This window comes from Notoacmeibacter ruber (assembly GCF_003668555.1).
In the GTDB taxonomy this organism is placed as follows: Bacteria; Pseudomonadota; Alphaproteobacteria; order Rhizobiales; family Rhizobiaceae; genus Notoacmeibacter; species Notoacmeibacter ruber.
Genome location: NZ_RCWN01000001.1, coordinates 912,477 through 970,147 on the forward strand (window position 1 = coordinate 912,477; position 57,671 = coordinate 970,147).

The 57,671-nt window shown below is 59.5% G+C and carries 47 protein-coding genes and 1 tRNA gene; 27 read left to right on the forward strand and 21 right to left on the reverse strand.

All coding sequences use genetic code 11. From position 1 onward, the window contains the following. Positions 1 to 162: 162 nt before the first annotated feature. Positions 163 to 2,793 carry an aminopeptidase N gene (gene pepN, locus D8780_RS04295; protein ID WP_121644510.1) on the reverse strand — a complete coding sequence of 877 codons (2,631 nt, stop codon included), beginning with the start codon at positions 2,791 to 2,793 and terminating at the stop codon, positions 163 to 165. Between the two features lie 148 nt (positions 2,794 to 2,941). Between pepN and D8780_RS04300 the strand changes: the two genes are divergently transcribed. Both D8780_RS04300 and D8780_RS04305 read left to right on the forward strand, forming a co-directional pair. After that, a complete protein-coding gene (locus D8780_RS04300; protein WP_121644511.1) occupies positions 2,942 to 5,206 on the forward strand; it encodes a xanthine dehydrogenase family protein molybdopterin-binding subunit in 2,265 nt (754 codons plus the stop codon). Beyond that, complete coding sequence (locus tag D8780_RS04305) at positions 5,203 to 6,207, forward strand: DMT family transporter (protein WP_245412257.1); 1,005 nt, start codon at positions 5,203 to 5,205, stop codon at positions 6,205 to 6,207. The genes D8780_RS04300 and D8780_RS04305 overlap by 4 nt, the downstream gene beginning before the upstream one ends. 9 nt (positions 6,208 to 6,216) lie before the next feature. Here the strand turns inward: D8780_RS04305 and D8780_RS04310 are convergent, their stop codons facing one another. Both D8780_RS04310 and D8780_RS04315 read right to left on the reverse strand, forming a co-directional pair. Continuing rightward, positions 6,217 to 7,488: an MFS transporter gene (locus D8780_RS04310; protein ID WP_147440280.1), complete on the reverse strand. Its 1,272-nt coding sequence runs from the start codon at positions 7,486 to 7,488 to the stop codon at positions 6,217 to 6,219. 50 nt (positions 7,489 to 7,538) lie between these two features. Then, a complete protein-coding gene (locus D8780_RS04315; RefSeq protein ID WP_121644514.1) occupies positions 7,539 to 8,378 on the reverse strand; it encodes a uracil-DNA glycosylase in 840 nt (279 codons plus the stop codon). A 321-nt stretch (positions 8,379 to 8,699) separates the two neighbouring features. On the opposite strand from D8780_RS04315, the gene D8780_RS04320 reads away from it, so the two are divergent. Then, positions 8,700 to 10,364: an electron transfer flavoprotein-ubiquinone oxidoreductase gene (locus D8780_RS04320; RefSeq protein ID WP_121646356.1), complete on the forward strand. Its 1,665-nt coding sequence runs from the start codon at positions 8,700 to 8,702 to the stop codon at positions 10,362 to 10,364. Between the two features lie 155 nt (positions 10,365 to 10,519). Beyond that, entirely contained in the window at positions 10,520 to 11,092 is a 573-nt protein-coding gene (locus D8780_RS04325) for a DUF922 domain-containing protein (protein WP_210209456.1), read from the forward strand. Between the two features lie 18 nt (positions 11,093 to 11,110). Here D8780_RS04325 and D8780_RS04330 read toward each other — a convergent pair whose 3' ends face one another. The 5 genes from D8780_RS04330 to D8780_RS04350 form a co-directional block, all read right to left on the reverse strand. Continuing rightward, entirely contained in the window at positions 11,111 to 11,308 is a 198-nt protein-coding gene (locus D8780_RS04330) for a hypothetical protein (protein WP_121644516.1), read from the reverse strand. Positions 11,309 to 11,524: 216 nt separating this feature from the next. Continuing rightward, on the reverse strand, positions 11,525 to 12,367 hold the full coding sequence (locus D8780_RS04335; protein ID WP_158598440.1) for a universal stress protein: 843 nt from the start codon (positions 12,365 to 12,367) through the stop codon (positions 11,525 to 11,527). Positions 12,368 to 12,519: 152 nt separating this feature from the next. Continuing rightward, positions 12,520 to 12,870, reverse strand: a complete 351-nt coding sequence (locus D8780_RS04340; protein WP_121644518.1) for a DUF2147 domain-containing protein — start codon at positions 12,868 to 12,870, stop codon at positions 12,520 to 12,522. A 239-nt stretch (positions 12,871 to 13,109) separates the two neighbouring features. Next, entirely contained in the window at positions 13,110 to 13,640 is a 531-nt protein-coding gene (locus D8780_RS04345) for an O-acetyl-ADP-ribose deacetylase (protein WP_245412258.1), read from the reverse strand. Between the two features lie 110 nt (positions 13,641 to 13,750). After that, complete coding sequence (locus D8780_RS04350; protein ID WP_121644520.1) at positions 13,751 to 14,881, reverse strand: porin; 1,131 nt, start codon at positions 14,879 to 14,881, stop codon at positions 13,751 to 13,753. 742 nt (positions 14,882 to 15,623) lie between these two features. On the opposite strand from D8780_RS04350, the gene D8780_RS04355 reads away from it, so the two are divergent. From D8780_RS04355 to maiA, 6 genes are all read left to right on the forward strand, one after another. After that, entirely contained in the window at positions 15,624 to 16,673 is a 1,050-nt protein-coding gene (locus D8780_RS04355) for an amino acid ABC transporter substrate-binding protein (protein ID WP_121644521.1), read from the forward strand. Between the two features lie 99 nt (positions 16,674 to 16,772). After that, positions 16,773 to 17,972, forward strand: coding sequence for an amino acid ABC transporter permease (locus D8780_RS04360; protein ID WP_121644522.1), 1,200 nt, complete (start codon positions 16,773 to 16,775; stop codon positions 17,970 to 17,972). A gap of 10 nt (positions 17,973 to 17,982) precedes the next feature. Further along, positions 17,983 to 19,473, forward strand: a complete 1,491-nt coding sequence (locus tag D8780_RS04365) for an amino acid ABC transporter permease (RefSeq protein ID WP_121644523.1) — start codon at positions 17,983 to 17,985, stop codon at positions 19,471 to 19,473. Between the two features lie 27 nt (positions 19,474 to 19,500). Further along, a complete protein-coding gene (locus tag D8780_RS04370) occupies positions 19,501 to 20,316 on the forward strand; it encodes an amino acid ABC transporter ATP-binding protein (protein ID WP_121646357.1) in 816 nt (271 codons plus the stop codon). Between the two features lie 145 nt (positions 20,317 to 20,461). Further along, a complete protein-coding gene (locus D8780_RS04375) occupies positions 20,462 to 21,169 on the forward strand; it encodes a fumarylacetoacetate hydrolase family protein (protein ID WP_121644524.1) in 708 nt (235 codons plus the stop codon). Continuing rightward, on the forward strand, positions 21,166 to 21,828 hold the full coding sequence (gene maiA, locus D8780_RS04380) for a maleylacetoacetate isomerase (RefSeq protein WP_121644525.1): 663 nt from the start codon (positions 21,166 to 21,168) through the stop codon (positions 21,826 to 21,828). Before D8780_RS04375 ends, maiA begins: the two co-directional genes overlap by 4 nt. A 40-nt stretch (positions 21,829 to 21,868) precedes the next feature. On the opposite strand, the gene D8780_RS04385 is transcribed toward maiA, so the two are convergent. Both D8780_RS04385 and D8780_RS04390 read right to left on the reverse strand, forming a co-directional pair. Beyond that, positions 21,869 to 22,507 carry an NrsF family protein gene (locus D8780_RS04385; RefSeq protein WP_121644526.1) on the reverse strand — a complete coding sequence of 213 codons (639 nt, stop codon included), beginning with the start codon at positions 22,505 to 22,507 and terminating at the stop codon, positions 21,869 to 21,871. Then, on the reverse strand, positions 22,504 to 23,061 hold the full coding sequence (locus tag D8780_RS04390; RefSeq protein WP_121644527.1) for a sigma-70 family RNA polymerase sigma factor: 558 nt from the start codon (positions 23,059 to 23,061) through the stop codon (positions 22,504 to 22,506). Before D8780_RS04390 ends, D8780_RS04385 begins: the two co-directional genes overlap by 4 nt. 153 nt (positions 23,062 to 23,214) lie before the next feature. Here D8780_RS04390 and D8780_RS04395 point away from each other — a divergent pair, with 153 nt between their 5' ends. After that, positions 23,215 to 24,462 carry an NAD(P)/FAD-dependent oxidoreductase gene (locus D8780_RS04395; RefSeq protein ID WP_121644528.1) on the forward strand — a complete coding sequence of 416 codons (1,248 nt, stop codon included), beginning with the start codon at positions 23,215 to 23,217 and terminating at the stop codon, positions 24,460 to 24,462. Positions 24,463 to 24,472: 10 nt separating this feature from the next. On the opposite strand, the gene folD is transcribed toward D8780_RS04395, so the two are convergent. Continuing rightward, positions 24,473 to 25,366 (reverse strand): bifunctional methylenetetrahydrofolate dehydrogenase/methenyltetrahydrofolate cyclohydrolase FolD, encoded by an 894-nt coding sequence (gene folD, locus D8780_RS04400; RefSeq protein ID WP_121644529.1) that lies wholly within the window; start codon positions 25,364 to 25,366, stop codon positions 24,473 to 24,475. Positions 25,367 to 25,499: 133 nt separating this feature from the next. Between folD and D8780_RS04405 the strand changes: the two genes are divergently transcribed. Continuing rightward, positions 25,500 to 26,780, forward strand: a complete 1,281-nt coding sequence (locus tag D8780_RS04405) for a glycerate kinase type-2 family protein (protein WP_121644530.1) — start codon at positions 25,500 to 25,502, stop codon at positions 26,778 to 26,780. A gap of 169 nt (positions 26,781 to 26,949) precedes the next feature. Next, the gene (locus tag D8780_RS04410) at positions 26,950 to 29,196 is read left to right on the forward strand and encodes an AGE family epimerase/isomerase (protein WP_245412259.1); all 2,247 of its coding nucleotides are present in this window, start codon (positions 26,950 to 26,952) and stop codon (positions 29,194 to 29,196) included. Here the strand turns inward: D8780_RS04410 and D8780_RS04415 are convergent. Then, positions 29,163 to 30,518 (reverse strand): O-antigen ligase family protein, encoded by a 1,356-nt coding sequence (locus D8780_RS04415; RefSeq protein WP_121644531.1) that lies wholly within the window; start codon positions 30,516 to 30,518, stop codon positions 29,163 to 29,165. The two genes, D8780_RS04410 and D8780_RS04415, sit on opposite strands and share 34 nt — an antisense overlap. A gap of 171 nt (positions 30,519 to 30,689) precedes the next feature. Between D8780_RS04415 and D8780_RS04420 the strand changes: the two genes are divergently transcribed. From D8780_RS04420 to D8780_RS04440, 5 genes are all read left to right on the forward strand, one after another. After that, on the forward strand, positions 30,690 to 31,712 hold the full coding sequence (locus D8780_RS04420) for an NAD-dependent epimerase (RefSeq protein ID WP_121644532.1): 1,023 nt from the start codon (positions 30,690 to 30,692) through the stop codon (positions 31,710 to 31,712). A gap of 130 nt (positions 31,713 to 31,842) precedes the next feature. Next, complete coding sequence (locus D8780_RS04425; protein ID WP_121644533.1) at positions 31,843 to 33,147, forward strand: UDP-glucose dehydrogenase family protein; 1,305 nt, start codon at positions 31,843 to 31,845, stop codon at positions 33,145 to 33,147. 429 nt (positions 33,148 to 33,576) lie between these two features. Next, positions 33,577 to 35,223 carry a tyrosine-protein kinase domain-containing protein gene (locus tag D8780_RS04430; protein ID WP_121644534.1) on the forward strand — a complete coding sequence of 549 codons (1,647 nt, stop codon included), beginning with the start codon at positions 33,577 to 33,579 and terminating at the stop codon, positions 35,221 to 35,223. After that, positions 35,220 to 35,447 carry a hypothetical protein gene (locus D8780_RS04435; RefSeq protein WP_121644535.1) on the forward strand — a complete coding sequence of 76 codons (228 nt, stop codon included), beginning with the start codon at positions 35,220 to 35,222 and terminating at the stop codon, positions 35,445 to 35,447. The genes D8780_RS04430 and D8780_RS04435 overlap by 4 nt, the downstream gene beginning before the upstream one ends. Positions 35,448 to 35,666: 219 nt before the next feature. Next, positions 35,667 to 36,683: a KpsF/GutQ family sugar-phosphate isomerase gene (locus D8780_RS04440; protein ID WP_245412260.1), complete on the forward strand. Its 1,017-nt coding sequence runs from the start codon at positions 35,667 to 35,669 to the stop codon at positions 36,681 to 36,683. A gap of 49 nt (positions 36,684 to 36,732) precedes the next feature. On the opposite strand, the gene D8780_RS04445 is transcribed toward D8780_RS04440, so the two are convergent. The 5 genes from D8780_RS04445 to D8780_RS04465 are packed head-to-tail and all read right to left on the reverse strand — an operon-like array spanning position 36,733 to position 43,326. Continuing rightward, positions 36,733 to 38,151 (reverse strand): L-serine ammonia-lyase, encoded by a 1,419-nt coding sequence (locus tag D8780_RS04445; RefSeq protein WP_121644536.1) that lies wholly within the window; start codon positions 38,149 to 38,151, stop codon positions 36,733 to 36,735. Positions 38,152 to 38,211: 60 nt separating this feature from the next. Beyond that, positions 38,212 to 38,757: a sarcosine oxidase subunit gamma gene (locus D8780_RS04450; RefSeq protein ID WP_121646360.1), complete on the reverse strand. Its 546-nt coding sequence runs from the start codon at positions 38,755 to 38,757 to the stop codon at positions 38,212 to 38,214. A gap of 14 nt (positions 38,758 to 38,771) precedes the next feature. Next, entirely contained in the window at positions 38,772 to 41,765 is a 2,994-nt protein-coding gene (locus D8780_RS04455) for a sarcosine oxidase subunit alpha (RefSeq protein WP_121644537.1), read from the reverse strand. After that, positions 41,762 to 42,061 (reverse strand): sarcosine oxidase subunit delta, encoded by a 300-nt coding sequence (locus tag D8780_RS04460; protein ID WP_121644538.1) that lies wholly within the window; start codon positions 42,059 to 42,061, stop codon positions 41,762 to 41,764. The genes D8780_RS04455 and D8780_RS04460 overlap by 4 nt, the downstream gene beginning before the upstream one ends. Before the next feature lie 11 nt (positions 42,062 to 42,072). Continuing rightward, complete coding sequence (locus D8780_RS04465; protein ID WP_121644539.1) at positions 42,073 to 43,326, reverse strand: sarcosine oxidase subunit beta family protein; 1,254 nt, start codon at positions 43,324 to 43,326, stop codon at positions 42,073 to 42,075. 465 nt (positions 43,327 to 43,791) lie between these two features. Here D8780_RS04465 and D8780_RS04470 point away from each other — a divergent pair, with 465 nt between their 5' ends. The 5 genes from D8780_RS04470 (at position 43,792) to D8780_RS04490 (ending at position 49,998) form a co-directional block, all read left to right on the forward strand. Then, positions 43,792 to 45,708, forward strand: a complete 1,917-nt coding sequence (locus D8780_RS04470) for a putative bifunctional diguanylate cyclase/phosphodiesterase (RefSeq protein WP_121644540.1) — start codon at positions 43,792 to 43,794, stop codon at positions 45,706 to 45,708. A 325-nt stretch (positions 45,709 to 46,033) separates the two neighbouring features. Continuing rightward, positions 46,034 to 46,555, forward strand: coding sequence for a TRAP transporter small permease subunit (locus D8780_RS04475; protein ID WP_199699553.1), 522 nt, complete (start codon positions 46,034 to 46,036; stop codon positions 46,553 to 46,555). Next, entirely contained in the window at positions 46,545 to 47,870 is a 1,326-nt protein-coding gene (locus D8780_RS04480) for a TRAP transporter large permease (protein WP_199699554.1), read from the forward strand. Before D8780_RS04475 ends, D8780_RS04480 begins: the two co-directional genes overlap by 11 nt. 43 nt (positions 47,871 to 47,913) lie before the next feature. Beyond that, positions 47,914 to 49,002: a TRAP transporter substrate-binding protein DctP gene (dctP, locus tag D8780_RS04485; RefSeq protein WP_121644541.1), complete on the forward strand. Its 1,089-nt coding sequence runs from the start codon at positions 47,914 to 47,916 to the stop codon at positions 49,000 to 49,002. A 660-nt stretch (positions 49,003 to 49,662) separates the two neighbouring features. Beyond that, positions 49,663 to 49,998 carry a sunset domain-containing protein gene (locus tag D8780_RS04490; RefSeq protein ID WP_245412261.1) on the forward strand — a complete coding sequence of 112 codons (336 nt, stop codon included), beginning with the start codon at positions 49,663 to 49,665 and terminating at the stop codon, positions 49,996 to 49,998. An 82-nt stretch (positions 49,999 to 50,080) separates the two neighbouring features. On the opposite strand, the gene D8780_RS04495 is transcribed toward D8780_RS04490, so the two are convergent. The 3 genes from D8780_RS04495 to D8780_RS04505 all read right to left on the reverse strand — a co-directional run bounded on the left by D8780_RS04495 (position 50,081) and on the right by D8780_RS04505 (position 52,547). After that, a tRNA-Ser gene (locus D8780_RS04495) sits at positions 50,081 to 50,170 on the reverse strand. A 92-nt stretch (positions 50,171 to 50,262) separates the two neighbouring features. After that, positions 50,263 to 51,195: a carbohydrate kinase family protein gene (locus D8780_RS04500; protein WP_121644542.1), complete on the reverse strand. Its 933-nt coding sequence runs from the start codon at positions 51,193 to 51,195 to the stop codon at positions 50,263 to 50,265. Between the two features lie 113 nt (positions 51,196 to 51,308). Continuing rightward, on the reverse strand, positions 51,309 to 52,547 hold the full coding sequence (locus D8780_RS04505) for an ROK family transcriptional regulator (protein WP_245412262.1): 1,239 nt from the start codon (positions 52,545 to 52,547) through the stop codon (positions 51,309 to 51,311). Between the two features lie 203 nt (positions 52,548 to 52,750). Here D8780_RS04505 and D8780_RS04510 point away from each other — a divergent pair, with 203 nt between their 5' ends. The 3 genes from D8780_RS04510 to D8780_RS04520 all read left to right on the forward strand — a co-directional run bounded on the left by D8780_RS04510 (position 52,751) and on the right by D8780_RS04520 (position 55,754). Next, a complete protein-coding gene (locus D8780_RS04510) occupies positions 52,751 to 53,785 on the forward strand; it encodes a sugar ABC transporter substrate-binding protein (RefSeq protein ID WP_121644543.1) in 1,035 nt (344 codons plus the stop codon). A 119-nt stretch (positions 53,786 to 53,904) separates the two neighbouring features. Continuing rightward, positions 53,905 to 54,978, forward strand: a complete 1,074-nt coding sequence (locus tag D8780_RS04515; protein WP_121644544.1) for an ABC transporter permease — start codon at positions 53,905 to 53,907, stop codon at positions 54,976 to 54,978. Then, positions 54,975 to 55,754 (forward strand): ATP-binding cassette domain-containing protein, encoded by a 780-nt coding sequence (locus D8780_RS04520; protein ID WP_121644545.1) that lies wholly within the window; start codon positions 54,975 to 54,977, stop codon positions 55,752 to 55,754. Before D8780_RS04515 ends, D8780_RS04520 begins: the two co-directional genes overlap by 4 nt. Positions 55,755 to 55,790: 36 nt before the next feature. Here the strand turns inward: D8780_RS04520 and D8780_RS04525 are convergent, their stop codons facing one another. Next, on the reverse strand, positions 55,791 to 56,648 hold the full coding sequence (locus D8780_RS04525; RefSeq protein WP_121644546.1) for a UTP--glucose-1-phosphate uridylyltransferase: 858 nt from the start codon (positions 56,646 to 56,648) through the stop codon (positions 55,791 to 55,793). 200 nt (positions 56,649 to 56,848) lie between these two features. On the opposite strand from D8780_RS04525, the gene D8780_RS04530 reads away from it, so the two are divergent. After that, complete coding sequence (locus tag D8780_RS04530) at positions 56,849 to 57,589, forward strand: Crp/Fnr family transcriptional regulator (RefSeq protein ID WP_121644547.1); 741 nt, start codon at positions 56,849 to 56,851, stop codon at positions 57,587 to 57,589. Positions 57,590 to 57,671 lie beyond the last annotated feature (82 nt).

Here is a 57,671-nt window from a genome sequence, read left to right on the forward strand (position 1 = left end):
CGCCTTGCCGATTTTCCCTCGTAAGATCCGGTTACGCCAACTGCCCGAATCACCCCATTAGAATCATTGGGGACTCGGTCTGTCCAGTGAGAAAATTTACAATTCGTTACCTTGACTAAGTCTAAGTCTTGGAAATCAAGGTCTCGAAGGAAAATTTTCTTTTTATGACAGTGTGCGGTCGAGGATATCTCTCACATCGAGAGGTAATCCGGAAGTCTTCCGCAGTTCCAGCAAGGTTTGATGCGCGGCTTCCCGCCTGGTCGAATCCATGCCCTTCCACGAGCGAAAATGCGTCGCCATGCGTGCCGCCAATTGTGGATTGCGGGTTGCTACGCGCCCGATCACTTCCGCGAGCAGCCGGTAGCCAGTGCCGTCGGGCTGGTGAAAGCCGGTCGGATTGCCAGCCGCAAAGCTGCCGATCAGGGCACGTACCCGGTTCGGGTTGGTTTCCACGTAATTGGGATGCGTCATGGCCGCGCGCACGCGTTCGGGAGCATCGGAACCGGGGATTTTGGCGACCATGCCGAGTAGCTTGTCCATGATGAGTGGATTGCTGCCGTACCGCTCCTCGAACGTGGCGCGCGCGGCCGCCGTTTCCTGGCTGGCCGGGCGTCTCAGCATCAGAACTTCCAGCGTCCCGGCACGCTCGGTCATGTTGTCGGCTTCGTCGAACAACTTCTTAGCTCGTTCGCCGCTGTTCTCCGCCATGGTACAATAGTCGAGGAGGGCGAGCTCAAGCGCTCTCCGACCAGCCGATTGCGGGTCAGGAGAATAGGGTTCGTTGGAAACGAGGCTCTCGTAAAGTATCCCGAAAGCCTCGCCATGTCGGCTGGTGATGGCGTGGAAAAAAGTCTCGCGCGCCTTGTGGATCGCATCGGGGTTCGCATTCCGTTCGATTTCACGAACGAGTGTGGTTTCGTTTGGCAGAGAAAGAGCAAGTGCCCGCCACGCCGTGTCCAGCCTCTCGTCCGCCGCCATCTCGCCGTAGAGATCCAGCAGGGCGTCGGTGCCACTCGCTAGCTGCTCTCCGCCACTATCGCGGTAGGATGAGATGATCGCATCCGTTGCCAGCCGATCCAGCGCCTGCCAGCGCGTGTAAAGGTCGCCCTCGTGCCGTGCCAGAAAGATCCGGTCCTCGATAGGCTGGTCGAAATTCAGGTTGATCGGCGCGGAAAAGCCCCGAAGCAGCGATAGGACAGGGCGGTTTTCCATCTCCTGAAATTCAATCGTCATTTCGCGATCGGTCAGGTGGATCACATTGTCCCGTACTGCCTCCGACTGATTTGGCACAGCCAGTTCCTCGCCACCGGCTCCGAATAGAGCAAAGGAGATCGGAATATGAACCGGCTCTTTCTCGTTCTGCTCGGGGGTAGGAGGTGTCGATTGTTCCAGCGTGAGGGTGAGCGTCTGTGCCTGCTCGTCATATGCTGTCTGTGCCGTGACTTGCGGGGTTCCAGCCTGATGATACCAGAGCGCGAACTGGGACAGTGAGCGGCCCGAGGCCTCCTCGAAACAGGTGAGAAAATCTTCGATTGTCGCCGCATCGCCGTCATGGCGGTCGAAATAGAGAGCCATGCCGCTCTGGAATGCCTTTTCGCCGATGACGATCCGCAGCATACGGATCACCTCAGATCCTTTTTCGTAGACGGTCGCGGTATAGAAGTTGTTGATTTCGCGATAGGAGGTCGGCCTGACGGGATGCGCGAGCGGTCCGGCATCCTCGGGGAACTGCGCCACTTTCAGCGTCCTGACTTCTGCGATACGCGTGACTGGCCGGCTGCGCATGTCGGCTGAGAATTCGTGATCGCGATAGACGGTGAGGCCTTCCTTTAGACAGAGCTGGAACCAGTCGCGGCAGGTAATCCTGTTGCCGGTCCAGTTGTGGAAGTATTCATGCGCTATGATCGTCTCGATATTGGCGTAATCAACGTCGGTCGCGGTCTGCGGATCGGCCAGAATATACTTGTCATTGAAGATATTGAGGCCCTTGTTCTCCATCGCGCCCATATTGAAGTCCGAGACGGCAACAATGTTGAAGACGTCGAGATCATATTCACGGCCGAACGTCTCCTCGTCCCACTTCATCGAGCGTTTGAGACTATCGACGGCCCATCCCGTCCGGTCTTCCTTGCCTCGCTCGACATAGACGCCGAGATCGACCGTCCGCCCCGACATGGTGGTGAAGGTGTCGAAGCTTCCCACAATGTCGCCGCCGACGAGCGCAAAGAGATAGGATGGCTTTGGCCACGGGTCGTGCCATTCGGCGAAATGCCAGCCAGCCTCCAAAGCGCCGCTTTCGCCGGGATTGCCATTGGAGAGCAGAACGGGGGCCTGATCCGCTAGCGCTTCGATCCGTACGGAGTAGACGCTGAGAACGTCGGGCCTGTCGGGAAAATAGGTGATCCGGCGAAAGCCCTCGGCCTCGCACTGCGTGCAATAGACGCCGTTGGAGCGATAAAGGCCTGACAGGGCAAGATTGGCTTCCGGGTCGATAGCCGTCTCGATCTCCAGCGTGAAGGCCTCGTGGGGAACGTTCTCGATCCTCAGTTCATCGGGGGAGGTCTTGGCCTCGATCGGTTCTCCATTGAGCTTGAGATCCAGCATCTCGACTCCGTCGCCATCGAAAACCAGTTCGGTTCCGGGGGGCGTTCCGAGATTGGGCCGCACCTGCATGACGGCCCGAACGATGGTGCGCTTCGGATCGAGCCTGAAAGTGAGGTCAATCGCAGGCACCAGATAGGCCGCCGGCGCATAATTGGAGAGCTTAACGGTTGTTCCGACTTCGCTTCTCATGATTGGCCTCTATCTCTCACATTCGGTTGCGGGTTTTCGTGTTGCTGTCGAGTCGGGTAGACCGTTCAGGCTTCGTCTAGCGCAAGACCCGCGCGGCTCCAAACTGCTGCTTTTGTTCTAGCCGGAGCTGCTTCGAAAAGGGTGAGATATGAGCGTTACGACACCGAAATTCGGATTGGGGCAGTCGGTAAAGCGGGTCGAGGACGATCCGCTGGTGACTGGCAAGGGTCGCTTTACCGACGATGAAAAGCGCGATGGCCTGCTTTATGGTGCTGTTCTGCGCGCGCCCGTCGCAAGCGGAGGCTTTTCCTTCGGCGATCTTTCGGAGGTTCGTTCCGCGCCCGGCGTCAAACTTGTGCTGACGGGGGAAGATACGCGCCATCTTCAGCCGCTGGAGACTGGTTTCAAACCCAAACAGCCCGACGGGTCGAAAGCCGAAGGCCGTTCAATTCCGATCCTTGCGGAGGGCGAGGTTGGCTATATGGGCGACGCGCTTGCCTTCATCGTCGCCGAAACCCGCAATCAGGCGATCGACGCGCTGGAACTCATTCCCGTCAGTTTCGATGGGGGGGACGCGGTCGTCGATCTACGGTCCGCCGCAAAGGACGAAGCGAACATTGCCTACCGACAGGTCATAGGGGATCGGGAGAAGGCGGACGAGGCGTTCAGCGGAGCCCATCATGTGACCACGGTCGAGTTCTGGAACAACCGGCTCGTGGCCAATTACATGGAGGTTCGTAGCGCCGTCGGTGAATATCGCGACAACCGCTATGTGCTGACCACCGGAACGCAGGGCGTCCATAATTGCAGATCCCAGGTCGCGGCCAGCCTTGGCGTCGAACCGGGCGATGTACATGTGATGACCTATGATGTGGGGGGCGGCTTCGGGCCGAAGAGTTGGGCCTACCGGGAATATGTGCTGGTCTGCGAAGCCGCGCGGCGCCTCGGCTCGCCGGTGAAATGGACAGCCGACCGGACGGACCATTTTCTCACCGATGCTCAGGGCAGGGACAATCTGGTAAGTGCGTCCATGGCGATGGATGAAGAGGGGCGCTTCCTGGGTCTCAGGATCGATCTTCTTGCCAATATGGGGGCCTACACCTCCCGCAACGCGATGCTGATCCCCTATCTCGGCGCGTCCATGGCGACCGGTATCTACGACATTGCGACGCTCGATATGAACATAACCGGCGTCTACACGAACACGGCGCCGGTCGATGCCTATCGCGGAGCGGGACGGCCGGAGGCGGCATTTCTGATTGAGAAATTGGTCGACGTGTGTGCCCGCGAGATGGGGCTGGCGCAGGACGAAATCCGCAGACGCAATTTCATCTCGTCGTTTCCCTACAAGACCCCGGCGGGCCGGAACTATGATGTCGGCGAGCCAGCCGGCCATATGGATGCCGCCATGGACAAAGCGGATTGGAGCGGCTTCGAGACGCGTCTTCAAAAGAGCAGCCAGCAGGGCCGTTTGCGCGGTATCGGCATGGCGACCTACATTGAGGCGTGCGCCTTTGCCGGCTCCGAACCGGCCGACCTGCGTCTCCAGTCCGACGGCCGTCTCCTTCTGCGGATCGGGACGCAGAGCAACGGGCAGGGCCACAAAACGGCGTATGCGCAGTTCATTGCCGATCTTTTCAGCCTGCCGGTCGAACGTATCGCGGTGGAGCAGGGGGACAGCGACGCTCTTCCATCCGGTGGCGGAACGGGCGGCTCACGCTCCATTCCGCTCGGCGGTGTCTCGGTACGCCGCGCCGGCGAAGTCTTGGAAAAAAATCTGAGACAGATTGCTTCGGATGAACTGGAGGCCGATGCCGCCGATCTCGAATTCTTCGAAGACGGGATCCGCGTGGCCGGAACCGATCGGATTCTCAGCCTCTCGGATCTGGCATCGCGGGCGAAGGATCCTTCGCAACTGGTCGTCGTCGAAGAGGTCAAACAGGACGAAGCGACCTATCCGAACGGCACGCATATCTGCGAAGTCGAGATCGATCCGGAGACCGGCAAGACGGTCATTATGAATTATGTTGTGACCGACGATTTCGGTGTGGCGGTCAACCCGCTTCTTCTGGAAGGTCAGGTCATGGGTGGTATCGCACAGGGCATCGGTCAGGCACTGCTTGAGGAAAGCGTCTATTCGCCGGAAGGACAGCTGATCTCGGCCAGCTTCATGGATTACGCCATGCCGCGCGCCGACAATATACCGGGCATCGATTTCTCGATGAGAAATGTGCCATCCACCACCAATGCGATGGGCATCAAGGGGGCGGGCGAGGCCGGCTCGATCGGAGCGACGCCCGCCGTTCTGAATGCGGTGGTGGACGCGCTTCACCGTGCTTATGACGTCACGCATATCGAAATGCCCGCGACGCCTTTGCGCGTCTGGGAAACGATACAGGCCAGCCGAGAGTGAGCCGACCGGCATATCAAGCGGGCAATGTCGCGACCTCCGATCCGACTTCCGACGAGGGGTCGGAGCGTCTTGCGCCGCCCGCGCCCCAGCCACAGCCTTTAAAGGGCATTGGCCTCAAGGTCATGTCGGTCTGCACCCTTCTTGCGATGGCAAGTTGTATCAAGGCGGCGGGTGATCTGCCGGCAGGACAGCTCGTTTTCTACCGTTCCTTTTTCGCCATGCCGTTCGTTCTGGGTTGGCTTCTCGCGCGCGGCCAGCTCCATGGCGCCTGGCGAACCGAGAGGCCTTTTGCTCATGTCCTGCGCGGCTGCGCCGGCGTCTTTGCGATGGGCTGCAATTTCTATGCGCTGAGTCATCTTTCACTGCCAGACGCCACAGCGCTGTTCTACGCCAATCCGCTCTTTGTCACGATCATTTCGGCATTGTTTCTCGGTGAGACCGTCCGCATCTTCCGGTGGGGCGCAGTTGTGGTCGGTCTGGTCGGCGTCGTGATCGTGTCCTGGCCGAACATGAATATCGTCGACGGGCTGGAAGCCGGGCAGGGTACGGGCGTCATCGTCGCACTGACGGGGGCCTTCTTCGCTGCCTGGGCGATGGTGACGGTCCGCTGGCTGGTCAAGACGGAAACATCTGCGACGATCGTTCTCTATTTCAGCGCTGTCGCCAGTCTGGCAGGGCTTGCAACTTTGCCATTCGGATGGGACTGGCCGACCGGCCCCCAATGGGCCCTGCTCATTGGCAGCGGTGCCCTCGGTGGGCTCGGCCAGATCCTGCTGACCCAAAGCTATCGCTACGCCAGCCTCGTCACCATTGCGCCGTTCGAATACACATCGATGGTGGTCGCGATCGGCGTTGGCTTCCTCGTCTTCAGCGAAGTGCCAACTGTCTATACCATCATCGGAAGTGCGATCATCATCGTCGCGGGCCTCGCCATCATCTGGCGCGAGCACAAACTCGGCCTGGAACGCCGTCGCGCCAAGAAACTGACTTCTCCGAGCTGAAGGAGCCGCCTAGGCGGCCGCCTCTTCCTGTTCGACCGGACCGCTTTCATCCTGACGGGGATCGAGTTCGTAAACCTGCTGGGTCTGGAACGGCGTGACCGGCACCGCCTGGAAGTCGTCGCGCTCTTCCGGAGCGATGGCCTCGCGCCGTGTCGTCCGCCAATAGGCGTAACTGCCATAAGCAAGGAACGTCGTACCAAGAGACACGAACAGGCCGATCGGCCCTATCAGGCTAAAGAGCTGACCTCCAATGACCGGGCCGACCATCGTGCCGATGCCATAGGTGATGAGAAGGCTTCCCGACACCTGAACGAACTCGTCCGCATTGGCGTGGTCGTTGGTGTGGGCGACGGCGATGGAGTAGCTCGGGAACAGCGCCATGCCGATCATCAGCGTGCCCATCATGTTGAGCAACGCCGATTGCGGTGCCGCCATGGAAAGGAAGAGACAGACCACCGCTCCCACCGCGCCGATCATCGCCATGACGTAGCGGCGGTCGATACGGTCGGAGAGCCGTCCGAAAGGAAACTGGGCAAGCATGCCGCCAACCATGGCGGCGGAGACCAGCGTGGCTGTCGCGACCGAAGAAAGGCCGATCCGCTGCCCGTAAAGCGGGGCAAAGTAGTTCCATACTCCGAAGAGAAAGCCCGATAGCAAGGCACCGACGAAACCGACCGGCGAGCGAGCGAATAGACCGTTCAGATCAAGCTTCACGGTCTCCGGCGGCACGGGCGAGGGCGAAACGGAAAGCGTCATCGGCAAAAGCGCCGCGCCAAAGAGGAGGGCGGTCAGCTGGAAGAGACGCCCGTCGCCGATTTCGAAGAGGGTGTAGGCATATTGCCCTGCTGTCAGGCCAACCATCGTGACGATGAGATAGGCCGAAAGCACGAAGCCCCGATTGGCGGGCTCTGCCTTTTCGTTGAGCCAGCTTTCCAGGACCATGTAGCTGCCGGCGGCGGCAAGACCGGCGAGCACCCGGAAGAGAGCCCAGGCCCATGGGCTGACGACCAGACCGTGCAGGATGATCGATGCGGCGAGAACCGTCTGGATGGCGGCGAAGGTTCTGATATGGCCCACCCGGCGGATCTGGACGGGCATTAGAAAACAGGCCGCCGTGAAGGCGATCGCCTGCGCCATGCCGATAACGCCGATGGTCCCTGCGCTCCATCCCTCGACGCCGGCGCGCAGCGGAATGATGAGGTTCGTCAGGCCGATGGCCGCGAACATCAGGAAGGCGCTCAGAAAAAGCGACGCGAAGGGGGCAAGAAGACGATAGTTCATCGCGCGCCATTCCACACTGACCAAGGCGGAATTGTGGCAGAGAATGCGGACTATTTCTTTTCAGTGAGGCGAGACTTCACGGCAAGAAGATCCTGCCATGTCAGGCGCTTCTGAGCAGGATTCTTGATCAGGTAGTGGGGATGGAATGTCGGGCGGACTACAATCGGGACCATCGAGCCTGAGTCAGCGGCGACCTCGATGGAATGCCAGCGACCGCGCTCTTTCAGAAAATTATTCGAGCCGCCCGTAAGGGTTCGTAACGCCGTCTGCCCGAAGCTGAGAATGACCTGCGGCTTGCCGAGAGCGATATGACGCAGCAGGAATGGCCGTAGAAGCGCTTGCTGTTCTTCGCTGGCGAGGCCGCCCGGAGGACGCCATGGACATGCTGCTGCCATGCGCGTATCGGCGCGGCTTCGGCCGATGGCGGCAAGCATCCGGTCCGTCATGCGGCCTGCTGAACCGCTCCATAACGGCCCATCCGTCACATCATCCTTCTCGGGGCAGTCGCCGATGACGAGCAGAGAAGACGTCTCCGGCCCGGAACCAAACACCCTGTGCGGCACAGCCTGGGCCAGATTGATTCCCGACCAGTTGGCCAGAGCCTGATGGAGAGCATCCAGTGTCTCTGCCTGCCGGGCAATCTCTGTGGCCTCGGCAATGCGGGCCGGAAGGTCCTGGGAGGACGCTGGAGCGGATGGCGTTGCAAGCCCCGAAGTCCCAGCCGGTCGGGCGTCGCCAACAGAACGAGCCGATGAGGCGACGGCAGGGCGCTGGTCACTGCTTGGCTCGGGGATCGCAAGCCTGTTCACAGGCTGGTCGTCGAGTGGCGTATCAACCCCCGCTTCCCGATAGAATTCCAAAATGCCGACCAGATCGTCCATGACCGCCATCTATGAAGCTCATAGGCGTACAGGCAAGGCATGTTGCGCTAAAAAGAGCGGCAGCCCTCTCTGCCAAGGCAAAATTGCTGGTCGTGTGCGCGTGAGAATGTCGGAGGGGAAATCTGCATGCGCCAAGCGGTGGAAATCCATAAAGCCGATATCTGGACTACCGTTTACGTAAACGTAAGTGTATAGCTTACGGTTGACTGGATTGATCGGTTCGGTGTCATACCTTTCCTCAAAGGATCGTAGCCGTGCCGGGAGGTTGCCGCGATCTGTATCGGGCGTTGAACATGGGAGAAGGTTGTGAGCGAAGTCGAGCGCGAGAGCATGGAATTCGACGTGGTGATCGTCGGAGCGGGACCAGCCGGCCTTTCAGCGGCCATCCGGCTGAAGCAACGCGACGAAAACCTGTCAGTCGTGGTGTTGGAGAAGGGCGCCGAGGTCGGCGCGCATATTCTCTCGGGCGCTGTGCTGGATCCGGCAGGGCTCGACGCGCTGATTCCCGATTGGCGGGACGACCCGGACTGCCCGGTGCAAACGGAAGTCACGGCAGACCATTTTCTTGTCCTCGGCCATTCCGGTTCGATACGCCTGCCCAATGCCATGATGCCGCCGCTGATGAGCAATCACGGCAACTACATCGTCTCGCTTGGTGATGTGTGCCGCTGGCTTGCCGGCAGGGCCGAAGCGCTGGGCGTGGAGATCTATCCGGGTTTTGCCGCTGCGAACCTGGTTTATGGCGAAAACAGCGAAGTGCGCGGTGTCATTACCGGCGACATGGGCGTCACCCGAGAGGGCGAAGAAGGCGCGAACTTCATGCCGGGCATGGAATTGCTGGGCAAATACACGCTGATCGGGGAGGGGGTCCGCGGTAGCCTTGCCAAGCAACTCGTCGAAAAATTCGACTTGGCGGCGGACCGGGAACCGCAGAAATTCGGGATCGGGCTGAAGGAAGTGTGGGAGGTGAAACCCGAACATTTCAAGAAGGGCCTCGTCCAGCACTCTTTCGGCTGGCCGCTCAAGACCAACACGGGTGGCGGATCTTTCCTTTATCATTACGATGACAACAAGGTCTCGGTGGGCTTCGTGGTCCACCTCAATTACGAGAACCCCTACCTCTCGCCCTTTCAGGAATTTCAGCGCTTCAAGACGCATCCTGCCATCGCTCCCGTCTTCGAGGGAGCCAAGCGGATCTCCTATGGTGCAAGGGCTATCACCGAGGGCGGCTATCAGTCGGTTCCGAAGCTCACCTTCCCCGGAGGCGTCCTGATCGGCTGTTCCGCCGGCTTCGTCAACGTCCCCCGAATCAAGGGAATCCACAATGCGATGCAATCCGGCCGGGTCGCAGCAGAGCATGCTGCTGACGCGCTCGCCGAGGGCAGGACCCATGACGAGCTTTCGGTGATCGAGGCGGAATGGCGCGATGGGCCGATCGGCAAGGATCTGAAGCGTGTACGCAACGTGAAACCGCTCTGGAGCCGTTTCGGCACGATTCTTGGCGTCGGCCTCGGCGGAATCGATATGTGGCTGAACCAGCTCTTGGGTTTTTCGCCTTTCGGGACGCTCGGTCATGGCGAGACGGATGCCAAAGCCACCAAGAAGGCCGAGGGTTTCGCGCCGATCGATTATCCGAAGCCCGATGGCGAACTGACCTTCGACCGGCTTTCATCCGTGTTCCTGTCCAATACGAACCATGAAGAAGATCAGCCGATCCACCTTCATGTGAAGGATATGAGTTTGCAGGAGCGGAGCGAACTGCATGAATATGCAGGGCCATCGACACGCTATTGCCCCGCCGGCGTCTATGAATGGGTGGATGCCGAGGGCAACGCGATTCCTGCTGAGAAGATGCTCGAGGTCGAGGACGCGACCTATGTGATCAACGCGCAGAACTGCGTTCACTGCAAGACGTGCGACATCAAGGATCCGAACCAGAACATCAATTGGGTTCCGCCTCAGGGCGGCGAGGGACCGGTTTACCAGAGCACCTGATGTCACCGTGCCGGCACAGATCGGCGCGAAAATCGGCTGATCGGTTTCTCGGCGCCTATCGATAATAGACGCCGGGACAAAGCCGTGTTTGAATATATGGCGTCGTTCTGATGTTTGGGCCTGCCATGTCGTTGAGGATTTCGTGTCTTGCTGTTTTGTTCGTCGTCAGCACGCTCGCAGGCGTGGCGACGGTGCAAGCGCGTGTGGATTTGTCGGAAAGCACGCAATACTACACGGCCAAGGGCCAGACCGGTAAGGAAGTCGCGCGTCACATGGCGCGACGTGGGCCGCGAAGCGGCTTTCTGGCCCGTGCCATCGCCCAGACTTGGTATAGCCCCAAGATCGATGGTGATCTGGTGCTACGAGACGGCGTCTGTCGTGCCAGAGATCCTGCGGTGAAGCTGCATATCCGATACACCTATCCGCGGCTGGGTCCGGAGGCGGGGCCACGACTGCAAAAGCGCTGGTCTGCCTTCATGAAAGGTGTGGTCAAGCACGAAAGCCAGCATGCGGCATTGGCCCGCCAGATGGCCACAAGGATGGACGAACTCCTAACTGGTTTCGCCATGCGCGTCGAGGGTCGTAGCTGTCGTGCCGCCCAGCGTGAACTTTCAAGGCGCCTGGACGCGATCTGGAAAGCCTATGATCTGCGTCAGAATACATTCGACAGGGCCGAACATCGACGTGGCGGCGAGGTCGACAAGCTGTTGAGAGCGCTCGTCCGCTAATCGCGGCGGCAACCGCGATCAGTCTTGCGGTCCAAGACAGATATTGCTCTGGATCTGATCGATGCAGGGAAAGAAAACGCCGGCGTCGACCGTATAGACCGGACGAACTTTCTCGGCGGCGACGACAGACAGGCCTGCGCCGAAAGCGGCGGACAGGAGGCAGATGGCGAGGAAGCGGCGGACAAGCATTGGATTGGACCGGGTTGCGTTCAACATGTCCTGACTATCCCACGACCGCACTGAACCAACCCTGAGATGGCCGTTCAGCCAGCGTTCAAATTCGTTGACGAAACGAGAAGACGTCCGTTTCTATGGCTATATCAGAGAGTTATAAAAGAGTCCGTGTCCGCACACGCATCCTCTCGACGGCATAATCCCCAAGCTCATGCGTGGCGATCTGTCCGGCGACCGGAAGGCCGCCGGACAGATTGTTCAGTGAGCCATCAGGACCGGCACGGTGATCTGGTCGACAATGGAGCGCGTTGCTCCACCGAAGACGAGTTCGCGCCAGCGCGTGTGGCCGTAAGCGCCCATGGCGATCATATCGGCGCCGATATCGGATGCCGCGTTCAGCAGTTCGTTTCCGATAGTCTTGGAGCTCAGCTTTCGCGACATGGCTTCAACCTTAAGACCGTCGCGCGCTAGCGTTCTTGCCAATGTATCGCCGGGCACGAAGCCCTTGCCGGCATCTTCCTGTCCGGTGTCGATCGCAACGACTGTGATCCGGCCTTCCGGCTTGACTAGCGGCAGGACGTCGAAGGCCGCGCGGGCCGCTTCGCGCGTACCATTCCATGCGATCATGACGTGGGAACCGATATCCGTGGAGGATGTGTGTTCCGGAACGACAAGCACTGGCCGTCCAGCGTCGAGGGCAAGAACTTCCGGCGCGACCGCCCTGTTGATCTTGCCCTTCTGGAGGGCGACCACGAGGTCGTAATTGCGGGCCAGCCGGGCCAGCTTGGCGCCGATACCGTTGGGGCCTGCGGTCGCATGCGTGATATTGCCTGTCAGCGAACCATCGGCCGCAAGCACCTTGGAGAGCTTCTCATCGACCTGTTTGGTGCGCTTTTTGACATCTGCCTCGTAGCGGGCACGAATCTCGTCGTAATAGGCATCGCTCAGCGCGAAAGGTTCGATCGGGGCAACGCCTTCGAAGGCGGGGGAGACGTGCGCTCCGACAATCCGCGCCGAGAGGCGTTTGGCCAGCGGGCCAGCAACCTTCATCAGCGGGTCCAGCGTCTCGGGGCAGGTGAGATCAAGCATCATCGTCGTCATTGGTCGTTCCTCCATACCGTTGGAGCTTATGATGGCGCTCTATCGCCATCGCCGCCTTGATCCTCGTCAAACACTCGGAAAGGCACCCAACGAAAATGGCCGGCGCCTAGCGGGCCGGCCATTCGACAGTGTCAGATTAAATCGAGCGCGTCTTACTTAACGCGCGTAAGCGTCTCGCTTTTGCAGATGACGCCGCCAAGAACGCAGCCGGACAGCTTCAGAGAACTCCCCGAAACACTTGCCTTGCCGGAGTAGGTCTTGCCTTCATCAAGCTTGTTGACCTTGCCCTTGTAGCTTCCGCCGGTGCCATTCATGCAGCCGATCGATTTGCCCTTGTATTCGCCGGACATTACCGTGCCGCAGTAAGGGCCGGAGCCGGAATAGGAGATCACGGTCCCGTTGGGGCGCTGCCACTTGCCGACGATGGGCTCTGCCGCGAAAGCAGGACCGGCAGCGAGAAAGCCAGCGGCAAGGCCGGCCATTGCGATTGAAGCGAATTTCATCAGTTTCCTCCCTGGCGTGATAAACAGAACGCCTCTCTTATTCTTACGCGTACGTAAACGTAGGTCAATACGGACCGTGATACAGAGACACGGTCGCGGCGGCACATCAGGCCCTATTATGGAAACGAAAAGAGGGGTGGTTTGGATGCAGTCGAGTGGAGAATTAGAAAGCCGGAAACGGTGAATTCATCCGATCGTGCCGCGGGGTTCAGGCGTGAATCCCGGTTGACGGGAGGCGATCACTGCACTTCTGCCAGCCTGCTGCGATAAAGCTCTGCGGTTGTCTCGTCGAAAGCGCAGAGCACGACCGTCTTCGGAAGTTTGTGGTTGCGAAGAAACGTCGCGATCTCGCTGACGGCGACATTGGCAGCAGCCGGCTTGGGATAGGCGTAGACTCCGGTCGATATGGCCGGAAAGGCGACGCTCTCGCATGCATTCTCGCTCGCCAGCCGCAGGCTGTTCCGGTAGGCGCTCCGCAACAGAGCCTCTTCTCTCCTATCGCCGCCGTGCCAGACCGGTCCGACCGTATGGATCACATGCCTCGCCGGCAGCTTGTAGCCTCCAGTGATTCTGGCTTCGCCGGTTGGACATCCGCCAAGCGTACGGCATTCCGCGAGAAGGTCTTTCCCTGCCGCCCTGTGGACCGCGCCGTCGACGCCACCGCCACCAAGCAGGCTCTCATTGGCCGCATTGACAACGGCATCCACCGAAAGCGCGGTAATATCGCCGACGATTACTTCGATTCTGTCGAGGAGGTCTTTTTCGGTCACGCACAAATCCTTCTCTGCAGATTGAGAGACAACGGAACATAGGGCGCAAAAAGAAATTGCCGGCATCCGCTGGATGCCGGCAATCTCATGTCGGTAAGTTCTAAGTGAACTTAGAAGGAGCGCGTGAAGCGGATGATGCCTTCGATTTCGCCATCGTCAACGTCGGCATCGCCTTCGTCGGTGACGTCGCGGTATGCAACGCCGGTCAGGACGGAGAAGTTCTCAACCGGTGCCCAAACCATGGCAGCTTCCACCTGGAAACCGTCAACGTCGGTCTCATCGAACGGATCGCCGGTCTCGTAGAAGTTCCAGAAGTACTGGCCGGAGAGGCCGAAGGTGACGCTGTCCGTAGCAGCGAATTCCAGAGAAGCGATCACGCTCCACTCGGAACCGTTACCGAAAGCTTCCGCGCCGAGGTCGCCGAGGTCGCCGTCGCCGGTGCCCGGTGCATGGGCGTTGCCGCTGTCGGCATAGAGACCGATCAGCTTGAAGCCGAACTGGTTAGCTGCGTAGGTGGCGCCGATCTTGGCTGCCCAGCCGTCGTCGTTCGTCTCGTAGACTTCTTCGTCGTATGCAACGGCACCGAAGAGGCCGAAAGCGTCCCATTCGTAGACGGCGTAACCGACGACGTCCGGAGCGAAATCGTTGGTGTCGTCATCTTCGAGCGACACACCGACAGCGAAGCCGTTGGCCGCATAGGTGTAGCCGAGGATGATCGTGTCGTCGCCGCTACCGTCGTTCAGCGTGTCATCGCCGTAGAGGTCGCTACGACCACCGACGCTGTAGAACGAGCCGGTGTAACCCATGGTCAGGCCGCCGAGCTGAATGAAAGCAGCTTCCATGTCGACGTTGCCGTCTTCACCGATCGCCTCGTCCAGATCAGGCGTAAGGTCGCCCTGGAAACGAAGGTAGGAACGCAGCGTGCCGAATTCGGTCTCGGAACGAGCGTCGAAGTTGAGGCGACCACGAACGCTTGCGTTGTAGGTGTCGTCTTCGAAGCCGTAGAGGCCGTTGTTGGCGTCGTCGTCATCGCTCGAGAAGCCGAGCTGGAAGCGGACGTAGCCGTTGATCGACAGGCAGGTTTCGGTGCCCGGGATGTAGTAGAAGCCAGCGCCGTAAGCGTCACAGACGCGAACGTACTCGACGGGCTCCGGTTCGATGATGATGGCGTCGGCAGCCTGAGCGCCAGAAACCGCAACCAGCGATGCGGCTGAGCCGAGAAGCAGGCTCTTGATTGTCATAATGACCTCCAGTTTTAAACTCGGGCCGTTCGGCTCGGAGCGTCAGCTCCAAATGTCCCTGCCTTGGACCCCTCAATCGACCACGCCAGAACGCGTCGTCTGAAAGTCATAAACACGATCTGCGTGATTCTTCGCAAACCCAAAAGCTCACGGAAAAGGTGTTCGGAGGCTCTTGGTAGCACCGCCGTGGCAGAAAGGTCACAGCTTTACCAGCCGGACGGCCTCCACAGCCCTATAATATTAAGAGAGGGTTAACGGCGGCCCCTCGTGCGCCTCCGCTGCACGAAGCTGTTATTATCCGCCGGTCTCTTCATTTCTTTAAGGGAGGGTGGGTTCGAGGTCGTGCGGCGGCTTTTGTCGGTGAGCGATCAGACGAGGCGCCGATCAATTGTGGTGTGGCACGCGCCGGTTGATGTGGGAAAGGATTCGTCATGATCTCAGGGACGCGACCATCCGCCTCCAAGGCGCGCCGTCGACCGCCGCGTCGCTGACCTGGTCTTTGCGATCGTTTGAGAATCTTTTGGACCAGGGCGAGGGCCCGCGCGTTCTGTCGTCATGAGCCTGTGGGAAACCCGATAATCACGAAATTGTGAAGTGTCTGGCGATTTGTATCTGTGACAAACGCTTGACGCGGCGCTCCTGTCTGCTTGGTATAGCGGGAAGCGTTGGTCGCTCGATCAATTGGCGAAGCCGACGTGGATATAGAACGGTCAAAACCAGATCATCTTGGGAGACTCTTAATATGAAGAAATATCTGATTGCCGGCATGGCAGGTGTAGCATCGCTCGCCATGGTGGGATCATCCGCTGTCGCGCAGGATGAAGAGAACATGGCCGAGAGCTCCAGCACTCTGGGGTCCGTACAGAGCGCCGGCCAGCTGCGCTGCGGCGTCAATACCGGTCTTCCGGGCTTTGCCTCTCAGAACGATTCCGGCGAATGGCAGGGTCTGGACGTGGATTACTGCAAGGCGATTGCAGCCGCGATCTTCGGCGATGCGACCAAAGTGTCCTACACGCCGCTTTCCGCCGTTCAGCGGTTCCCTGCTCTTCAGAACAACGAGGTCGACGTTCTGGCCCGTAACACGACCTGGACGATGGACCGCGACACCAAGCTCGGTCTGACCTTCGGCGGCGTCAACTATTATGACGGTCAGGGCTTTATGGTCCGCAAGGAGATCGGCGTGTCGAGCGCCAAGGAACTGGACGGCGCGACCGTCTGCGTGCAGTCGGGCACCACGACCGAACTGAACCTGACGGACTACTTCAACAAGGAAGGCATGTCCTACAACCCGGTCGTCATCGAGAGCCAGGACAACGTCAACCAGGCTTATGAAAGCGGTCGCTGCGACGTTCTGACGACCGACGCTTCGGGCCTCTACGGAACGCGCCTCGAACTGGCCGAGCCGGATGCTCACGTGGTCCTTCCGGAGATCATCTCCAAGGAACCGCTCGGACCGGCCGTCCGTCAGGGCGACGACACCTGGGCGAACATCGTTCAGTGGGTCCACTTCGCGCTCCTCAACGCAGAGGAACTCGGCGTCACTCAGGACAATGTCGAGGAAATGAAGAGCTCTGAAGATCCTTCGATCCGCCGTCTTCTCGGCGCCGAAGGCAATTTCGGCCAGACCCTCGGTCTTGAAAACGACTGGGCAGCCAAGGCCATCTCGGCCGTCGGCAATTACGGCGAAATCTTCGACCGCAATGTCGGCACGGGTTCGCCGCTCGGCATCGAGCGTGGTCTGAACGCCCTTTGGACCGACGGCGGCGTACAATACGCACCGCCGATCCGCTGATCGCATAAAACCGCGGCCTGCCCGATATCGTCGGGCAGGCCGTTTTCCACGGTCATGGGGTTCGCACCTTGGTGACCGGGCCGCTGAAGAGGGCAGAACATGGCGGTACAGACCGACAATGCGGGACGGAGCATCGACTCCGCTGGGGCTCTCGCGCTTCTAAACGATACACGCTATCGCGGCATCATCGCGCAGATCGCACTGATCATCGCGCTCGTCGCCTTCGGCTGGTGGCTCGTACACAATACAGTCGAGAATCTCCGGTCGGCCAATATCGCTTCCGGTTTCGATTTTCTGGAACGCCGCTCGGGCTTTGAAATTTCCCAGTTGCCGATCACCTTCTCTTCCGATGCCACTTACGGAAGAGCGATTCTTGTTGGTATCCTGAATACGTTGATCGTGTCGGCCGCAGGTATTCTGGTGGCGACGATTCTCGGCTTTCTCGTCGGTATCGGACGATTGTCGACCAACTACATCATTCGTGGGCTCTCCACGATCTATGTCGAAACGTTCCGTAATATTCCGCCACTTCTGGTGATCATGTTCTGGTATTTCGGCGTGCTTGCTGTCCTGCCGCGGCCGAACCAGGCAATCACTCTGCCCTTCGGCTCGTTCCTCTCCAACCGGGGGCTGCAGACGCCGGTCGCGCAATTCCAGGCAGGCGCCTGGTTGACGGGGCTTTCACTGATCGTGGGAATCGGTGCCGCAGCGCTCCTGATCTGGTATTCGCGCAAGAGGCAGATGGCGACGGGTTATCGCCTGCCGACCCTTTGGCCATCGCTCGGCCTGATCATCGGCCTCCCGATCATCGTTTTCGTGCTATCCGGTCTGCCGGTCGAGTTCGAATATCCGACCGCCACGCGTTTCAATCTTCAAGGCGGCTTTCAGATCAAGCCGGAGTTCCTGGCGCTGTTGGTCGCGCTTTCGGTCTATACGAGCGCCTTCATCGCGGAGATCGTTCGCGCCGGTATTCTCTCGGTCAGCCACGGCCAGACCGAGGCCGCATCCGCCCTCGGCCTGCGGCGCGGCAAAATTCTTCGCCACGTGATCGTACCCCAGGCCTTCCGGGTGATCATTCCGCCGCTGACGAGTCAGTATCTCAACCTGACGAAGAACTCCTCGCTGGGTCTTGCCGTCGGTTATCCCGATCTGGTGGCGGTCGGTTCGACCGTCTTGAACCAGACAGGACAGAGCGTGGAAGTCGTGGCGATCTGGATGGCGGTTTATCTCACCATTTCGCTGGTCGTCTCGATGTTCATGAACTGGTTCAACCGGCGCGTGAAGCTGGTCGAGCGGTAAGGAGGCAATCATGGAAGAACAGGTTGCAGGCTACGTCGCCGATCAGCAGCTCCCCGCCCGTCCGGCGCCGGCAAGCGAGAAAGGCATCGTTCACGCGATGCGCAAAAACCTTTTCGCCACACCGGTCGATTCGGCGCTCAGCATCATCTTCGGCGCTTTCGCGATCTGGCTTGGCTGGTCGATTCTCAGTTGGGCATTGCTGGACGCGACCTTCCTTGGCGGGGACCGCGCAGCGTGTCTCGGCCCCGAGGGCGGAGAGAAGGGCGGCGCGTGCTGGGCCTTCGTCGGCGCCAAATTCAGCCAGTTCATGTATGGCAGCTACCCGATCGATCTGCGCTGGCGGCCCAATCTGGTAGCCATCGTCTTCGTGATTCTGGTGGCGGGACTGGCAATTCCAAAGGCGCCCTTCAAATCCTTGAATGTCTGGCTTCTGTTCGGTTTGTTCCCGGTCTTCGCCCTGATCATGCTGACAGGTGCTGGTTTCAGCGTGACCGGTGGTTTCATGGCTTTTCTCATGCTGATTGCCGGCATCACCGTCCACCTGCTTTACGCCGATGATGCGGGAGGCCTGCAGGCCATGCCCGGCAAGGCGTCGGCCCTGGCTCTTCTGGCCGCTTTCGTTTGCATCGTCCTGTCGTCCCTCACCAGCGGAACCATCCGTTTTCTCGGCGTGACCTTCACGATGTGGAGCCTTCTGGCATGTCTTGCCGTTCTGCTCTCCGCCGGTGCAATCGCCTTCGGCATGGCAAAACGGGCCGGCAGCCAGGTCTGGCGGCCTGTTGTCCCGGTTCTCGTGGCCGCTCTCGTCGCGGTTCTGCTTGCCGAAAATTACGGAATGCGTCCGGTTTCGACGACACTGTGGGGCGGCCTGATGCTGACCCTCGTCGTGGCCATCACCGGCATCGCGGCCTCTCTCCCGCTCGGTATTCTGCTGGCGCTCGGCCGGCAGTCGGATATGCCGGCGATTCGGACGGTCTGCATCATCTTCATCGAGTTCTGGCGCGGTGTCCCGCTCATCACCGTCCTCTTCATGGCCGCCTTCATGCTGCCCTTGCTGGTTCCGACGGGTGTGACCTTCAATCAGTTGCTGCGCGCGCTGGTGGGCGTTGCGCTGTTCTCTGCGGCCTATATGGCGGAAGTCATCCGAGGCGGCCTGCAGGCGATTCCCAAGGGCCAGTATGAGGGTGCCCAGTCATTGGGCCTGTCCTACTGGCAGTCGATGCGGATGATCATCCTGCCGCAGGCCCTAAAGCTCGTGATCCCCGGGATCGTGAACACGTTCATCGGTCTCTTCAAGGATACGTCGCTGGTCTACATTATCGGCCTCGCCGACCTCCTCGGTACGGTGCGGCGCGGTTTCTCCGATCCCAACTGGATCACGCCGTCCACCGCGGCGACCGGCCTCGTTTTCGCAGGCTTCGTTTTCTGGCTCTTCTGCTTTGGCATGAGCCGCTACAGTCAATACGTCGAACGCCGGCTCGATACCGGTTACAAGCGCTAAAAGGGGCTTCTCATGACCGACCAGACAATGGCTACCGGCAACACGCCCGATCCTGCCGTGGCTGCCAGCGGCAACGTCGAGACGAGCAAGATGCAGGTCAGCAAGACCGACGTTGCGGTCGAGATGATCAAGGTCAACAAATGGTACGGCGACTTCCACGTTCTTCGCGACATCGATCTGAAAGTCATGCGCGGCGAGCGGATCGTCATCGCGGGCCCGTCGGGCTCCGGCAAGTCCACCATGATTCGCTGCATCAACCGGCTGGAAGAGCACCAGGAAGGCAAGATTTTCGTCGACGGAACCGAACTCACCCACGATCTGAAAAAGATCGACGAGGTGCGTCGAGAGGTCGGCATGGTCTTCCAGCACTTCAACCTCTTCCCCCATCTCACGATTCTTCAGAACTGCACATTGGCGCCGATCGAGGTGCGCAAGATGCCGAAGAAAGAGGCTGAAGAGATCGCCATGCACTATCTGGAGCGGGTGAAGATTCCGGAGCAGGCGAACAAATATCCTGGCCAGCTTTCAGGCGGTCAGCAGCAGCGTGTCGCCATTGCACGTTCGCTTTGTATGAATCCGCGGATCATGCTGTTCGACGAGCCGACCTCGGCTCTCGATCCGGAGATGATCAAGGAAGTGCTCGACACCATGGTCGGCCTAGCCGAAGAAGGCATGACCATGCTGTGCGTGACGCACGAAATGGGCTTTGCGCGGCAGGTCGCCAACCGCGTCATCTTCATGGATGCCGGTCAGATCGTCGAGCAGAACAATCCGCAGGACTTCTTCGACAACCCGCAGCATGAGCGCACCAAGCTGTTCCTGAGCCAGATTCTGCACGGATAAGCCGGAGCAACCGCTCCTGGGCTGAAGCCGTTGACCGAAAAGGAAGGCGAGCCGCTTTGCCTGGCTCGCTTTTCGTGGCAGTCAGCGGGGGAACAATGCTGATCGACAGGCCGCATTTTCACGGCTTTTCCAAGAGGGTGTTGCTGTGACTGAATTCGTGATCGACGTGCCGGAGACGCCCTCGGTGGCCGTTGCAGGAACCGATTCGCGCTTTCCCGTTCGTCGTATTTTCTGTGTCGGCCGGAACTACGCCGCCCATGCACGGGAAATGGGAAACGATCCGGATCGTGAGCCGCCGTTCTTCTTCACCAAGCCCGCGGATGCGGTGGTCGACGCAGGCCGAAGCGAAAACGCTGTCATTCCTTATCCGCCGGAGACCGAAGATCTCCATTATGAAGTCGAGCTGACCGTCGCGATCGGCAAGGGCGGCCGTAACATCGCACCGGATCGGGCTCTCGATCATGTTTTCGGATACGCTGTGGGCCTCGATCTGACGCGGCGCGACCTGCAGGCTGCCGCCAAGAAGATGGGCCGGCCCTGGGACTGTGCGAAGGGGTTCGATCGCTCCGCCCCCCTTGCGCCGATCCAGCCCGCCGGCGGATATGATCCGGCGCGGGGGCGCATCTGGCTGTCCGTCGATGGCGAGACGAAACAGGAGGCCGATCTCGCCGATCTGATCTGGCCGGTCCGAGATGTCATCGCGATCGTCAGCCAGTCGATGGAATTGCAGCCCGGAGACCTGATCATGACGGGAACGCCGGCAGGGGTCGGGGCGGTTGTCGCTGGCCAGCGCCTCGAAGGAGGCGTAGACGGGCTGGAGGAGATCGTCATAACTATCGGAGATCGCGAATGAGCGGTAAGACCGCAGATTATGTCCTTCACGGCTATTTTCGCTCGTCCACCAGCTTTCGTACGAGAATAGCGCTCAATCTCAAGGACATCGCCTACGATCAGGTCACCTATAATTTGCGCGCGGGCGAACAGCGCTCCGAAGGTTATCTGCAACGCAACAGGCAGGGGCTGGTGCCTGCGCTTCAGTTGCCGGACGGCTCCCATCTGAACCAGTCCTTGGCAATCATTGAATGGTTGGACGAAACCCATCCAGAACCGCCTTTGCTGCCGCAAGACGCGCAGCAGCGCGCACGGGTCAGAAGTCTTTCCCATGCCGTCGCTCTCGACATTCATCCTTTGAACAATCTGCGCGTCCTGAACCGGCTCCGCAGCCAGTTCGACGCCGATGACGAGGCGGTCAAGGAGTGGTTTCAACACTGGGTCGGTCTGGAATTTTCGGCGCTTGAAAGGCGGCTTTCCAGCGAAGCCGAAACGGGTAAGTTCTGCCACGGCGACACGGTCACGATGGCCGATATCTGTCTTGTCGCGCAGTCGGTCAACAATCGACGCTTCGAGGTGGATGAAGAGCCTTATCCCGTCATCCGCCGGATCGTGGAGACCTGCCTGAAGCTGGAAGCGTTCGAACGTGCGCTGCCCGCAAACCAGCCCGACGCCGGCTGAGGCCGGACGCCTTTTCCGACGTCTCCACTTTAAAAGCGCGTCACCAGCGCAGGAAAAGCCGACCTGCCAGGCCGCCGAGACCCGTGACGGCTGCGACAGAGACGCCATACCAGACCGCTAGAAAGAAGGGTGAATCATCCGGGCAATGCGCGGCGTACAGGAACGTCGCGACCGCACCGCTGAAAAGCCCCGCCATTGCGCCGGACAGGATCGGGCGGACGGACGCTCTTTGCCGTATCGCCGCCACGACGATGCCGAGAAGCGGCAGGGCGAGTAGAAAGACCGAGAGAGCACAGGCCGCCGGATTGCTGCCCATGAGGCGATTGGACCATCGCGCGGGAGGAATGACCATCATTTCAATGCCTATTCCGAGCAGGAGAACGACCAGCCCGAAGCCGAGCCATCCGATATGGCGAAGCGGTCGGCCGGTCGGGTCCGCCGTTTCGATGACGAGACGCAAGGCCGCCGCCGCCAAAAGCGCGGCGACGAGCGGTTTGAGGAGAAAGCCGTAATCCCCTGAAACCGCAGCCAGATCCGGACGGACGGCGAAAATGCTGAACATCAGGCCGCTTCCGACCAGTAAAGTCGCGCCAATGACGAACAGCCAGGGCAGGGGCTTGCCTGGCCCGTTGCGCCGGGCATCCTGTGCCAGTCCTTCGATAACGTCTTCGGTCTTCATTCCTTCTCGTCCCCGAAACGTTTTCTGATGGAAGCGAGGCCCCGATGGAAAGCCACACGCACAGCGCCTTCGCTGATCCCGAGTTGCCGAGCCGTGTCCGGGATGCTGCGGCCGTTGAGCGAGATTTCCGTCACGACCTGCCGCGACCGTCCGCTCAATTCGCCGACTGCCCGTTCCAGTTCGTGGTCGAGAATGACCGGCTCCGCCTGATGATCGCTCAGTACTGCCTCGAAATCGGCAATGTCCAAATGGAGATGCCGTTTATTGGCACGCCAATAATCGATGGCCTTGTAACGCGTTATGGCAAACAGCCAGGCGGCGACCGGTTTGTGAGGCTGCCAGCTATGCCGCTTTTTATGGACGGCGATCAGGACATCCTGCACCACATCTTCAATATCGGCAGCTTGGCCTGCTCCCATTTTGCCACGCAGGAACGCGCGCAGGACTTTGGAAACTTCATCCAGAAAGCGCCGGTATGCGTGAACATCGCCGTTGAGCGCCGACACGAAAAGGCCATCTAGATCGGGTGGTGGGGGCGGCGCGGTCAACTGCATATCCTCCATTCGAGGCATCGCGGCCCGATGTTACAGAAGAGCGGTCCGGTTTGACAGGTCGACGGAGCGTAGCGGCCTTCGGTCCGGGGCTGCCATTGTCGCTCATCGGGAAAATCGCTAAGCCGACCGCCGCGGAACGCAGAGAGGTAATCCATGTCCGACAGGCAAACCATCATCATTGTCGGCGCCGGCCAGGCGGGGGCCCAGCTTGCGGCCAGCCTTCGGCAGGAAGGATATGTCGGAGATGTCGTGCTCTACGGCGATGAGCCTGGCTTGCCCTATCAGCGCCCGCCGCTTTCCAAGACCTACATGAAGGAGGGAAATCCCGACCGTCTTCTTCTGCGAGGGGAGAGCTTCTTTGAGGACAATGACATCGAGCTGCACAGCGGCACGAAGATCGCCTCGATCGACCGGCCGGCGAAGAAGGTCGTTCTCGAGAACGGTTCGCGGCGGAGATATGACCATCTCGTTCTGGCGACGGGAGCAACGAACCGCACGCTTCCCATTCCCGGGATCGATCTCGACGGCGTTCTCGAATTGCGCACGCTCGCCCATGCCGAGGATATACGCGGCCGCATTGCCGAAGCACGGCAGGTGGCGATTATCGGCGGCGGCTTCATCGGGCTGGAATTTGCCGCCATGGCGCGTGGGCTCGGTGCCGAGGTGGCGGTCTTCGAGATGGGCGATCGCGTAATGGCCCGTGCGGTCGCCCCCGAAACAAGCGCCTATTTCGAAGATTTTCATCGGTCGATCGGCGTTGATCTGCACCTTCAAACCGGGGTGAGCGAGATCATCGATGCAGGCGATGGAAAGGTTGGCGGTCTGATCCTGAGCGATGGCAGACGCGTGGAAGCGGACCTCGTGCTTGTCGCGGCGGGCGTCGTGGCGTCAGACGGTCTCGGACGGGAGGCCGGACTGCCGGTCGAGAATGGAATCATCGTCGATGACGTTCTTCAGACGGCTGATCCGTCGATCAGTGCGATCGGTGACTGTGCAGCGTTCACGCATCCGCTGGGGGAGGGACGCATGCGCATTGAGTCGGTTCAGAATGCGACGGATCAGGCGCGAACCGTCGCCGCACGCCTTGCCAAGGGCCACAGTGACGACGGCCATCCACCCTATTCGGGTTTTCCGTGGTTCTGGAGCGATCAGGCAGATCGCAAGCTCCAGATCGCTGGATTGACTGCGGGGGCCGACGAGCGCGTTGTTCGGCACAATGAACGCGGCGGCTTTCTGGTCCATTGTTTTCGAGACGGACGCTATATCGGCCTGGAAACCGTCAATGCACCCGGCGACCATCTTATGGCGCGGCGTCTTCTTGCAGCGGGTATCGAGCTTGATCGGGCCACGCTTGAAGAGGCCGATTTCGACCTGAAGAGCTTCAAGGACCGCCTGAAGTAGGAAGCGCGGCCTAGACCGTCAGCCCTTTCGGCTCCGGCAGGCCATGGGTGCGGCAGGCGGCGGTCAGCGTGTTGACGAGCAGGCAGGCGATCGTCATCGGGCCGACACCGCCCGGCACTGGCGTAATCGCTCCGGCGCGCGGAGACACGCTCTCGAAATCGACATCGCCCACGAGACCGGTCTTGCCGTCCGGCTTCTCAATACGGTTGATGCCGACATCGATCACGGTCGCGCCTTCCTTCACATAGTCGCTCGTGATCATTTTCGTGCGACCGACAGCTGCGACAAGAATATCCGCCTGCCGGCAGACAGCCTGCAGATCTTTCGTTCGGCTATGCGCGATGGTGACGGTGCAGCTTTCCCGCAGGAGAAGCTGGGCCATCGGTTTTCCGACGATATTGGAGCGGCCGACCACCACCGCGTTCAGGCCCGATAGCGAGCCATGGAGATCGCGGAGCATCATGAGGCAGCCAAGCGGTGTGCAAGGCACCATCGCCTCCTGGCCCGTTGCGAGGCGTCCAACGTTCTGAATGTGAAAGCCGTCGACGTCCTTCTCGGGCGCGATCGCATTGATTACCAGCGATTCATCGAGATGGCCGGGCAGCGGCAGTTGAACGAGAATACCATTCACGGACGGGTCGGTATTCAATTGCTCGATCAGTGCAAGCAGTTGCTCCTGGCTCGTTTCCGCCGGAAGTTTGTGCTGGAAGGAGTGCATGCCCGCCTCGACGGTCTGCTTGCCCTTGTTGCGCACATAGATTTCGCTGGCGGGATTATCGCCCACCAGAACGCAGGCCAGACCGGGTGTGATCCCGCTTTCTTCCTTGAGTCTTGCAACATGATCGGCAACGCGTGCCCGCACTCCGGCCGCGAACAATTTGCCATCGATGATTGTCGCCGTCATCGGGCGTGATCCTCGATCTGTTTTCAGAAGACGCGCCTATGGCACGGCCGCCGCGGGCTTAACAACCACCTGACAGCTAGAAACAGCGAATCTGCGCACCATTTGGACAAAGAAGAGAGATCGGGGACGGTGAATGGAGATGACGAAGGGCATCGAGGCTCTGCGGCAGGACGCGAGAGATCTTTTTCAGGCCGGTGTCGAGGCCGCCGATCCGGGACCAGCGACGGCCCGTGCACTCGACGATTACAGAAATCAGATCGATGAGGCGCAGTCGCTCACGCTGCTCGCGCTCGGCAAGGGGGCGGTGGCGATGGCCGAGGCGGCTCTGCCAGTGCTCAGAAGCAAACTGCGTCGCGGCGTGATCGTCACCACGGAGATGGCCGCCCGTCCAGTCGCCGATCTCAAGGTGATCAGTGCAGGTCACCCGGTGCCGAACGGTGGCAGCCTTGCCGGCGGAGAAGCGTTGGCCGAAGCTGCGTCCGAGGCCGGGGAGGGCGAACTGGTTGTCGTCCTCATCAGCGGTGGCGGATCCGCCCTCGCAGTCGCGCCTGCGGAGGGGCTGGAGCTGGCTGACAAAATCGCGCTCAATGAGGCTCTGTTGAAATCGGGCGCGGATATCGTCGAAATGAACGCCATGCGCTCCGCGGCGTCTCGCCTGAAAGGCGGCGGCCTGGCCCGTCTCGCTCATCCGGCGAAAGTGCTCAGTCTCATTCTGTCTGACGTGCCGGGCGATGATCCTGCCGTAGTCGCAAGCGGGCCAACTGCCGTTGACCGGCGCAACGCAAGAGCGCTGGAGGCTGCGGTGGATAGGCTTCGGATGTCAGGCTTTCCCTCCGATAAGCTCGAACTGATCCAACATGCCGTGCATGAGAGCGATATTATGCCCGAGGTGATCAATCGGATCGTCGGCAGCAATGAAATCAGCCTCGAAACGGTAGCGCAGCGCGCGGCTGAGAGCGGATGGGGGGTGGAGATTCTCGATCGCTGGCTGGATGGCGATGTCGAGGAGGCCGCACGCCGATTTCTCGCTGCGGCTCGAGCGTCCGAGAAGAAGGATCATCCCATTGCTATCCTTGCTGGCGGTGAGACATCCGTCACTGTTTCGGGTGAAGGACGCGGCGGACGCAATCAGGAACTGACGCTCCATTTTGCACGCCTTTGTCAGGATGGAAGAATCGATCGCCCCTGGTGCTTTCTCAGCGGTGGGACCGATGGCCGGGATGGCCCGACAGATGCGGCGGGTGGCGTCGTCGACGCGGCCACATGGGATCGGATTGAGCGGAGCGGCGCGGATGCAGAGGCTCTTTTGGCGGATAATGATTCGCACAGGGCGCTTGCGGCAGCGGGAGATCTTCTCGTGACAGGCTCCACCGGCACGAATGTCGCCGATATCCAGATTCTTCTTCTGAAATAAATCGGACACGGGTCAGCGCATCGGAAGATGCTTAGGGATCGACGGTCTCTTAGTTAATGGTCTTGCGGGTGATTGGCACAGATCAACTTAAGGATGATAAGAATTTCACGGCCCTTGCGCGAGTATAGGGAGGTCGTGCCGTATCTTATCCGGGAGGGACAACCAATAGATGCCGACTCCACCACCGATCACCTGTTTCGTCATGAGCGGAGGAATCGGCTCGCGGCTCTGGCCTCTTTCAAGAGAGGATAATCCCAAGCAGTTTCATGATCTGGCCGGCAATGGCTCGATGCTGATGAGCACAGTTCGACGCGGCCTTGATCGAACAGCAGGCGCGTCTTCGGTCTATCTGATCGGCAGCGAACGGCATGCTGGGCGTGTACAGGAGCAGCTATCCGCTTTGGATCTGAAGGGCGGGCAAGCGATTTTCGAACCCGTCGGCCGCAATACCGCCGCGGCCGTTGCCCTCGCAGCGCAGGTCACACTGGAACAGCGCGGCGACGGTCTCTGTCTCGTCATGCCTTCCGACCATGTCATCGAAACCACCGCGCAATTCTGGCAGACGGTGGAAGAGGGCGTGCCTGCCGCCGAAATCGGGCAGGTCGTCGTCTTCGGCATTCGTCCGACCGCGCCGGAAACGGGTTTCGGTTATATCGAGGTCGGAGAAGGGTCCGATGGTGCCGTCCGGGCGGTTCGGCGCTTCGTCGAGAAACCGGACGAGGCCACCGCAAGAACCTATCTCGATGCTGGCAATTTTTTCTGGAATGCCGGCATATTCCTGTTCCGGGCCTCCGTCATGCATGAGGCGTTCCAGAAGCATCGCCCTTCGATCTGGGAGGGCGTTGAACGCGCTCTTCACGGTCGTTGCGAGGAGGACGGGGCAATCTTTCTGCCCGAGAGCCTGTACGAGACGCTGGAGAACGATTCGATCGACTATGCCGTGATGGAACGCTTCGATCGCATATCTCTCGTCGAAGCCGGTTTCCGGTGGAACGATCTGGGCTCTTGGAGCGCTCTTCTGGATGTCGCGGCGACGGATGACCGCGGCAATGTCGTCTCCGGGGACGTTCTCGCCATCGACTGCGACCACTGCTATCTGCGGAGCCACGGGCGGCTCGTTTCTGCCGTCGGTCTGAAGGACACGGCCGTCATCGCAACGAGCGATGCCATCTTCGTCGCCCCCGTCGCCAAAAGTCAGAACGTCAAGAATGTCGTCTCCGAACTTGAGCGATCCGGACGGTTGGAAGCCCGCTTCACCCCTTCTCCCGATAAGGTCATTGAGGCCGGCGCGCACCGGCAAAGGGCGTGGCAATGGTTGTTCGGCGAGGCCTTGCCGCTCTGGTGTGAAAAGGGCGTGGACCGTATCCATGGCGGGTTTCATGAAAGTCTGACCTTCGCCGGCGAACCGACCGGGGCCGACAGGCGCATGCGGACAATGGCGCGGCAGACCTATGCGTTCTGTGTGGCCAGTGACGAAAGCTGGGACGGCCCCGCGCGCGATCTGATCGATCACGGACTGAGTTTCATGAAGAACGGACGAACGGACCGGGGCGGCTGGAGCGCTGTCCTATCACCCAAAGGCGAGGTGATCGATCCGACCGAAGATTTCTACGATACCGCCTTCGTACTGTTTGCCCTGGCTCACGCGCATCGATGCGGCCATCCGGACGCGCTGGAGCTAGGCAACGAGACATTTCATTTCCTCGAAAATCATCTCGAAGACACGTCTCTACGGGGGTTTCTGGAGGCGCCGGGCGGCAAGCGGGTCAGGCGGTCCAATCCGCATATGCATATGCTCGAGGCTCTTCTCGCCTGGCACCAGGCAACAGGGGACCGTACTTATTTGCGACAGGCCAGCCGTATCGTCGACCTGTTTCGCAGCGCCTTCTTCGACACCGAAAGCTGGACGCTCGGCGAATATTTCGATGATGATTGGCGCCCCGCCGAAGGCGAAGACGGCCAATGGACCGAACCGGGCCATCATTTCGAATGGGCCTGGCTCCTTATCGGTTTCGCCGATGCCTCGGGGCAGAACGATCTGCGGGAAATCGCGCGGAGGCTTTACGCGACCGGGACCGCCTATGGGCTGAACCGCTGGACGGGCCTCGCCTACAATGCGGTCAGCCGGCGAGGCTTGCCGCTCGACCGTAATTCACGTGCATGGCCGCAAACGGAGATCATCAAGGCCGCCATCGCGCTCGACCATGCCGGCGGGCCTGACATGCGCCCGGAAGTGGAGGAGCGGGTGGCGCGTCTTTTCCGCTGGCACCTGGATCCTGCGCCAAACGGCATGTGGATCGATCTGGTCGGAGAAAAAGGCGCCGTAGCCACACAGGACGTTCCAGCTTCCATTTTCTACCACCTGATCTCGGCGCTGATGCTCTATCTGGGGTCGAATGCCAGGTCCGGCCCATGATCGGTTTGGGCCGTCGCTTTCGCCGAACGGAGATTATCCCCACCCGTTTGATTGGCCAGGAATGTCGCAACCATCAGCGCACACAGGGCCAGCGGATAGGGGGCGAAGAGCGAACCGCCGAGCAGCGAGTTTGCGAAGATACAGGCAATACCGGCAATGGCTGGCAAAGCCCGGTCGTCCTGTTCCCGCAAGGCTTGTAGCATCCGCCAGAAAAGTACGGCGACGAGCGTCCAGATGGCCAGGCTGCCGACCAATCCCACGCTGAAGAGATTTTGAACGATGCTGTTATGAGCCTGCGCGACGAAGCTGCCGACGATTGGGCCGATATTGACTTCGCCGTACCCGAGCAAGGGCGCTCTGGTCCAATGCTCCAGAAGCGTGAGCCAGATGGCGATGCGTCCGGAATCCATACGTCCCAAGCGGGAAAAGAAGAGGAAATTGGTATCGTCAGGCGGCGGCAAGAGCGCGGCAAGCCCATAGCCGGCGACACAGACGATCAGAAGTGTCGGCAGCATGCGCCACAGACGAAAGCCCGGGGAGAAAAGCACAAGCACAGCGACTGTCGCGGCGACGCTCAGTAACGTGCCGCGGCTGCCCGTGTAGAAACTAAAGACGCTGAGTATGGCTGTAAGCCCGACAATCACCGCATATCTGCGGTCGAGGTAGGGATGACGGACCGCCCATGCGAGAAGGATGGCAATGGCGGGCGCAACAAAATGGCTGGTATAACGAATGTTGACAAAGCCCAGAACGACTGTGCCAAGGCGCTCGAATTCCTGTTGATCGGAATAGACCAAAGTAAAAAGAACGACGTAGCCGAGAGCGGCCGCGACCACCGTCATCGCAGTCGTTCGATTGGTCAGAGCTAGGTGCCGGTTTCTGATGCCGATATAGATGGCTGCGCCAAAAGCCACCAATACAGACCATCGGACAAGACTCGATACTGCGCCCGCGTCGGCCTGCAAGATCGTGTGCCACCCCTGGACGCCAAGCGGCACAAGGGCCAGCAGAAACAGCGCGTCGAGACCCCAGCGCCGAGGCGACGTCCGCACTGTCCCGGAAAGAATGATCACACAGAGTTGCAGCACCAAGACGATGCCCAGCTGTTCGTTGCCCGGATTGGTCAGGGGGCCGTGCCCCGGCCAAAACAGGTAACTGAATAGGAGTGGTAGAGACGCCAGAGCAAAGCAGACCGCAAGGGCGTGCAGCTTTGAGGGTGCGATGGCAGTCGGCCGCACGAGGTTATTGCTTTGATCGGACATTCGGCTCGGTCTTTCTTTACCGACTGATCCTAGGCGCGAGCTGTTAAGGAAGATTTTCATCCTCTGCGTTTGTGGCCTGCGATGTTTTTACGCCCTTGGCGAGCCCGGCTGTAGCGCCATACGGGCTATGCTGTTAGATCGTCTCTCAATCTTGGTCGATCGGTGAGACCGGGCGGGCAACCCTGTCACGCCAGGCCACATCGCGGCTTTCGCTTTGATGGAGTATGAGACTTGAAGGTCCTCGTTACCGGAACCGCCGGCTTTATCGGGTTTCACACCGCAATCCGGCTGCTCGAGCGAGGCGACAGTGTTGTCGGTTTCGATGTCGTGAACGATTACTATGATGTCGCGCTGAAGGAAAAGCGGCTGGAGATACTGGCAGACAAGGCGCGCGGGACCAACGCCGGCTACAGCTTTATCCGTGCAAATCTGGCGGACCCCTCGGCGGTGGGCCGCGCCTTCGAAGAGCATCGTCCTGACCGTGTCATCCATCTGGCAGCCCAAGCAGGCGTTCGCTACAGTCTGGAAAATCCGCAAGCCTATGTGGAAAGCAATCTCACCGGCTTCACCAATATACTGGAAGCGTGCCGCGCCTTCGAAGTGGAGCATCTGACCTATGCTTCGACCTCATCGGTCTACGGAGCCAACAGGACGATGCCGTTTTCGGAACACCACGACGTCGATCACCCGCTGCAGTTCTACGCCGCCACCAAGCGCGCCAATGAACTGATGGCCCACGCCTACAGTCATCTGTTCCGCCTGCCGACAACAGGCCTCCGCTTCTTCACCGTTTACGGACCGTGGGGACGCCCGGACATGGCGCTCTTCCTCTTCACGCGGAAGATTCTGGAAGGCGAGGCCATTCCGGTTTTCAACCACGGCAATCACACGCGTGACTTCACTTATGTCGATGATATCGTCGAAGGGGTCGTCCGCGTTAACGACACGCCGGCAGAGGCCGATCCTGACTGGGACGCGCATCAGCCCGATCCCGCCTCTTCGGATGCGCCGTTTCGGATCTATAATATCGGCAACAACGCGCCGGTGAAGCTGATGGAGTATATCGAGGCCATCGAAGAGGCGCTGGGCATCAAGGCCAAACTTGACCTTCTGCCGCTGCAGCCGGGAGATGTGCCCGATACCTATGCGGATGTTCGCGAACTCGCCGATGCCGTTGATTATCGTCCCCAGACGCCCGTGAAAGAGGGTGTTCGCAGATTCGTTGACTGGTATCGCGGTTATTACGATGTGTGAGCCCTCGCGGCGGTCAGAATAAGCTCCAAGGCAAAAGCGGGATAGGCAATCCTGAAGGGAAGACAAGGCGGGCGGTTGGCGCTAAAAGCCGCGCCACAAGACGAGTAGAAATCCAGCAAGAGGATTTGGCATGCGTGTTGCCATGATCGGAGTGGGCTATGTGGGTCTGGTCTCTGGAACCTGTTTCGCCGATTTCGGGCACGATGTCGTCTGTATCGACAAGAATGCCGAGCGTATCGAGAAGCTTCATCAAGGCATAATGCCGATCTACGAGCCGGGTCTGGACGTATTGGTCGCCAATAACGTCAAGGCAGGCAGATTGTCTTTCACGACGGAGCTCGCCAAGCCCGTTGCCGAGGCGGATGTCGTGTTCATCGCCGTCGGCACACCGAGCCGACGCGGCGACGGGTATGCCGATCTGACCTATGTCTATGCCGCCGCGGAGGAAATCGCGAAACATCTTCGGGACTTCACGGTGGTGGTGACAAAATCGACCGTGCCGGTCGGGACGGGAGACGAGGTCGAGGCGATTATTCGCAAGGTCAACCCCGAAGCGGATGTCGAGGTTGTTTCGAACCCAGAATTCCTGCGGGAAGGGGCGGCGATCGAGGACTTCAAGCGTCCCGACCGCGTCGTTGTGGGGGTCTCTTCGGAGCGGGCCGAAGAGATGATGCGCGAGCTTTACCGCCCTCTCTACCTCAACGAGACGCCACTGGTTGTCACGGACCGCCGAACCTCCGAGCTCATCAAATATGCCGCCAATGCCTTTCTGGCGACGAAGATCGGTTTCATCAACCAGATGGCGGATCTGTGCGAAGCCGTGGGCGCTGATGTTCAGCAGGTTTCGCGCGGTATCGGACTGGATAAGCGCATCGGGCCCAAATTTCTTCATGCCAGCCCGGGCTATGGCGGTTCCTGTTTTCCGAAGGACACGCTGGCCCTGTCGCGCACCGCGGCGGATGCCGGCCACCCGGTCACGATCGTCGATGCGGTGATTTCATCGAACGATGAGCGGAAGGCTGCAATGGCGGAGCGTATTCGGCAGGCGGCCGGGGGCTCCCTCGAGGGCAAGACGGTCGCCGTGTTGGGGTTGGCCTTCAAACCGAACACGGACGACATGCGCGATGCGCCGTCTCTGGTGATCGTGCCGGCAATGCAGAAGATGGGGGCGTCCGTCCGGGCCTTCGACCCTGAGGCCATGGAGGAGGCAAAGGCCCATTTCGACGGTGTGTTTTATGCATCCGATACGTATGATGCTTTGAGCGGAGCGGATCTGGCCGTCATCCTGACCGAATGGAATCTGTTCCGCGCATTGGACCTGGAGCGCGTTGCAGCATTGCTTGGCGACAAGACGCTGATCGACCTGCGCAACATTTATCGGCCTTCGGAAGTTCGATCGAATGGTCTGACATATCACTCGATAGGGCGCCCCTGACCGAAAGGCCGGGGAGCGGGTGCGAATCGTGGCTTGATAGGGCCAGACTGAAACGCCCCTCTCGCGAAGGGATAGGACAATTTCATCTTTCGCGGCCGCGCGCGAAGGATCGACTGCGCAATGGACTGATATCTGTTGTGTAGTTCGATCAAACTATCGACAATTTAAGAAATATTGCGGCGACAGGGCGCATTCTTCTGCATAGAAGGAGCGCAGTGGTCTCACTGGCACCACATTTTTAATTACGAATCGGGCCGCTTCGGCTTTACTGGGGAGTAGGCGAAGCGAATTCGGGGACTTAGCCATACAGTTCGGATATGAAGAGTGCATACTGTCGCCGAAGGTGCTTCAGACCTTGCATTGGACCAATTCGGGCGGTGTGAAATGGAAGTGCGGCAAGATTAATCCGCATTCTTCTGGAGAGTGGAAATGCTTCAGAGACATATAGCCAGCGCCGATCATTCGGGGGCTAATCTGCCGGCTGAAGTCGCTTATGGTGCGCCCGCCGGCACGCTTGATATGGAGGAAGAGAAGCGGATCGATCTCTTGGCATTGCTGGGATATGTTATCCGCTGGCGCTGGTTGATCGCGATTTTTCTGCTGGCCGGCCTTCTTCTTGGTCTCGCCTATTCGGTGATCGCCCCGAAAATGTACCAGGCGACCGCGCGTCTGGAACTGACCATGCCGATGATTGTTGAGGGAGGAGTTGTGTCCTCTTCGAGGGATCGGCTGACACTGATGAATGCTCTTGAGCACGTTAAAAGCTCTAGAGTGGGACAGCGCTTGGTCACGCAGCTCAATCTCGCTCAAAATGACGAGTTTTTGCGCCTTGAAGGCAATCCTAGTCTTTCTAAAATCTTGCGGCGCGCCTTCGGCATAGGGGGGAGGGACCTCTCTTCCATGTCGGAGGAGAGACTTGAAAGGCTCGCGCTGGGTAAATACAAAAGCATTGTCAATCCGGTCGCCAAACGCGACACCAGTATTATCGACATTCATGTTCGCTTCCCCGATCCGGAAATGGCAGCGCTGATCGCGAATGGTGCAGCGCAGGTCTACGCCAATCAGATCCGCGAATTCGCCGTCGTATCCAGTCCTCAGCCCCTTGGGGCGGAGATTCTCGAGAGGGCAGTCGCCCCAGGAGCGGCCTATGCTCCGCAAAGAACACTAAGCGTTCTCGTGACGCTTGTTCTTGCGGGTCTGGCGGCTGCGGCGACGATCTTTCTAATGGAGTTGATGAACAACAAATTCATGACGCCGGAACAGGTGGAGAGCGAACTGAATGTACCGATTCTCGGTGTTATTCCGTTTTTCAAACCGGCCGATCGCACCTCTCGCGATCTCGACTCGCCGACCTCTGCAATTTCCGAAGCGTATCGATCGTTGCGTACGAATCTGACGTTCTTAAGCTCCAATGGAGCGCCCCGCACAGTCGCGATTACCTCGACGGAAGCGGCGGAAGGTAGTTCGTCGGTGGCCCGGAAGCTTGCTCAGGATTTTTCTGCGCTCGGTCTCAATATTTTGCTGATCGACTGTAATCTGCGGTATCCTAAACAGCATTTCCTTTTCGGTATCGAGAATTTGACCGGGCTTTCCGATCTGCTATCCAATAACGACGATGATGTCAGTCTCTCGAGCCTGTTAAACGGGAAAAATGATGGTAGGTCCGCTGCCAAAGTGTTTCGCGAGACGAGTACGCCGGGGTTGAAATTGATGACCGCAGGCGCAATTCCCTCGAATCCCGTCGATCTGCTTGCTTCCTCTCGTATGAGCAAGCTCGTTGCTGCATTGAGCGACCACTTTGACCTGATTATCTTCGACTGCCCGCCCATCTTGGGGCTCGCCGATGCGCCGTTGATTTCGCGTCTTGCAGAAGGAACCGCCATGGTGGTTTCGCAAAAGCAGGTCGCAAGAAAATCCGCGGTTCATGCGGCCCTACGTATTCGCCGGGTCAACGGCCGAATTTTTGGTGCAGTTTTTAATAAGTATGATGCCGGACGGTCCGAGGGATATCCAAGTCATCACCGGATTTTATACGATTATGGTGGGTGTCAAGGCGCTGATAGCGAGAACATTTGATTTTTTGGCATAATGGAAGCCGCTCGTTTTTAGCCAATGGCGGGATCTGTGTCGCCGCTGCACCGGTCACGAGCCTTCCTGACTTCAACAAGGAAGCCGCTTACGGGCAGACAATCGTCGGTGTTAACCCGGTTTTCCTTCTTGGTGGCGCAATCATAACCGCCGGCATCGCGTCGACCGTAACGTCGGCGCTTGATGACGATGATGACGATGCCAGCGATTGATACCTGGCGCTGAAGGTCTTTCGAGAGGCGGCCATCGGGCCGCCTTTTTTGTTGGCGCTTTTCCCCAAGTCTGGCTGACGATCATCTGGCAGAGAGGCCGGCGGGACGGTTTTGCCAAAATGATGCGGCTGCTTTATGCGCCTGTCGTAAGGGCGCATCGAACGCATGCGCGATTCAGAAGCTTCAAATGGCGAAGGCCGAACTTTTTTGAGGGCGAAAATGACGATGGCCGAACAGCAGATGAGCGATCGCACGGATGTGGCGGAGACCGAAAGCCTCGCTAAGGTAGGGCGCTTGACGATAGCGGTCGAGATCGCAGGGCTTCAACATCTGCAGGATTCATTATCCGATGAATTTGCGCAAGTTGTTGCCAAAATTCGCGACTGTCCGGGCCGCGTGATCGTTGTCGGTGTCGGAAAATCGGGCCATATCGGTAACAAGATCGCGGCGACCTTTGCATCGACCGGCACGCCGGCTTTCTTTGTGCATGCTGCCGAAGCTGCGCATGGCGACCTCGGCATGATCGAACAGAACGATGTTGTTCTCTGCTTGTCCAATTCCGGTGAGAGCGCTGAATTCAAACCGATCCTGCAGTTTTGCCGGCGGTTTTCGATCACGATGATTGCGATGACCTCCGCGCCGCACTCGTCGCTGGGCAGGTACGCCGATCTGCTATTGCTTCTGCCCAAAGCAGAGGAGGCATGTCCTATGGGGCTAGCCCCGATGACATCGACCACCATGATGCTGGCCATGGGGGATGCTCTGGCGTCCGCGCTGATGCGGTCGAAGGGCTTCGCCCGCGACGATTTCGCCAAGTTTCATCCGGCCGGCAAGCTGGGCGCACAGCTTCTGCGGCTGCGCGAAGTGATGGAGATGTATCCCGATCGCGTGAAGTTGCCGACTGTCGACCTCGCCACCCCCATGAGGGACGTCATCGCGACGATAACCGCCGGCCGTTGCGGCTTGACCGCTGTCACGGACGCCGATGATGTCATCGTCGGCGTGGTCACGGACGGCGATTTGCGGCGAGCGCTGACCGGAAGGGAGAGCTTCGACAAGACCGCCGAGCAGATGATGACCCGCGATCCGATTTCGATCGATATTGAGAGCCTGGCCGTCGAAGCCCTGAACCTCTGTCACAACAAGCGTCTCGGCGCCGTCTTTATTCGCGACGAATCGGGCGCAGTCGTTGGCGCGGCCCACCTGAAGGACCTGCTGGAGCTTGGTATCGCCTAAGGCGCTTTCGCGGATCGGTTCGTGTCGAGACTTCGACGAAACGCCGACATCAGCATTCCGGAAGGTTGACCGCGATCCCGCCGCGTGAGGTTTCCTTGTAGCTGTCATTCATGTCGCGACCGGTCTGCAACATCACGCGAATACAGTTGTCGAGCGGCATGAAGTGCGTTCCGTCACCGCGTAATGCCAGTGCGGCGGCAGAGACCGCCTTGATTGCACCGAGCGCATTGCGTTCGATGCACGGCACCTGAACCAGTCCGCCCGCCGGGTCGCATGTCATGCCGAGATGATGTTCGAGGGCGATTTCAGCCGCATTCTCGATCTGTGCATTGGTTCCGCCAAGAGCTGCGCAAAGGCCGGCCGCCGCCATCGCTGCCGCACTGCCGACTTCGCCCTGGCACCCGACTTCTGCCCCGGAAATGGAAGCATTTGCCTTGATAATGCCGCCGATCGCCGCGGCCGTCAGGAGAAAGTCGCGGTGCAGCTTGACGGAGAGCCCTCCGCAATGGTCCTGCCAGTAGCGCAGGACAGCAGGCAATGTGCCCGCAGCGCCATTCGTGGGGGCGGTAACCACCCTGCCGCCAGCCGCGTTCTCCTCGTTGACAGCCATGGCATAGACACTCAGCCATTCATTGGCGACATGCGGCATCTGCTGGTTGGTAAAGCGCTCGGCCTCGAGTTTTTCGTGAATGTCTCTGGCCCGCCGCCGGACCTTCAATCCGCCGGGGAGAATCCCCGTCTCGGTCAGGCCCCTTTGGATACATCCATTCATCGCATCGGCAATCGCGTCGAGACGCTCATCCAGCTCCTCCTCGCTTGTTCCGCGCGCTTTTTCGTTGGCGCGTTTCATGGCGGCGATGGAAAGACCCGAAGCCTGGCCCATGGCGAGCATCTCGTCGGAAGACAGGAAGGGGTAGGGGACCTTGACCTCTGGTTGATCGGAGGGGCCAGCCGGAGACCCCTCTTCCTCCTGGGCATCGAACTCAGTTTCGCTCAACACGAATCCGCCGCCGACCGAATAATAGGAGCTGACAAGTAGCGGGCTGCCAGCGTCGTCGACGGCGCGGAAGATCATGCCGTTGGCATGGCGCTCGAGGGGCGGTCCATAATCGAAGACCAAGTCGCCTTCCGGATCGAAACGGATCGGCGGAAGTCCATCGACGTGAAGCTGTTTGCTTTCATGCAGGCGGGCGATCAAAGCCTCGGCCTCGTCGGGGTCGAGGGTTTCCGGTTCCTGGCCAAGAAGTCCGAGCCAGACGGCCCGGTCGGTCGCATGGCCCTTGCCCGTAAAAGCGAGCGACCCATGGAGGGAAACCTGGATAGCGGCCGGCTTATCGTCGTCTCCTGCAGAAGCACTGTACGTCCGTAGCTCCGCCAGGAAACGGCTGGCCGCGACCATCGGCCCCATCGTGTGGGACGATGATGGTCCGATGCCGTGTTTGAAGATTTCGAAGACGGAGATGAACATGGCCTCACCGCAGCTTGCACGAACAGAACAACTGCGGAGGAGAAAATCCTTCGCAGAGGATCAGAGACCGGCGCGAAGCTCCGCCTGGCCGATATGCAGAAGCTCCACCGCATGCGGAGCGAAAGAGCGCCATATATCCATGCGAAAACGCTGCTCACCGTCACGCCAGAGGATAACCGAGGCATTGTCGAATATGGTTCGTACGGCAGCGCCGACGGGCAGTCGCTCGAGGTCACGCGGGCAACCCATCGACAGCAGTGTCAGCGCATCCGGTCCATCGAGCATGACGGACAGTTCGCGGTCACTGATATTGCTCAGGCTATGCGGCGTCGTTTCATAAATCGCGGCGAGGGCCGATCCGATATTGCCTGCTTCGCTTTCCGGCGCTGTGACAAGCCACTCATCGGGCCCGAGGCAAAGTACGTCGCGTTCACCGACAGATTCCCGTCGGCCGATCTTCTGCGGCAGTTCAACCCCGAGCGCACGGCCCAGTTCATCGATCGACTCAGCCCGGGCGCGAAGCGAGAAGCGGGCTTGCGGCGGCAACGTCTCCACGCGGGTGGAGCCTTGCACCGTCTTCATTTCATTCTGCGTGTCGAGACTCATGGCATCCATCCGTTTCAGAGCTTCACACGCTCGCCTTCGGGGTCGTAGAAGGTGGTCGACGTTATGGTGGCGCGGTGCACACCGTCCGGCATCGGCACGTAAACCGTTTCGCCCATTTTCGTCCGTCCATCCTCGATGAGAGCCATGGCGATCGACCGGCCGAGCGCGGCACTACGATAGGACGACGTAACGTGGCCGAGCATCTTCATCGGTTTCGGCTGGTCCGGGTCGGCGACGATCTGTGCGCCTTCGTCCAGCTTGATGGTGCCGTCCTCCGTTTGCAGGCCGACCAGCTGCTTGCGGCCGTCGGCCACGAGGTCGGGCCGCTTCAAAGAACGCATGCCGACAAAGTCCAGCTTCTTCTTTCCGACGGCCCAGCCGAGTCCGGCATCGTCCGGCGTCACGGTGCCGTCAGTATCCTGCCCGACGATGATGAAACCTTTCTCCGCACGCAGCACATGCATGGTTTCCGTCCCGTAGGGGCAGATGTCGTACGGCTTGCCCGCTTCCATCAGAGCTTCCCAGACCTGGCGGCCATAGCGTGCGGGCACGTTTACCTCAAAGCCCAGTTCGCCTGTGAAGCTGAGGCGGAACAGACGGGCCGGAACACCGGCCACGGTGCAGTCGGCAACCGACATGTGCGCGAACGCATCCGCCGAGACGTCCAGCCCCTCGACAAGAGGCTCTAGAACCTTGCGGGCATTTGGCCCGTTCAGGGCGATGACGGCCCACTGTTCTGTGGTCGAGGTCAGCCAGACCTTCAGGTCAGGCCATTCGGTCTGGAGATAGTCCTCCATCATGTTGAGAACGCGCGCCGCTCCGCCCGTGGTGGTGGTCACGTGGAACATGTCGTCGCTGAGACGACCGATCACACCATCGTCGCGCACATAGCCATCTTCGCCGAGAAGGACGCCGTAGCGCGTACGACCGGGCGCCAGCTTCGTCCACGGATTGGTATACATGCGGTTCATGAATTCGGCGGCGTCGGGCCCTACAACCTCGATCTTGCCGAGGGTGGATGCATCGAAAATACCGACCGATTCACGGGTGGCGGCGCATTCGCGCGAGACGGCCGCCTCCATGTCTTCACCCGCTTGGGGGAAATACCAGGCACGGCGCCATTGCGAGACCGGCTCGAACACCGCGCCGTTTTCTTCCGCCCAGCTATCGATCGGCGTCTTTCGGGTCACTTCGAAGTGCGAGCCGCGATGATAACCGGCGAAGGTGCCGAATGTCGTCGGCGTATAGGGCGGGCGGAAGGTTGTCAGGCCGACCTGCGGCGGCGATTTTCCGAGCGCCTCCGATGCGATGAGGAGACCGTTAATGTTCGACAGCTTGCCCTGGTCCGTCGCCATACCGTTCGTAGTGTAGCGCTTGACGTGCTCGATGGACTTCATGCCTTCGCGCACGGCTAGGCGGATGTCCTTGGCCGTCACATCGTTCTGATAATCGACAAAGGACCTGGTGTGGCTCGGCTTCTTGTCATTGGGCAGTTCATCGACATTGACCCCGCCACCCGTCCGATCGGCTTCGACAGGGTAGGGGCTGCGTTGCGGCTCGAGGCCCAGTGCCTCGGCTACGTTCGCACCAGCGTCCGAGCCGTCGGAAAGAACGGCTTCATAGCCCCAGAGGCCACGGCCAGCACCGGCAATCTCGCACTCTTCGGACTTGCGATCCGGCAGGAACGCGCCGCCTTCCGGATCCCATTTGAGCGTGCCTTTCGTGTGCGAGAAAAGATGGAGGGAAGGTGTCCATCCGCCCGATACCAGCAGGCAATCGCACTGCAATGTCCGTCCCTCGCCGATCTTGCCATTCTTGACCGGGTTCACCTTCACGGACCGGATGCGCAGACGACCGGCGGTTTCGGTGGCAGTGTAGCCGGCAAGCACCTTGATACCGCGCCGTTCCGCTTCTGCCCGAAGATCGCTCCGTGGTTCTTCACGCGTATCGACAATCGCTTCGATCGTCGTGCCCGCATCCGCAAGATCGAATGCCGCGTACCATGCGCTGTCATGAGCGGTGAGGATGACGGCCCGATCGCCGACACGGACCCCGTAACGGTGCAGATAAGTTTGCGCCGCGCCAGCCAGCATGATGCCGGGCCGGTCATTGCCGTTGAAGACGAGAGGCTTTTCAAGCGCGCCCTGAGCAAGAACGACCTGCTTGGCCCGAACCCGCCACATACGCTCGCGCGGTGCGCCCTCCGGCACCTCGTCCAGATGGTCGGTTAGGCGTTCGGCCAGACCGATCATGTTCTGGTGGTAATAGCCGATCGCGGTCGTCCGCGTCATCAGTTTCACGCCGAGCTCGGCGAGTTCGCCAAGCGAATGATCGAGCCAGCCCCAGGCTTTCTTTCCGTCAATCGTGACGGCGGGATCGGCGAGGAGCGAGCCACCCATTTCGGGATTTTCATCGACAAGAATGACGCGTGCGCCGGCTCTGGCCGCAGAAAGGGCCGCCGCAATGCCAGCGGGTCCTGCTCCAACGACGAGCAGATCCGTATGAGCGTAGCGGGACGCGTAGGTGTCCGGATCAAGCTCTGTCGGCGGGCGGCCAAGGCCAGCCGCGGCGCGAATGACCGGCTCATAGACCTTGTCCCAGAAACTGCGCGGCCACATGAATGTCTTGTAGTAGAAACCGGCCGAGAACAGCATATGCAGGCGATCATTGATCGCGCCGACATCGAATTTGAGGTTGGGTGAACGGTTCTGGCTTTCGGTTACGAGGCCTTGCCGCAGTTCCTGAACCGTCGCGCGCGTGTTCGGCTCGAACCGGCTTTTATCGCGCGCTGTGCCGATCAGCGCGTTGGGCTCTTCCGATCCGGCGGTAAGAGGACCCCTTGGCCGATGGTATTTGAAAGAGCGGCCCATGAGATGGACGCCGTGCGCCAGGAGCGCTGAGGCGACAGTGTCGCCGCGCAGCCCGGTATAGCTCTTCCCATCGAAGGTGAAACGCACCGGAGCATCGTGGTTGACGCGGCCGGCACCCTTGACGCGATAAGCGCTCATTCGCCTGCCTCCAGCGTGGCCAGGTCCGGACGGTCTTTGCCGGCCTTGTAGGTCATCAGGAACTTGTCGCTGACCGTATCGCGGACAGCGTTAAAGAAACGGCCGCAGCCATGGATGTGGCGCCAGCGCTCGAAATGCGGCCCCTTCGGGTTGGAACGGATAAAAAGATAATCGCGCCATTCGTCGTCGGACTGGCCTGACGGGTCGGCTGGGCGGGCAATGTGCGCTTCCCCCGCATAGGCGAACTCCAGCTCCGGTAATGTTTCTTCGCAATAAGGGCAGCGGATCAGAAGCATGGGAAGTCCCTTTAATGCGCGACGGCGGCGGCTGCCGCTTCATCGATGAGGCGTCCGGTGCGGAAGCGCTCTAGAGTGAAGGGGGCGTTGATCGGGTGCGGCTCGTCCTTCGCGACGGTCCATGCCAGCGTATGGGCCGCGCCGGGCGTTGCCTTGAAGCCGCCGGTTCCCCAGCCGCAATTGACGTAGAGACCCGGCACCGGCGTCTTGCCCAAAATGGCGGAGCGATCCGGCGTCACATCGACGATGCCGCCCCATTTGCGCAGCATCCTCATGCGGGTGAAAATCGGGAAGATTTCGCAGATCGCAGCCAGAGTATGCTCGATCAGCGGCAGGCCGCCTCGCTGAGAGTAACTGGTGTACTGGTCGGTGCCCGAGCCGATGACCAGTTCGCCCTTGTCGGACTGGCTCATATAGGCGTGCACCGCATTCGACATGACGACGCATGGGAAGCACGGCTTCACCGGCTCGCTGACCAGCGCCTGAAGCGGATAGCTCTCGAGCGGCATACGAACGCCCGCCGTATCCATCAGTACGCTGGTGTGGCCTGCCGCAGAGACGGCGACCTTCTTGGCTTTGATGAAGCCCTTGGCTGTTTCCACGCCCTCGACCGAGCCGTCCGCAGCACGGCGGATCGATGTGGCCGGACAGTTCTGGATGATGTCGACGCCGCGGGCCGAGGCTGCGCGTGCATAGCCCCACGCCACGGCATCGTGACGTGCGGTGCCGGCGCGCATCTGCAGGGCTGCGCCCATGACAGGATAACGGGCATTCGGTGAAATATTCAGGGGCGGGCAGAATTCCTTGGCTTCCTCGGTCGAAAGCCAGCGATTGTCGACGCCGTTCAGGCGATTGGCATGAACGTGACGCTGAAAGCTTTGCACATCATGGACGTTATGCGCGAGCATAAGCACGCCGCGTCGCGAAAACATGACGTTGTAGTTCAGGTCCTGGCTGAGGTTCTCCCAAAGATCGAGTGCGTGATCGTAAAGCCGCGCGCTTTCATCATAGAGATAGTTGGAGCGGATGATCGTTGTGTTCCGGCCGGTATTGCCGCCGCCGAGCCAGCCCTTTTCGACCACTGCCACATTTGTAATGCCGTGCTCCTTGGCCAGATAATAAGCGGCGCCGAGACCATGGCCGCCTGCGCCGATGATGACCACATCATATTCCGGCTTCGGCTCTGCATCGCGCCATTGCACATCCCAGTCCTTATGGCCGTTCAGCGCGTTCTTCAGAAGCGAAAGGGCCGAAAAACGGGTCATGGCTTTTGTCTTTCTCTGGCCGGATGAAGGTGTGTCGATCCTTATGGAAACCGCGATGAAGCTCTTGAACTTTCACGACAGAAAACTTGTAAAAATCCGTCATGGCTACGAATAAGCCAAATGCGCGGAACCGGCGCGGCCAAGTCTTGGAGATGGATTCTTAGCCGAAAGGCGGAGAGCGCTACGCCGATCACGACACAGCTGCCGGGTCGCCTTGGTTAAATCCCGCGTCTTTGCTCCGATCGAAAGGTGCTGATCGTGAGGTGGTCAATCGGAGGGAGGACAACCTGTGATCGTATTTCGCCTGCAAAGCGATGTCGCGATTCTTCTGTTTTGTCAGCGTTTCCAAGTTTGGCGGCGGCGCGTCTTTTGGGCTCGCGATGGATTAGGAATGCAGCAAATGCGTTAAACGATATTTTAGAGCCATATCGTAAGGATAGGCTGTCGCAATTCATCTGACTTGATATGAAGCCGAAGCAAACAGCAATCCGATATATCTGGTGGGGCGCACTTTTTGGCCTCGCTTTCCCGGTCGTTTCGATCGGCCTCGATCAGTTTCTCCTGCGGGAGGAGCCTGTCGATCTGGCGACTTTGATCGCCGATAATCCCGTTCACCTAATCGTCGCGCTTGCTCCCTTCGTCCTTGGAGCGGTCTTCGGCCTGCTTGGCCGCGCCCATGATCAGAAATGGAACGCGATTTCCGAGCGTGCGGCGCGGGATCACCGCTTTCGCCAATTCGTCAGGGGCGTAAGGGAGTACGCTATCTACACGCTCGATGAGCACGGCCGCGTCATGGACTGGAATGCAGGGGCGGAGAGGGTAAAAGGTTACACTGCCGAAGAAATTGTCGGGAAGAATTATGCGTGTTTCTATTCCCGGAAGGACCAGAGCGCCGGCATTCCGAAACAGAATCTGGAAGCTGCGCTGCGGAACAGTGAATGCGAGCGGGAGGGATGGCGCTACAGAAAGGACGGCACCCGCTTTTGGGCGCATGTCATTATTCAGCCGGTCTTCGAAGGTTTTCGTCTCGTCGGCTTCTCGAAGATTACCCGCGACTGCACAGAGCAGATGGAATCCGAACGTCAACTCAAGCAGATGGCGTCACGGGACGGACTGACTGGACTGCTTAATCGTGAGCATTTCCTGCAAACGCTCGATAGCGAGTTGTGGCAGAGAATGTATGCCGGCGGTTTCGTCGCCCTGGCATATTTCGACATCGACCGTTTCAAGGATGTCAACGAGGCGATCGGCCATATGGCAGGCGACGAAATTCTAGCCGCCGTCTCCAAGAAGCTTTCGGCTGTTCTGCAAGACAAGGAAGTCGCAGGCCGTTTCGGAGGCGACGAGTTCGTTGTGATGAAAACCTATGCGCAGGAGAGTGAACTCGATGATTTCATCGAACGCCTGAAAACGGTTTCTCACGGCCTTGTTCATCTCAGCAAGCGCTCTTACTCCGTCTCGGCCTGTGTCGGTCTGGCAGTCTATCCGCTCGATGCGCAGGATAGTGATACGCTTTTGAACAATGCGGATCTCGCCGTGCGGCGCGCCAAGACCTCTTCGGACAACGTCGTGCGCTATACGTCGGAGATGGATCAGGAGGAGCGCGAGAGGCGGGCCCTTGCCGCCGATATGCTTCGGGCGCTCGAAGAGAACGAGTTTTTCCTTCATTATCAGCCGCAATTCGATATCCGGTCGATGACGGTCATCGGATATGAGGCGCTTTTGCGATGGAAGCATCCGGAGAAAGGGCTGATTTCGCCCGGCGTTTTCATTCCGATCGCTGAACGCCACGGGCTCATTCAGAGGATCGGCGACTGGGTTCTGGAAAAGGCGTGCGAGGAGACGGTCGATAGCGATTTCGAGGGGCGCATCGCGATCAATGTTTCGGGTGTTCAGCTATCGGATCCCGAGTTCTGCGAACGCCTGAAGGGCACTCTCGTTCGGACGGGTATGTCACCGACCCGACTTGAACTGGAAGTCACCGAAACCGCCATCATCACCGACAAGCAGCAGGCGCTTCATGCCCTTCGACAGATCAGGAGCCTTGGCATCGCGATTGCGCTTGATGACTTTGGAACGGGCTATTCGTCACTCGATACGCTCCAATCCTTTCCCTTCGACAAACTCAAGCTCGATCAGGCCTTTGCGGGTGGGCTTGAGAGTTCCGATCAGGCCAAGGCGATCGTGCGCGCGGTTATCGCCCTCGGCAAAAGCTTCGAATTGCCGGTTCTGGCGGAGGGGATCGAAAAAGAGTCCCAGCTCGACGTCCTTCTTGCCGAAGGTTGTCATGAGGTGCAGGGCTTCCTCCTCGGCCGCCCGGCGGTATGGGAGAGCCGACAGTCACATGCCGAGGGCGTGGCAGCCATCCGCAGCGCCTCGTGAAGAACGCCAAACGGCGTATGCCTAGCAAGAGCCTGTTGCTTTTCTTCCACTCTTCAGTTTGTGCAGCGCAATAAGACGCAATTGACAGGGCGCGATCCGCTCGTCTACCGTGATTTCAATAGAGTGATCGTGCGTATTATCCGGGATGACCGATGGGAGAGGGAAACCGGCTCGGGCTTCGATGGAGCCCGAAGGACGGTGCCGTCTCGCGATAGCGAAGCGATCAGTTGATGGGAGCCCTGTTGCGGCAGGGGCGGCGATAATCGTCGATCCGATGGGGATCGAGACGATTGATCATGCGCCGCTATGCGGGAGGAGTTGAAACTTGCTGATTACTCGCCTGATCGATGGCGTCGATGAGATCGTCGGCCGCATCGTTTCGATTGTCGCGATCATATTTGCCGGGATCATCATCTACGAAGTTTTCATGCGCTATGTGGTGGGCGCGCCCACCCGCTGGGCCTTCGACGTGACGAAACAGCTTTATGGGTTCTACTTTATCCTGCTGGGCGGCTATGCTCTCCGCCACCAGGCCCACGTCAAGGTCGACATCGTTACGCACCGGCTGCGTCATAATGCGCGGCGCTGGACCGAAATCATCGGTTACTTCATCTTCTTTTTTCCGTTTGCCTGGGTCTTCATGACACGAAGCTATGAGTTCGCAATGACCTCGTTCAACCAGGGCGAAGTGACCTATGGCGCCGTCCAACTGCCGGTCTATCCACTCAAGATGGCAGTTTTCGTCGGCGCTGTCCTACTTCTGGTTCAAGGCGTTTCGGAAGTTCTCAAATTGCTGCTGAAAAAAGCGGATCACCTGGAACCCATGGAGCCGCTCGATGTCCGGTGAAACCATCGCCCTCATCATGTCCGGGCTCTTGCTGCTCGGGCTGTTCATGGGCCACCCGCTCGCCTTTGTGCTGGGGGGCACTGCTGTCCTTGGAGCATTGATCGCGGGCAAGCCGATGGTGCTTGGCATCGTCATCAACCGCATCTTCGGCGACGTGCTCGACAACTACGTGCTGATCGCCATTCCTCTCTTCATTCTGATGGCGCGCTTCCTGTCGGATAGCGGCGTAACGGACAAAATGTTCGAGGCCCTGCGCCATCTCATGGCGCGCGTCTCTGGCGGTCTCGGTCTGGCCGTGGTCTTCATTTCCATCCTGCTGGCGGCTACCACCGGTATTATCGGCGCATCGATCACGGTGATGGGCGTTATGGCGCTGCGTCCGATGCTTCAATATGGCTATGACAAGCGTCTGGCGACCGGCCTGATTGCCTCGTCAGGCTGTCTCGGCATCCTCATTCCGCCGTCGATCATGCTGATTCTAATGGCATCTTATGCGCCAGGCCTTTCGGTCGGTCAGCTTTTTGCAGGCGCGATGCTGCCGGGCGTGCTTCTCGGTTTGATGTATGCGGCCTACGTCACCTTTATTGCCTGGTTCAAGCCGCAATGGGCGCCGCCCGTGACGGAAGAAGAGCAGATCGAACGCGGCGCGCTGTGGCGTATGCTGATCCTCGAGGCGATCCCGCCGCTGGTCCTGATCCTCGGCATCCTCGGGACGTTGCTGGCGGGCGTCGCAACCGCGACCGAAGCAAGCGCGATCGGCGCGTTTCTCGCCCTCCTCATCGTCGTCATGCGGGGCCGCTTCGAATGGTCGAACTTCTTCTCTGCGCTTCGCGAAACGGCCCGCACGAGCGCGATGATCCTCTTCATCGTGGTCGGGGCGACGGCATTTACCGGTGTCTTCAATATCACCGGAGGATTGCGCGCCAGTCAGGAGCTTATTCGTGGCCTTGCAGAAGACCCCTACATGCTCGTGGCGGTCATGCTGGTCGTCGTCTTCATTCTCGGCATGTTCCTCGACTGGACGGGCATTGTGCTGCTGTCCTTCCCGATCTTCCTGCCGCTGGTGAACGAAATGCAGGTCGATCCGCTCTGGTTCGTCGTTCTGACGGCGGTGGTCCTGCAGACGAGCTTTCTTTCGCCGCCCTTTGGCTACGCTCTCTTCTATATGAGGGCGATCGCACCACCGGAGGTCTCGACCGGCGACATCATTCGAGGCGTCGCGCCTTTTATCGGGTTGATCATCCTGATGTGCGCATTGATGATCTTCTTCCCGGGGCTGGTGACCTGGCTGCCCGAGCGCCTTTACGGCGGATGAAAACGGAATAACTGATAAGAAACGTCGCTAAGGAGGATACGACATGAAGCTATTGAAAACGACGACCGCCCTGCTGGCCCTTTCCGTGGCCACGCCGGCTCTCGCCGAAAGCTGGACGATGACCACCACCTGGCCGTCCAGCCTCGAACTGATCGAGATCGACAAGCACTGGGCCGAACTGGCCAATGAGCTGATCGATGATGACAAGCTGACCATCGAGTTCTTCGAGGGCGGCAGCCTTGTGCCGGCGGGAGAGGTTTTCGGCGCGGTTGAATCGGGCACCGTTCAGGCGGGCGCCGACTGGCCGGGCTATTGGGCAGGCCGCGACAGCGCCTTCTCGCCGCTCGCGACGACAGTTAGCCTCTTCAATGCGGTCGACTACGTCAACTGGATCAAGGAGTGGGGCGGCGCCGAGCTCTACAACGAGGTCTACGGCAAGTTCGGCATGGTCTATCTGCCTTACGGCGTGACCAACAACGAGTCTGGCTTCCGCACCGTCGACAAGCCGATCAAGTCCCTTGAGGACCTGCAGGGTCTGCGTCTGCGCTTGTCCGGTCTTGAGCAGGGCCGGCTTCTGGAGAAGCTCGGCGGCAACCAGGTCAGCATGGCCGGTGGCGAGATCTATCAGTCGCTGGAGCGCGGCGTGATCGATGGTTCCGAGTTCTCGACGCCCAACGTCGACTATTCCGGTGGCTTCCAGCAGGTGACCAAATACTGGTCGACGCCCGGCTGGCATCAGTCCTCCTCGGTCTTCGGTGTGATGATCAACAAATCCGCTTGGGATGCGCTCGACGAAGACACGCAGCAGAAGCTGAAGGTCGCTGCTGACGCCACTCTTCTCTGGAGCCTGTCCTTTACGGAGCGGCGGGCGACCGAAGCCTACAAGAAGTTCCAGGAGGCCGGCACCGAGATCAACCGTCTTGATGACGAGACTCTGAAGGAAGTGCAGCAGATGGCCAACGAAACCATCGTGGAAGCTGCGTGTGAGAACCCGCTTTCGGCGAAGGTGTATGCCAGCCAGATCAGCTATCTTCAGGATTATGCTCTTTGGCGCGACGCGTCGGCCCCGTTCAATCTCGGCCGTACGCCCGATGGCCCTGACCTCGCGGCGATCGAGAAGTGCGCAGAGTAAGTCTCGCATTGTCATCGTTGATCCGGCGGTAGAATGCCGGACGAAAGGGGCGGTGTTTCACCGCCCCTTTTTCACGGCCGACGCTCTGGGTTCCGTTGCAGGCCTGTCGGTGGCCGAACTGCATAACCGGCCGATCTGTTCAAGGAGCGGACGGGCGCGGGGGAACTTTGACGATCGTGCGGAGGGCCCCATCTCGTGATGCAAAGGACTGAAAAGCGAGAGGGGAAAGTCGCTGAGCCAGCCGTTTGGTTCGCCCAACTGGTCAAACCCCAACCGCGTCTCCTGCTTCATCGTGGCGCCATGCTGGAAGGCGAGATACCTCGAAAAGCACGATCTCTCGCTGTCACGAACCTACTGACAGCAATTAGATAGCCAACATTCGATAATTCGGCGGGACACGCGATCAGCGGCTGGGGTGGCCAGAAATTCGATTAGTTCGAGGCGGAGAAGCCCGGGCATAAGAAGCTGATCTGGCAGTCACTGATGTGTTTTGAAGAGTTCGACATGGAAGTTAATGATCGTCCTGTATTTCGATCAGCGGATCATTGAGGAGTAGGCGGACACTGTTCTGTGATTGTTCAAGTTAGACCGATCGGCCCAATCACCCGGTAAGACTTTTTTGGGATGCTGGCCCGGAACGAGAAACCTGATCGGCGAACGATGTCCAAGAGATCTGCCACGCGAAGTGGCCGCGACAGGCGGCTTTCCAACGTCTTTCTTCTGATTGTCGGAGCGGGTGTCGCGAGCGGGTTTTTCATGCCGCAATCTCTGATCGCCAGCACGGTGAGCTTCGTAGGTGACCAGGTCGCCGCCTACGGTCTCAAACCCTCATGCCGTATCAAAGGAAATGTCAGCATCAATTCCGGCGAGCGCATCTATCACGTGCCTGGTCAGAAGTTTTACGTCGAGACCAATATCGATACGCGTTACGGCGAGCGCTATTTTTGTACCGAGCAGGAGGCGATCGCTGCCGGCTGGCGCAAGGCCCACCGATAGCAGCCCTTCCCATTTTTTGAATAAGCGCGTCAGCGCCCCAACGTCTGTTCCGTTGTGGTTTTTGGGGAATTTCGGCGGCAAGTGGCGGAGAGGAAGGGATTCGAACCCTCGAGACGGTCTCCCGTCTACTCCCTTAGCAGGGGAGCGCCTTCGACCACTCGGCCACCTCTCCACGCGCCGCATCTAGTCTAAATGGGCCCCGCTTCGCAATAGGGGCGCGGCAAAGAATGTGACCTCTTCCTCATCCAACGTGTCGTCGTTTCGTCACTTTGGCAGTTCTTCACGCCAGGGGGGATTGGCGCCCGCCCGGCTGACCGTGATTGCGGCCGCTTCGATGCCGAGACGAAGGCAGGCGGCAAGCTGCTCCGAATCGAGTGCATTGATTGCTTCCCGTGAAAGCTGCCCCGCCTCGTACAAAGCGCATAACACGCCCGCATTGAACGTATCGCCCGCCCCGACCGTATCGACCACTTGCGTTTTGCGTGATGGCTCGCTGATAGCGTTTCGCCGCGTGCAGGCCCATGCGCCCTCGGCGCCTTGAGTGACGATGACGAGGGCCGGACCGCGATCCAGAAGGGAACGGGCCATGTCCTGAAGGTCGCCGGCTCCGACCAGCCATTCGAGGTCTTCGTCCGAGACCTTTACGATGGTGCTGGCCGCAATCATACGGTCCAGGCGCGCCCTGTAACGCGCTTCGTCGGAGATGAAATTCGCCCTGATATTGGGATCGATCATGACCGGTAGGCCCTGCGCCGCGGCAGCGAGCATCAGTTGTTCGTAGGTGGTGGCGGCCGGTTCGTTGATGAGCGAGATCCCGCCGAAAAAGAGCGCATCGACCCCGTTTTCATCTATCGCCGTCAGGTCCTCCGTCCGGATCATGCGCCCGGCCGTATTCTCGTCGTAGAAGGCATAACGCGCCTGCCCATCGACCAACGTCACGAAGGCGAGAGTGGTTGGCCGGTCAGCCTCCACGGCCAGGCTGTGATCGACCCGGCTCTCATCCAGAGATCGGCGCAGTTGCTGGCCGAACAGGTCGCGGGAAAGCCCGCTCAGAAAGCCAGCCGGTGCGCCGAGCCGTCCGAGCGCGATAGCGGTGTTGAAGACCGCACCGCCAGAGACCGGCAGAAAGACAGCTTCGCCTTCGGGCGTTTGACGTGGAAGCATGTCGATCAGGGCTTCGCCGCAACACAATATCATGGCTTTTCATCACCTCTACGGGTGATGCCTTTCAGGTTTCGAAGAGAACATATGGCCGGCCGCCGGATGAGAAGCGGAAGGCAGGGCCGAGTGTGAACCGTGCGGACGTGTCTTCATGAGTCCGATCCGATCTGCGAGGCCGCCAGCGTGCGGGGCGAAAGCAGAAAGCGTTCGAACAACGGCAGACTGGCTGCGCCCAGCGTGCGCGCATTGGCTCCCACCGCGCCCTGCCGGATGGAGGGCAGGTCGATGCCGCGATGGGTGACGGTCACAAGTCTGTCTCGCGCGCTCGCCGCCAAGCGGGCGCAGATATCGCTGGGAAAACCTCCCTCGATGATGACCGCCTCGAAGTCGATGACAGCGCAGGCGGAAAGAATGGCCTGAGCCAAACCTTCGCCGGCCTCGGCGATCCATTCGGCCAACACGTTTTCGGGTACCTGCCACCGGCTCGTTGAATCGCGCATACCGGCGAGTGGCACGCCGGCATCAGTCATTTTGCGCTCCAGCGATGAAATGGAAGCGACGTCGATCAACTGAACCGTGCGGCATCCTGGGCCATCGGCAAGGACGACCGGCATGGAGCCCAAAGCGCCCGCATTGCCCTGGCTGCCCGTATAGAGACTACCATTCAAGACCACGCCGCCGCCGATCAGGGAACCGATGAAGAAATAGAGGAAGTTTTCTTCTGGCGGGCGGGCAAAGGCGAGTTCCGCCCCGCATGCGGCCGACGCGTCGTTCTGCAGGTAGATCGGCCAGGGAAACCGCTCGCGCAAACGTTTTCCAATATCCTGGTCGCGCCAGGAGGCGATCGTCTCCTTCGGTGCGCCGATCTGCTCGGCCCATTCCCAGAGCTGAAAGGGTGTCGCAACCCCAAGCCCGGCAATACGCTCGCGACTCGTCTCGTCTAGCGTCTCGAGGAGTTCTGCAACAGCCTCCAGCGCGAATGTGATCGTCCCCTCCGGCGTCGGACAGAAATGCGGCTGCGAAACCTGACGGACCGGCTTTCCGTGGAAGTCGATCAGCACCATTTCGGTCACCCGGCGGCCGATCTTCAATCCAAGAAAATACGCACCTTCGGCCAGAACACTCATCGGAACGGAGGGTTGGCCGACACGGCCGCGCCGCGGGCTCTCCCGTCTCAAAAAACCCTCGGCTTCAAGGTGACCCATGATGACACCCGCCGCTTGAGCGGACAGGCCTGTCATCTTTGCAATCTGCGACTTGGAAAGGGCACCATGGTTGCGCAGCAATGTCAGCACGAGACGTTCATTGTGTGCACGAAGAATCGACTGATTGGAGCCTTTGACGGGCCGAACCGGCATCGTGCTCGCCTCGATTCCCAGTCGGTTCATGTCTGCCATTCTCCACCACTTCCCGCACCCTCGCGGATCGGACGAACATGAGAGATACCCCGCGTCACGTCAATTATTAAATAAGTGTGATTTATTATTGACAGCGCCTTCGGTTCCCGCAATTGTGCGTGCTGGAACGGGACGGTGGAGGCCGGCCCGGCGTCGTAGCAAATGCGGCGAAATCAAAAGTGGAGGAAACAGAAATGAGCTCGACAGCTTATCGTGCAATGCTTTTCGCTGGCGCTGCCATGGCCTGCTTCGCCTTGGCCGCACCGGCACAGGCGCAGGACAAGACCACCGCCTGCCTGGTCACAAAGACGGATACCAACCCTTTCTTCGTGAAGATGAAGGAAGGCGCCCAGCAGAAGGCGGAAGAGTTGGGTATCGAACTGCAGAGCTATGCAGGCCGGATCGATGGCGACAATCAGAGCCAGGTGCAGGCCATCGAAAGCTGCATCGCGGCGGGCGCCTCTGGTATTCTCATCACGCCGTCCGATACCAAGGCTATCGTCGATTCCGTCCAGAAGGCGCGCGATGCCGGACTTCTGGTGATTGCGCTCGATACGCCCCTCGATCCGGTGGACGCAGCCGATGCAACCTTTGCGACCGACAATTTCGTTGCCGGGCAGTTGATCGGTCAGTGGGCCAAGGCCAAGCTCGGAGACGAGGCGGAGAATGCGAAGATCGCCATGCTCGATCTCTCCGAGGCCCAGCCGACCGTTGATGTGCTGCGTGACCAGGGCTTTCTCAGCGGCTTCGGGATCGACACGGTCAATGAAAACGTGATCGGCGATGAAGAAGACAGTCGGGTCGTCTGCAACGATGTCACCGACGGCAATGAAGAAGGTGGCCGGCGGGCCATGGAGAACTGCCTTCAGAAGGATCCAGGCATCAACGTCGTCTATACGATCAATGAGCCGGCCGCGGCGGGCGCTTATGAAGCGTTGAAATCCGTCGGCAAGGAAAGCGACGTCCTGATCGTTTCGGTCGATGGTGGCTGCCCCGGCGTCAAGAATATCGAGGACGGCGTGATCGGCGCCACCAGCCAGCAATATCCGCTTCTGATGGCATCGAAGGGGATCGAGGCGATCGCCGCTTACGCAAAGGACGGCACCAAGCCGGAGACGACCGAGGGCAAAAACTTCACCGATACCGGTGTGAACCTCGTGACCAATGAGCCGGTCGATGGCGTGGAATCCATCGATGTGAGCGAAGGAACCGATCGCTGCTGGGGCTGATCGCCCGGTTCAGCACCTAATCACGTGAAAGCAGACTGCCGGCGGGATGAATGTTCCGCCGGTCTTCTTTGACCGCAAATGCGGTGTAGAGTGTTCTGCGGAGGAAAAGGAGGAGCGAGATGAGCACGTCCGGCGCGTCGCGAAGCGACGATTATGAATCCGTATTGTCAGGCTCCAGCAAGGATGTCGCGAGCTTTGAGCGCAAGCGCAGCTGGCTGGAGAACGTCCAGCACCTGCTTCATTCGCATCCCTCGCTCGTTCCGCTGATCGTTCTGGCGGCTTCCATCATCATTTTCGGGCTCTATCTTGGCAGCCGGTTCATGTCGGCGTTCGCGCTGACGCTGATCCTGCAACAGGTCGCGATTGTCGGAATTGTCGGCGCTGCCCAAAGTCTCGTCATTCTGATCGCCGGCATCGAGCTTTCGGTTGGTGCTATCATGGTGCTCTCATCGGTCGTGATGGGGCAGATGGCGATGAATGTCGGCCTGCCGGCGCCCGTGGCGATCCTCATCGGTTTCGGGGTAGGGGCCCTTTGTGGGACGATCAACGGCTTTCTCGTCGCCTGGGTCAAACTGCCGCCCTTTATCGTGACGTTGGGAACCTGGCAGATCTTTTTGGCGACGAATTTCCTCTATTCCGCCAATGAAACGATCCGCAGTCAGGCGATCGAGCAGGAGGCGCCGCTGCTGCAATTCTTTGGCGAGAGCATTCATCTTGGAGGGGCAGTGCTGACCTTCGGCGTGATTGCGATGGTGCTGTTGGTGCTCGGCCTGGCTTATGCGCTCAACAACACGGCATGGGGTCGGCATGTCTATGCCGTCGGCGACGATGCCGACGCTGCCGAGCTGTCGGGCGTTCAGGTCAAGCGAACCATCCTTTCGGTCTACATTCTTGCAGGCGTGATCTGTGCTTTTGCCGGCTGGGTCCTGATCGGCCGGCTTGGATCCGTGTCGCCCACTTCCGGTCAGTTCACCAACATCGAGAGCATCACGGCCGTGGTCATCGGCGGAATCTCGCTGTTCGGCGGGCGTGGCTCTATTCTGGGCATGCTGTTTGGTGCGCTGATCGTCGGGGTCTTCAATCTGGGCCTGCGCATCGTCGGAACGGATCCGCAATGGACGTATATGCTGATCGGTTTTCTCATCATCGGCGCGGTCGCAGTCGACCAGTGGATCAGGAGGGCTTCGGCATGAGCGACAACGTCATTCTTTCGGCGCGCAATCTCGTCAAGCGCTATGGCCGCGTCATCGCGATGGACAATACCAATTTCGAACTGCGTCGCGGTGAGGTGCTTGCGGTGATCGGTGATAACGGCGCCGGCAAGTCGACCCTCATCAAGGCTCTTTCGGGAGCGGTCACGCCCGACGAGGGCGAGATCGTTCTGGATGGCAAGCCGGTCCACTTCTCTTCACCGCAGGATGCGCGCGACCACGGGATCGAGACGGTCTATCAAAATTTGGCGCTATCACCGGCGCTGTCGATTGCCGACAACATGTTCATGGGCCGCGAAATCCGTAAGGGCGGGGTGATGGGAACGCTGTTCCGCGCTCTGGACAAGAAAAAGATGGAGCAAGTCGCCCGCGAGAAACTGAATGACCTCGGCCTGATGACGATCCAGAACATCAATCAGGCGGTGGAGACCCTTTCCGGTGGTCAGCGGCAGGGCGTGGCGGTTGCCCGCGCGGCCGCCTTCGGCTCCAAGGTCATCATTCTGGACGAACCGACGGCCGCACTTGGCGTGAAGGAAAGCCGCAAGGTCCTTGAATTGATTCAGGATGTCAGGGCTCGAGGCGTGCCGATCGTACTTATCAGCCACAACATGCCGCATGTGTTCGAGGTGGCCGATCGCATTCATGTGCACCGTCTCGGAAAACGGCTCTGCGTGATTGATCCCAAGCAGCATTCGATGAGCGACGCCGTCGCCTACATGACAGGGGCAAAGGTCCCGGAAGAAACGATGGCGGCTTAGCCGCCATCGTCGGGGCTGGACGACTTGGCGAAAGCGTCAGTCGTGGATATCGAATGCGATACCCTGTCGCTTCGCGACGTTGACGTTCGCGGAAACATAGCCGCCTGGATTGCCGCAATCATAGACGTTGCCCTCGAATTCGCAGGCACGCACCTCCTGGCTGTCCATCAGCTTGACGATGGCATCCGTCAGTTGAATCTCGTTGCCCGCTCCGCGCTCCAAATTCTCGAGAATATTGAAGATTTCGGGCTGAAGGATATAGCGCCCCGAGACGTAGAGATTGGACGGTGCTGTACCCTTTTCGGGCTTTTCGACGATCGCGTTGATCAGGGGGCCATCGCCCTCAAGTGACACGATCCCGTATTTGTGCGCTTCGGCAGGATCGCATTGCATCACCGCGATAATGTTGCCGCCCGTCTTGTCATACATCTGCGTCATGACGGACATGCAGCCTTTTTCGCCAACTTTCAGCATGTCGGGCAGAAGGACGGCAAACGCTTCGTCGCCAATGATCTGTCTGGCGCTCCAGATCGCATGCCCGAGCCCTTCGGCGCGCTGCTGCCGCACGAAGGAGACCGAGCCCACCCCGGGCACGTCCGACTTGATGCGATCGGCAAGGTCCGTCTTGCCGCCCTCTCTCAGGGTTCGGTCAAGTTCGAAATGCTCGTCGAAATAGTCCTCGATCTCGCCCTTCTGGCGCGAGGTGACGATGACGACATGTTCGATCCCGGCTTCGAGAGCTTCGGCGACGATATAATGAATGAGGGGGCGGTCGACCACGGGGAGCATCTCTTTGGGTATGCTCTTGGTTGCCGGCAACATACGCGAACCGAAGCCGGCCGCAGGGATGATTGCCTTGCGTAGTTTTCGATTCGTTGCCGTGTCAGATGCCATTTATGTTAGCCTCCCCTTGTGTACGGTTTTCCCTGCTGCCTTAACTAGGTATCATTCGAAAGGCTCCAAGTGCAGGATGCTTCACCTTTTTTAATTGTGAGGAGCAGTCGAAAAGGTGTGAAACCCGCCTTGATGTTAATCCTGTTTAACGTCGTCGAGGGCCCTTCCCGACTAGTCACAGCCATGTTGCGGGGGTGTGGATGTCCGAATCGATAGGCTGTCTGGCAGCCAAACTTTCGAACTATGTTCAATTGACGGAACGGGACCATGCTCACCTCGACATTCTCGAGCGTGAGACGCAGACGTACCAGCGCCACCAGGAGATCGTTTCCGCAGGCGAGGATCTGAAATACCTCTATATCGTCAAAGAGGGATGGGCCTATTCCTACGTGGATACACGTGACGGCCGGCGGCAAATCGTCAAACTTCACATGCCCGGCGATTTGATCGGTTTCGAGAGCCTCCCATCAGCCTCGGTCGCCTGCAGCGTTCGCGCAGCCAGCACGCTGGTTCTCTGTCCCTTCGTGCCGACAGCCCTGAATATTATCTTCAGTAAGGCGCAGCGTTTGGCGGCGATCCTGTTCGCGATGTCCTGCCGCGACCAGGAAATGATGGTCAGCCGACTTCGTGCGATCGGTCGGATGGATGCCCGTGAGCGGCTCATTCAGATGCTGCTCGATACCATCAACCAGATGCGCCTGACGGAACCGGAAATTTCTCAGCCTCTCGTCATCCCGCTGTCTCAGACGGAAATCGGCGACTATGTCGGCTTGACGAACGTCCACGTTTCCAAGACTCTTATTCGACTTGAGCGGGAAGGGTTGATTGCCCGTTCGGACGGTTATCGGGTGGAGATCGTCAACGAATCCGCGATGGAGCGGATTGTCGATTACGAGAACAATCATCGTGCGTTGGATACGAGCTGGTTCCCCGAGTACTAGGAGACGCCTTGATCTTTTATAAGACGGAACTTCAATTTCGTTTATAGCGTGCACGCCATCCGGTCGTTAAAACATGACCCTA

Coding starts and splice junctions, on each gene's coding strand:
- D8780_RS04480 (WP_199699554.1), top strand. CDS start 46,545: ATGTCCGGTGAAACCATCGCCCTCATCATGTCCGGGCTCTTGCTGCTC.
- D8780_RS04415 (WP_121644531.1), bottom strand. CDS start 30,518: ATGAAAATCTTCCTTAACAGCTCGCGCCTAGGATCAGTCGGTAAAGAA.
- D8780_RS04490 (WP_245412261.1), top strand. CDS start 49,663: ATGTCCAAGAGATCTGCCACGCGAAGTGGCCGCGACAGGCGGCTTTCC.
- D8780_RS04520 (WP_121644545.1), top strand. CDS start 54,975: ATGAGCGACAACGTCATTCTTTCGGCGCGCAATCTCGTCAAGCGCTAT.
- D8780_RS04510 (WP_121644543.1), top strand. CDS start 52,751: ATGAGCTCGACAGCTTATCGTGCAATGCTTTTCGCTGGCGCTGCCATG.
- D8780_RS04410 (WP_245412259.1), top strand. CDS start 26,950: ATGCCGACTCCACCACCGATCACCTGTTTCGTCATGAGCGGAGGAATC.
- folD (WP_121644529.1), bottom strand. CDS start 25,366: ATGACGGCGACAATCATCGATGGCAAATTGTTCGCGGCCGGAGTGCGG.
- D8780_RS04440 (WP_245412260.1), top strand. CDS start 35,667: ATGACGATGGCCGAACAGCAGATGAGCGATCGCACGGATGTGGCGGAG.
- D8780_RS04470 (WP_121644540.1), top strand. CDS start 43,792: ATGAAGCCGAAGCAAACAGCAATCCGATATATCTGGTGGGGCGCACTT.
- D8780_RS04465 (WP_121644539.1), bottom strand. CDS start 43,326: ATGACCCGTTTTTCGGCCCTTTCGCTTCTGAAGAACGCGCTGAACGGC.
- D8780_RS04370 (WP_121646357.1), top strand. CDS start 19,501: ATGGCTACCGGCAACACGCCCGATCCTGCCGTGGCTGCCAGCGGCAAC.
- D8780_RS04315 (WP_121644514.1), bottom strand. CDS start 8,378: ATGGCGGTCATGGACGATCTGGTCGGCATTTTGGAATTCTATCGGGAA.
- D8780_RS04360 (WP_121644522.1), top strand. CDS start 16,773: ATGGCGGTACAGACCGACAATGCGGGACGGAGCATCGACTCCGCTGGG.
- dctP (WP_121644541.1), top strand. CDS start 47,914: ATGAAGCTATTGAAAACGACGACCGCCCTGCTGGCCCTTTCCGTGGCC.
- D8780_RS04355 (WP_121644521.1), top strand. CDS start 15,624: ATGAAGAAATATCTGATTGCCGGCATGGCAGGTGTAGCATCGCTCGCC.
- D8780_RS04335 (WP_158598440.1), bottom strand. CDS start 12,367: ATGACGACGATGATGCTTGATCTCACCTGCCCCGAGACGCTGGACCCG.
- pepN (WP_121644510.1), bottom strand. CDS start 2,793: ATGAGAAGCGAAGTCGGAACAACCGTTAAGCTCTCCAATTATGCGCCG.
- D8780_RS04450 (WP_121646360.1), bottom strand. CDS start 38,757: ATGAGTCTCGACACGCAGAATGAAATGAAGACGGTGCAAGGCTCCACC.
- D8780_RS04525 (WP_121644546.1), bottom strand. CDS start 56,648: ATGGCATCTGACACGGCAACGAATCGAAAACTACGCAAGGCAATCATC.
- D8780_RS04390 (WP_121644527.1), bottom strand. CDS start 23,061: ATGCAGTTGACCGCGCCGCCCCCACCACCCGATCTAGATGGCCTTTTC.
- D8780_RS04430 (WP_121644534.1), top strand. CDS start 33,577: ATGCTTCAGAGACATATAGCCAGCGCCGATCATTCGGGGGCTAATCTG.
- D8780_RS04445 (WP_121644536.1), bottom strand. CDS start 38,151: ATGTTCATCTCCGTCTTCGAAATCTTCAAACACGGCATCGGACCATCA.
- D8780_RS04300 (WP_121644511.1), top strand. CDS start 2,942: ATGAGCGTTACGACACCGAAATTCGGATTGGGGCAGTCGGTAAAGCGG.
- D8780_RS04350 (WP_121644520.1), bottom strand. CDS start 14,881: ATGACAATCAAGAGCCTGCTTCTCGGCTCAGCCGCATCGCTGGTTGCG.
- D8780_RS04515 (WP_121644544.1), top strand. CDS start 53,905: ATGAGCACGTCCGGCGCGTCGCGAAGCGACGATTATGAATCCGTATTG.
- D8780_RS04500 (WP_121644542.1), bottom strand. CDS start 51,195: ATGATATTGTGTTGCGGCGAAGCCCTGATCGACATGCTTCCACGTCAA.
- maiA (WP_121644525.1), top strand. CDS start 21,166: ATGAGCGGTAAGACCGCAGATTATGTCCTTCACGGCTATTTTCGCTCG.
- D8780_RS04340 (WP_121644518.1), bottom strand. CDS start 12,870: ATGAAATTCGCTTCAATCGCAATGGCCGGCCTTGCCGCTGGCTTTCTC.
- D8780_RS04455 (WP_121644537.1), bottom strand. CDS start 41,765: ATGAGCGCTTATCGCGTCAAGGGTGCCGGCCGCGTCAACCACGATGCT.
- D8780_RS04505 (WP_245412262.1), bottom strand. CDS start 52,547: ATGAACCGACTGGGAATCGAGGCGAGCACGATGCCGGTTCGGCCCGTC.
- D8780_RS04460 (WP_121644538.1), bottom strand. CDS start 42,061: ATGCTTCTGATCCGCTGCCCTTATTGCGAAGAAACATTACCGGAGCTG.
- D8780_RS04310 (WP_147440280.1), bottom strand. CDS start 7,488: ATGAACTATCGTCTTCTTGCCCCCTTCGCGTCGCTTTTTCTGAGCGCC.
- D8780_RS04395 (WP_121644528.1), top strand. CDS start 23,215: ATGTCCGACAGGCAAACCATCATCATTGTCGGCGCCGGCCAGGCGGGG.
- D8780_RS04385 (WP_121644526.1), bottom strand. CDS start 22,507: ATGAAGACCGAAGACGTTATCGAAGGACTGGCACAGGATGCCCGGCGC.
- D8780_RS04405 (WP_121644530.1), top strand. CDS start 25,500: ATGGAGATGACGAAGGGCATCGAGGCTCTGCGGCAGGACGCGAGAGAT.
- D8780_RS04365 (WP_121644523.1), top strand. CDS start 17,983: ATGGAAGAACAGGTTGCAGGCTACGTCGCCGATCAGCAGCTCCCCGCC.
- D8780_RS04530 (WP_121644547.1), top strand. CDS start 56,849: ATGTCCGAATCGATAGGCTGTCTGGCAGCCAAACTTTCGAACTATGTT.
- D8780_RS04320 (WP_121646356.1), top strand. CDS start 8,700: ATGGAATTCGACGTGGTGATCGTCGGAGCGGGACCAGCCGGCCTTTCA.
- D8780_RS04330 (WP_121644516.1), bottom strand. CDS start 11,308: ATGTTGAACGCAACCCGGTCCAATCCAATGCTTGTCCGCCGCTTCCTC.
- D8780_RS04425 (WP_121644533.1), top strand. CDS start 31,843: ATGCGTGTTGCCATGATCGGAGTGGGCTATGTGGGTCTGGTCTCTGGA.